Source organism: Amycolatopsis sp. SID8362, from assembly GCF_010550475.1.
GTDB lineage: Bacteria > Actinomycetota > Actinomycetes > Mycobacteriales > Pseudonocardiaceae > Amycolatopsis > Amycolatopsis eburnea.
The window spans coordinates 1-54,501 of the sequence record NZ_JAAGNB010000001.1; the positions used below are offsets into that span (position 1 = coordinate 1).

Below are 54,501 nucleotides of genomic sequence, written 5' to 3' on the forward strand. Positions count from 1 at the left end.
CGGCCCTGCTGACCGTCCTCGGCGCACACCCGCTGGCGGCCCTCGCCCGCGCCGACCTGGAGTCCCACGGCGTCCACCTGATCGACCTGGCCCCCTCCCTGCCGGACCCGCCGCCGGTCAGCGCCGTCGCCGTCCGCGACCACGACGGCGAGCGCACCGTCGTCTCCCGCAACGCCCAAGACCGCACTTTCCTAGAGAAAGTTCCATTTTTTGGGGCTCCTGAGGTTAGTGGGGCTGATGTGGTGCTGCTGGACGGGCATCACCCGGAGCTTGCGCTGGCCGTCGCGAAGGCGGCCAGGGGTGAAGGTGTGCCGGTCGTGCTGGACGCCGGGAGCTGGAAGCCGGTGCTCGACGAGCTGCTGCCGCTGGTCGACGTCGCCGCCTGCTCCGCGCACTTCAAGGCGCCGGAGCCGGGGCTGCACGCGCGCGGCGTCCCCACCGTCATCACCACCGCCGGGCCCGGCCCGGTGCGCTGGTCCACAGCGGACGGCGGCTCGGGTGAGGTGCCTGTACCCGCCGTCGAAGCGCGGGACACACTAGGTGCGGGCGACGTCTGGCACGGCGCGCTCGCCGTGGCCGTGGCACGCGAACGGACGGTGCCGGACCGGATCCGCTTCGCCAACGAGGTGGCCGCCGAACGGGTGCGGCAGGTGGGACCGCGGTCGTGGACGACCGCGATCGTAGGAAGGAACAGGACATGACGGCGTTCGACGACTTGCTGGCCAGGGCCGAGGGCCTGACCGTGCGCGGGCAGCGCAACGTGCTGGGCATCATCGGCGCGCCCGCGTCGGGCAAGACCACGCTCGCGTGGGCGCTGGCCAACGCGCTCGGCTCGCGCGCCGCGGTGGTCGGCATGGACGGCTTCCACCTCGCGCAGGTCGAGCTGCGCCGGCTGGAGCGCACCGAGCGCAAGGGCGCGCCGGACACGTTCGACGCGGCCGGCTACTACCACCTGATCCGCCGTCTCGCCGAAGGCCGCGAGACGGTGTACGCGCCGGAGTTCCGCCGCGAGATCGAGGAGCCGATCGCCGGCGCGGTCGCCGTGCCGCCGGAGGTCCAGCTCGTCATCACCGAGGGCAACTACCTGCTGCTGCCGGACGACCCGTGGAGCGCCATCCGGCCGCTGCTCACCGAGGCCTGGTTCCTCGCGCCGGACGAGCCCGAGCGGATCGAACGGCTGGTCTCGCGCCACCGCCGTTACGGCCGTTCGCTGGTCGAGGCCCGCCGCCGCGCGCTCGGCTCGGACCAGCGCAACGCCGACCTGATCTCGCAGACGCGGGACCGCGCCGACCTGGTGCTGGAGAACCTGCCGCTGGCGAACTTCGCGATTTGACCTTCGTCGTCACGGGCGGCAGCCGCGGGATCGGCGCCGCCATCTGCGTGCTCGCGGCCCAGCGCGGCCACGACGTCGTCGTCAACTACTCGGGCGATCCCGCGCCCGCGCTCGCGGTGGCCGACGAGGTGCGTGCTTCGGGCCGGCAGGCGTTGTCGGTGCGCGCGGACGTCTCGGTGGAGGACGACGTCGTCGCGCTGTTCGACGCGGCCGCCGAGCTGGGGCCGGTGACCGGCCTGGTCAACAACGCGGCGATCACCGGCAACACCCCCGGCCGGCTCGATTCCTACGACGTGGACGTCGTCCGGCGCACCCTCGACGTCAACGTGACGGGGGTGTTCCTGTGCTGCCGCGAGGCGGTCCGCCGCATGTCGACCCGCCACGGCGGCCACGGCGGCGCGATCGTCAACATCTCCTCGACGGCGGCGCGCACCGGCTCGGCCGGCGAGTGGGTGCACTACGCGGCGTCGAAGGCCGCCGTGGACACGCTGACGTTCGGGCTGGCCCAGGAGGTCGCCGGCGAAGGCGTCCGGGTCAACGCGGTCCGGCCGGGGATGATCCGCACCGGCCTGCACGACGCGGCCGGCCTCCCCGACCGCCTCGACCGGCTCGCGCCGCAGATCCCGATGGGACGGCCGGGCGAGCCGGCGGAAATCGCCGAAGCGGTGCTGTTCCTGCTGTCGCCAGCGTCGTCGTTCACGACGGGAGCGGTACTGGAGGTCGGTGGCGGCCGGTGACCGGCTGAGTACGCTCCGGCAAACACGAATGACCTTCGGTCACCGGCGTCCGCCTGCTGGGACGGCCGGAGACGGCGAGATCACGATTGACCGGGGATATGGTCACCTCGGTTTCGGCGGGCGAACGCTGTGCAACTCTGGGAAGCCGCCACGCGAAAGGACGGCTTCGGAAGCCATGGCCAAACTCATGTCCGTGCACCACCTCGCGCTCACCGTGACCGACGTGGACCGCAGCGTGCCGTGGTACGCCCGCGTCCTCGACCTCGAGGAGGTCCTCCGGCGCGAAGAGCCGGACACGGGTCTGCGGAAGGTCGTGCTCCGCTCCGCCGGGGACGAGTTCTCCGTGGTGCTGGTGCAGCACGCGGACACCGGTAGACGCGGCTTCGACGAACACCGCGCGGGCCTCGAGCACGTGGCGTTCCGCGTGAGCTCGACGGCCGAACTGGCCGAATGGGAAGAGCGCCTCGCCGAGTTCGGCGTCTCGTACCTGCCGACGGCGCCGTCCCGCACGTTCGAGGGCTCGAAGGTGGTCGTGTTCCGCGATCCGGACGGCATCCAGCTCGAGATCTGGGCCGACCCGGAACTCTGACGCCCACCGAGTATTGGCCCGCTCGACGAGTTCTCCCGCGGCTGTCGCCGGCCCGGCGCGGGGTGCCTTGAATGACTCATTCAAGACCTCCGAAGACCTGAATGACTCATTCAAGACATCGAGGAAGCCGCCGCCGCGCGAGCCGCCGCAACGTTGCCGGGACCCCTGGCGCCGGATGGCGCGAAAGAGGCGTCAGGGCAGCCGACCCGGAACTCTGACGCCTCAGGCGCGGGCGTCGTCGCGCTCGTCGACCGGGCGCCGCATCTCCTGGCGGTAGCGCAGGACGCCGTACCCGGTGCCGACCACGAAGAACGCGATGCTGATCCACAGGGCCGCCGTCTTGACCCAGGGCAGGGCGTCCAGCAGGCCCGCGCCGTAGTAGCCGAGCAGGACCAGCGTCGGTACCCACAGCAGGCCGCCCAGTGCCGTCGCCGCCATGAAGCGGCGGGGGTCCATCCGGGCGGCGCCCGCGATCAGCGGGGCCAGCGTGCGGATCCACGGGATCCACCGGGCCGCCACGATCGCGAAGAACCCCTTGCGATCCAGGAACCGCTGCGCGCGGTCGAGGGCCTGGCGGTTGAGCACCTTGCCGTCGCGGCGGGCGATCAGCTTCGTCCCGCTGGTGCGCCCGATGTAGTAGCCGATCTGGTTGCCGAGCACGGCGACGATCAGCGCGGCCCCCGACAGGAACCACGCGTTCGCGTCCGACCCGTGCTGCGCCAGCACCACGCCGGCCCCGAACAGCAGCGAGTCACCGGGCAGGAACAGCCCGATGATCAGCGCGCATTCGACCAGCACGAAGCTCAGCACGATCACCCAGACGAGCAGCGGCCCGGCGGTGTCCAGCCAGCTCACGCCGACGCCCGCGGCCTCGATGCTCACGACGTTCACACCCGGAGCCTACGTGGCCCAGGTGAACACCCCGCGGCGAACGGTCGAATCGAGCGCGCTGGGATATTCAGGTTCGACATGCCGTGAAGGCCCCCTTACCGGCTGTAGAAACCGTGAAGGCCTCCTTCCCGGTCATAAAAGCCGGGAAGGAGGCCTTCACGGAACTTCAGAACTGCGGCAGCGACTCGCCCTGCACCGCTTCGATGTCCAGCTCGATCTTCACCGTCGTGCCGACCGCCGCGACCCCCGCCCGGACCATCGCGCTGTAGTTGATCGCGAAGTCGTTCCGGTGCAGCGTCGTCTCCGCGTGGAACGCCGCGCGCACACCGCCCCACGGGTCCGGGCCCCAGCCGCCGTACGTCAGCTCGAGCTCGATCTCGCGGCGCTCGCCGTGCAGCGTCAGCTCGCCCAGCAGCGTCCACGAGTCGACGCCGCGCTGGCGCAGCCCGGTGCTCGTGAACGTGATCACCGGGTGCACGTCGACGTCGAGGAAGTCCGGCGAGCGCAGGTGGTCGTCGCGCATCTTGATGCCGGTTTCGATGCTCGCCGCCTTGATCTCGGCGTGCACCGACGACCGCTCGGCCGGGCGGCCGATGTCGATCCGGCCGGACACGTCCGGGAACCGCGCCTTGATGCTCGCGATGCCCAGGTGCCGCGCCGTCGCCATGACCGACGAGTGCATCGGGTCGATCACCCACGGCCCGGCGGGCGGCAGGTCGATCGCCTCGGCGACCGGCGCCAGCACGACGTCGCCGAGCGAGCCGGAGCCGTCCGAGGCGATCTGCGCCGTCCGGGCGACCGGGGTGTACCCGGCCGCCGTGACGACCGCGGTGTACACACCCGCCGGGAGGCCGTCGGTGACGACCTCCCCGCGGACGTCGGCGGCCTGCCGGGCGACCTGCCGGCCGGCCGGGTCCGTGACGGTGAGCACCGCGTGCTCCACCGCCCAGCCCTCGGCCGTCCGGAAGGTCGCGCGCAAGCCGGTCATGACCGGTCGACCAGCTCGTCGAGGGCCTGGTCGTAGCCCAGCCGGACGTCGTGGTCCGCTTCGCCGCCGGTCAGCTCCACCTGGCTGGTCGCCGGCGGGTAGCCGCTCGCGACCACGGTGTACGCGCCCGCGGGCAGGTCGCTGACCACGTACCGGCCTTCGCTGTCGGTCCGCGCGACCGCCGCCACGTTGCCTTCGGCGTCGAGCACGGTGATCCGCGCGTCCGGCACGATCCGGTCGCCCTCGGTCCGCGCGGTGCCGCCGAGCAGCACCGAGCTGGCGAGCTCGACGTCGTGGCGCAGCACGCCGCTGTCCGGCACGGTCAGCGTGAGCGCGACGGGCCGGTAGCCCGCGCCGCTGGCGACCAGGGTGTACGCCCCGGCGCCGACCCCGACGAAGGCGTAGGTGCCGTCCGCGGTCGTGATGAACGCGCCGTTCACCTCGCCCCGGCTGTCGGTCAGCGTCACGGTCACGTTCGCCAGCGGGTCGCCGGTCGAGGCCGCCTTCACGGTGCCGGTCAGCTCGCCGGACCCGGTGAGCGTGACGTCGACCGTCGCCGGCCCGTTGCTGATCACGACGCTGGAGGCCTGCGGCTGGTGGCCGTGGGCCGACACGATGAGGACGTACGCGCCCGGGCCCTGGCTGGGCACCGAGTAGCTGCCGTCCGCGGCGCCGGTGGCGCGCGCGACCTGGCGGCCGCGCTGGTCGATCAGCGTCAGCGCGGCACCCGGGACGTGGCTGCCGTCCTGCCGCCGCACGTGCCCGATCACCGGGACGCCACCCGCGCCGACCGGGGTGTCGACCTCGGAGTCCGCGACAGAGTTCGTGATCGGCATCGGCAGCGCACCCGAAACGGCCTGGTAGTCGCCGTGCCCGTTCGTGCTCAGCGCGTGCTTCCCGCCGCCGACCAGCGCCGGCTCGCGGTCGGCCGGCTTGACCGGCTCGACGATCTCGGTGGGCTCGTCGGCGAAGTCGTGCTGGTCCGCCTCGAGCAGCGCCTCGCCGCCCTCCATGGCCGCCGCGGCCGGGGCCGCGTTGGTCAGCGGGATCTCCTTCATGAACAGCAGCACGATCGTGGCCAGCAGGGCCACGCCACCCGCGATGTAGAACACCGTGGTGATCGACTCGGTGAAGCCGATCAGCACCGGGGTCCGGATCGCCTCGGGCAGGTTCTGGATCCCGCTGGTGTTCTCGGACAGGTTGCCGATGCCCGCGCCGGCGCCCTCCGGCAGCTTGCCGCCGAACGCCTTCGTGATGTTGGGCAGCAGGGTGTTGAACAGGACCGTCAGGAAGATCGCGACACCGGCGGTACCACCGATCTGGCGGAAGAACGTCGCCGACGCGGTCGAGACGCCCATGTCGCTGCGCGGGCCCGCGTTCTGCACCGCGATGATCAGCGTCTGCATGCACTGGCCGAGGCCGAGGCCGATGATGGCGGCCGCGACCAGCGGGTGCCACAGCGGCGAGTCGTACTTGACCTGCGCGAAGAAGAACGCGCCACCGGCGATCAGGATGGTGCCGACGATCGGGAAGATCTTGTAGCGCCCGGTCTTCCCGGTGAGCCGGCCGGACACGATCGAGCTGGTCATGATGCCCGCCATCAGCGGCAGCATCAGCAGCCCGGACTCGGTCGGCGTGTAGCCCTGCACGACCTGCATGAACTGCGGGATCATCGTGATCGCGCCGAACATCGCGACACCGACGATGATGCCGCCGATGATCGCCACGGTGAACGTCGAGTTCTTGAACAGCCGCAGCGGGATCAGCGCGGCGTCCTTCATCAGCTTCTCGACCACGATGAACGCGATCACGCCGACACCGCCGATGACGTAGCACCAGATGGCCTTCTGGTCGCCCCAGCCCCACTTCTGGCCCTGCTCGGCGACGACCAGGAACGGCACGACCGCGACGACCATCGTCAGCGCGCCCCACCAGTCGATCTTGTGCTTGTGCGGGGTGTGCGGCACGTTCAGGACCTTCGCCACGACGAACAGCGCGAGCACGCCGATCGGGACGTTGATCAGGAAGACCCAGCGCCAGCCGGAGATGCCGGCCAGGGTGTCGAAGCCGGCGAAGAGCCCGCCCAGGACCGGGCCCAGCACGGTCGAGAGGCCGAAGACGGCCAGGATGTAACCCTGGTACTTGGCGCGTTCACGCGGCGGCACGATGTCGCCGAGGATGGTCATGGCCAGCGACATCAGACCGCCGGCGCCGAGACCCTGGACCGCGCGGAACGCGGCCAGCTCGTACATCGACTGCGAGAACGTCGAGGCCAGCGAACCGGCGACGAAGATCGTGATCGCGGCCAGGTAGAACGGCTTGCGGCCGTAGATGTCGGACAGCTTGCCGTAGATCGGCGTGACGATCGTCGAGGTGATCAGGTACGCCGTGGTCGCCCACGCCTGCAGGTCGAAGCCGTGCAGGTCGTTGGCGATCTTGACGATCGACGTGCCGACGATCGTCTGGTCCAGCGCGGCGAGGAACATGCCGCACATCAGGCCGCTCAGGATCGTGACGATCTGGCGGTGGGTCAGCCGGGGTGGTTGCCCCACCTCGGGTTTGGCGACTGCTTCGGTGGTGGAACTCATGCGTTGGCCCCCTTGGCCGGAGCACCGGCGGACGCGTGCGCGTCGGCCAGCTGTGGAGAGTGGTTCTCGATACCTGTGTTGAGCCGGCCGAAGAGGCGGTTCAGGGTCTGGATTTTCCCGTCCGTCCAGTCCCCGAGCACTTCGGCCAGCCACTGGTTGCGCAGCTTGCGGTTCTCTTCGAAGACCCGCATGCCCTCGGAGGTCGGCGCGAGCAGGCACGCCCGGCCGTCTTCGGGGTCGGCCTGGCGTTCGACCAGGCCGTGCTGCACGAGGGAGCTCGACTGCCTGCTGATCGTGGAGATCTCGGAGTGGAGCGACTCCGCGAGCCGGCTGGTGCGCTGCGGGCCCTCGTGGATGAGGGTGAAGAGGATCGCGTACGCCGCCCGCTCGATGCCGTCCGGGCCCTGCTTGGAAACCTGCGACTTCGCCTTGTTGATCAGGCGGACCAGGCGCACGAGCTCGTGGCCGAGCTGGTCGGCGAGGTCGAGTTCGGCGGTGGGCCGGGTGGCGGAGCTGTTCGGTGCCATGAGGGTCCTTCAACGGCGTTGGTTGGCGGCTGCAACTAGTTGCCTCAGGCAAGGATGTGCCTTCACCACCGGTTATGCAAGCGGACGGGCGCTCGGTGTGTCCGAACACACTTTAGTTGCCGTATGCAAGCAGATTTCCTCCGGGCTGCGGAACAACGGCGGCGCTCGCCGGTTGGAGAAGGTATGACCGACGACACAGCGTTGAAGGACTTCCTCGCCGCCCACCGCCACGGCGTCCTCGCCACGATCCGGCGTGACGGGCGGCCCCAGCTGTCCACGATCACGTACCTGTATGACCGGGAATCGGCCACGATAATCGCGTCGATCACCGAGACCAGGGCGAAGGCGAAGAACATGCGCCGCGACCCGCGGGTGACGTTCCACGTCGGCAGCGAGGACGGCTGGAGCTACGTGGTCGCGGAGGGCCGCGCGTCGCTCACGGCGCCGGCGGCAGCACCGGACGACGAGACGGTCGAGGCGCTGGTCGACTACTACCGCCGGGCGGCGGGCGAGCACCCGGACTGGGCCGAGTACCGCGCGGCCATGGTCGCCGACCAGCGGGTGCTGCTCACGATCCACGTCGAGAAGCTGCTCGGCCTGGTCCGGTGACGGCTGCTCCGCGCGGCTGGTTTTGAAACTTTACTTCCGCAGTGCGGACTCTTCGGGCTTACGATGAGGCCATGAGCAACGAAGCCCTGGTCACCAAGCTCCGCGACCTGCTCGGCAAGAGCGCCGTGCTCACCGACACCGACGTGACGGCGTCGTACGCGCGCGACATGATGCCGCTGGCGCCCTCCGGCAAGCCCTTGGCGGTGGTGCTGCCGGCGAACACCGAGCAGGTCCAGGCGGTGGTCAAGGCGTGCGCCGAAGCGGGGGTGCCGATCGTGCCGCGCGGCGCGGGCAGCGGCCTGTCCGGCGCGGCGAACGCGATCGACGGCTGCGTGACGCTGTCGCTCACCAAGCTGAACGAGATCGTCGAGATCGACCCGGGCAACCGGCTGGCCGTGGTGCAGCCCGGCGTCGTCAACCTGGATTTCCGCACCGCCGTGGAGAAGCACGGGCTGTTCTACCCGCCGGACCCGTCCAGCTACGACTGGTGCACGATCGGCGGCAACCTGTCGACCAACGCGGGCGGCCTCTGCTGCGTGAAGTACGGCGTCACGACCGACTCGGTGCTCGGCCTCGAGGTCGTCCTGGCGGACGGGTCGCTGCTGAAGACGGGCCGCCGGACGGTCAAGGGCGTGGCGGGCTACGACCTGGCCCGCCTGTTCGTCGGCAGCGAGGGCACGCTCGGCGTCATCACGCAGGCGACGGTCCAGCTCAAGCCGCTGCCCCAGGCCCCGGCCACCCTGGTCGCGGGCTTCTCGACGACCGAGGCGGCCGGCGAGGCCGTGGCGCGGGTGGTGCGCGAAGGGCTCGTGCCGTCGCTGCTGGAGATCATGGACGCGTCGTCGATCAAGGCGTCCGAGACGTACCTGAAGACGGACCTGGGCGCGGGCTCGGACTGCCAGGCCCTGCTGCTGGGCCAGTCCGACGCGGGCGGCGAGGTCGCCCGCCGCGAGCTGGCGGCCCTGGAGCAGATCTGCGTGGACTGCGGCGCCGACCTGGCGTACACGACGGAGGACCTCGAAGAGGGGCGGATGCTGCTGCAGGCCCGCCGGGTGGTCCTGACCGCGCTGGAGACGTACGGGCTGTGGCTCACCGACGACGTCTGCGTACCGCGCACGCGCATCGCCGAGCTGATCCGCGGCTGCGAGAAGATCAGCGCCGAGGTGGGCCTGCGGATCGCGGTGGTCGGGCACGCCGGCGACGGCAACATGCACCCGACGATCGTGTACCAGCCCGACGACCCGGACGAGTTCGCGCGGGCCCAGCGGGCGTTCGACGAGATCCTCGAGGTGGGGCTGTCGCTCGGCGGGACGGTGACAGGGGAGCACGGGGTCGGGAAGATCAAGCGCGAGTGGCTGGCGCGGGAGATCGGGCCGGTCGGGATGCGGGTGCACCGGCAGATCAAGGCAGCTTTGGATCCGGGGAACCTGTTCAACCCGGGGTCGATGTTCTCGATGACCTGAGCCGCTGGCCGGGCGTCCTGAATGACTCATTCATGTCGTCGGACGACATGAATGAGTCATTCACGTCATCCCAGCCGCACCGCCGGGACGGAAAAGGGCCCCACCGCCGACCGGTGGGGCCCCAAACTCCGCTGAAGTACCTCAGTCCTTGATCCGCGGGATCCGCTGCGTGACCTCCGGGTCCGCCGAAGACAGCGCCGCCTTCTTCTCGCGCCGCGCCTTCAGGTACTCCAGGACGATCGGGACCACCGACACCAGCACGATGAGCACGAAGATCGCGTCGACGTTGTTCGCGATGAACGACACCCCGCCCAGCAGCGAGCCCAGCACCGTGATGCCCGCGGCCCACAGGATGCCGCCGATGACCGTGTACGTGAAGTAGCGCTTCGGGTCCATGCGGCCGATGCCCGCGATCCACGTGATGAACGTCCGCACGAACGGCACGAACCGGGCCAGCACCACCGCCTTGGGGCCGTGCTTCTCCAGGAATTCGTGCGTCTTGTCGACGTACTCCTTCTTGAAGAACTTCGAGTCCGGCCGGTTGAACAGCTTGGGCCCGACGAAGTAGCCGATGTAGTACCCGACCACGTTGCCGAGCAGGGCCGCGACCGTCACCAGGACGCAGACCAGCCACAACGGCGCGTCGAGGGTGCCGTTCGCGATGAACAGGCCGGCCGTGAACAGCAGGGAGTCACCGGGCAGCACCGGGAAGATGCTGCTCTCGATGAAGATGATCAGGCACAGCACCGCGATGACCGGCGTCGTCAGGCCGCTCAGCAGGTGCTGCGGGTCCAGCCATGACGGCAGCAGCGACATCGTGTTGACCGTGCTCTGGGCGAGAATCACCTCAAAAACGGTACAGGGTCACCCTGAGTCGTTACTGAGACCCGTCAGACCAGCGTGAGCAGGCCCACCACGGACCCCGCCGCGAGGCCCAGCAGCACCGCCAGCAGCAAGATCCAGTACGCGGGCAGCTGCGCCGACCCACGCGGGGGTGGCGGCGCCGGGGTGTACGCCGTCGGCGCCTCGGAGACGGGGTCCAGTGCCGCGCGCTCGCGCTCCAGTGAGTCCGCGCTCGCGCCCGAGAGCAGGCCGTACGCCGAGGGCAGCTCGTTGATCGCGCTGGTCGGGACGGCGTCGGTCGCCGGTTCCGGGTCGCGGGCGGGTGACGCCGAAGGGGCGAAGACGGCTTGCGCGCGAAGGGCGTCCGCCAGCAGCTGCTCGGGGTCCTTCGGCTCGCTCATCTCCGCCCGTCCTCGTTCGGGAAACCTAGGTGCTCAAGGTAGCCGTACCCACTTCGGCGACCCATTCACCCCGGCGCAGCACCTTCGACGGCCGCAGGTCCTGGTCGAGGACCACGATGTCGGCCTCGTGGCCGGCGCACAGCATGCCCGTGCGGTCGGCGATGCCGAGCAGCTCCGCGGGCCGTTGGGACGTCGCGTGCACCGCGTCCAGGACGCCGAGTTTCGCACCCCGGACCAGATTGCGGAAGGCGGTGTCCATCGTCAGGGTGCTGCCGGCCAGCGAGCCGTTGTCGGCGAGGGTCGCGACGCCGTCGTGGACGTCGACCTCGAGGCGGCCCAGCGTGTAGCGGCCGTCGGCCGCGTCGGTGGCCGACATCGCGTCGGTGATGAGGACCGTGCGGTCGCGGCCCGCGTGCTTCGCGGCCAGCCGGACCACCGTCGGGTGCAGGTGGACCAGGTCGCAGATGAGCTCGATCGTGATGCGCTCGTCATCGAGCAGTGCCCCGATCGGGCCGGGTTCGCGGTGGTGGAGCGGGCGCATCCCGTTGAACAGGTGCGTCGCGACCGAGGCGCCCGCGTCGATGGCGGGCAGCAGCTGCTCCTCGACGCCGTCGGTGTGGCCGATGGCGGCGATGACGCCGGACTCGGCCAGCTGCCGGACGGCCTTCACACCGCCGTGCAGCTCGGGGGCGATGGTGACCATCCGGATCGCGCCCTGGCCCGCGCGCAGGAGCTTTTCGACCGTGCCGGTGTCCGGCTCGAGGAGCGTCTCGGGGTCGTGGGCGCCGCAGCGGGCCTTCGAGATGAAGGGCCCTTCCAGGTGGATGCCCGCGACCTCGCCGTCCTGGACGATCTCGCGCAGCGCGGCGACCTGCTCACGCAGGATGTCGACCGGGTCGGAGACCAGGCTGGCCAGCATGGTCGTGGTGCCGTGACGGCGGTGCGCCCGCACCGCCGTCAGGAGTTCCTCCGGATCGAGGGAGGTGAACGAAGCACCTCCCCCGCCGTGGCAGTGGGTGTCGATGAACCCGGGGACGACGAGCGCCCCTCCGACGTCCACGTGCTCGCCGGACGGCGGGGTCCCGGAACCCACGCCGGCGATCCGCCCGTCGGAGACGGCTACCCAGCCGTCGTCGAGTACACGGTCCGGGGCGGCGACCCGGCCGCCCATGATCACGAAATCTCCGGCGCCTCTCACGCACCCCAGCATATATTGGTCTGGACCAAGCATGGTGATACGACTCAGTGATCGGAATGGTCCACCCGGGTCACTGTGGCGCTTGCATGGCCTTCTGGAGTGCCTCGAGCGCCCGGCTGGCGGTCGATTTAACGGTACCCTTGGAAATGCCTGCCGCCTCAGAGATTTCGGCTTCGCTCAGCCCTCCGTAGTAACGGAGCACCAGCACTTCGCGCTGGCGGGGCGGCAACTTGGACAAGGCGGACACGACGGCCTGGTGCTCGCTGGAGAGCATCGCGAGGCTCTCGGCGGACCGGGCGTTCACGGCGTGCGGCGGCACGTACTCGCGGGCGGTCTTGCGCCGGCGCAGCACGCTGCGCGACCCGTTGACCACGGCGGTGCGCAGGTAGCCGACGGCGGCCGCGGCGTCCCGGAGCCGTCCCCAGTTGCGGTGCAGGCCGGTGAAGGCCTCCTGGACGACGTCTTCCGCGGTCGCGGGCTCGTCGACCAGCAGGATCGCCAGCCGGACCAGCCGCATCCGGTGCTGCCGGTAGAGGTCTTCGAGGGTCAGCGGCGCGGCTGTCTGCGCCGGGGCCGGACCGTCCATGACCCGCAGGTGGCCGAGGGTCGCCTCGACACTGCGTTCCGCATTGCCCTCGAGCATGAACCCCTGCCTGTCTCCGACCCCGGTTTGCACGGTGCGTCGCGTCAGCAGGTTCACGGTATTCACAGCGCTCACACAGGTACTGACGCACGCCCAGCCTATCGGGTTGACCCTCCGTCGCCACAGATCGGATGCTGGGACACGACTGTGACACGGGTAGCGTCGGTGCCGTCCCGCCCGCGCCTGCCACCGGAGATCCACATGGCCTGGTACCTCGTCGAAATCACCTACGTCCAGGAGAAGCTCCAGGAGGTGCGGCCGCGCCACCGCGAGTTCCTGGGCAAGCTGGCCGAGCAGGGCCGCGTCGCGGTCGCCGGCCCGCTGGGCGACGGCACCGGCGGCCTCACGCTCTACCAGGCCGACGACGAGGCGCACCTCAAGGAGACGATCGACCAGGACCCGTACTTCCTGGAGGGGGTCGTCGCCGAGCGCAGCGTCCGCGAGTTCAAGCCGGTGATCGGCGCCTGGCTGCCCGACGGGTCATAGGTCGAGCACCGCGGGGCCGCGGTCGACGCAGATCCGCATCGATCCGCCGTCGGCCGTCGGCACCGCGCAGGTCCCGCAGAAACCCTGGCGGCACGAGTACGGCGTCCCCGGCCGGGCGGCCAGGAGGACGTCCAGCGCGCTGCGGTCGCCCGGGACGTCGAACACCTGCCCCGACCGGCGCAGCGTCAGCCGGAACGGCGCCCCGGAGACGATCGGCGGCGGCGCGAACCGCTCGAAGTGCACGGCTTTCGCGCTGGTCAGCGCCAGATCCACGCGGACGCCGGTGATCATCGGCACCGGGCCGCAGCAGTACACCGCCGCCCCTTCGGGCAGATCTTCCAGCAGCTCCGCACCCGACGCCGGGACGCCGTATTCGGTGTCCGGGCGGATCCGCACGCGTTCGTCGTCCGGCAGCTCGTCGAGGAACGGCATCGACTCCCGGCTGCGACCGGTGTAGACCAGCCGCCAGTCGGCGCCCCGCGCCGCGGCCGCGCGGACCATCGGCAGGATCGGCGTGATCCCGATGCCGCCGGCGATGAACAGGAACGGCCCCTCGCCGACGAACGGGAACGCGGTCCGGGGGCCCCGGACGGTCACCCGCGTGCCCGGCTCGAGCGCGTGGACCTCGCTCGACGCGGCGCCGATCTTCCGCACGGCGACGCGGTAGTGGCCGGTGTCGGCCGGGTCGCCGCACAGCGAGTACTGCCGCACCAGCCCGGACGGCAGCACGAGGTCGAGGTGCGCACCGGGCCGCCAGCCCGGCAGCGGCGAGCCGTTCGCGAGCCGCAGGCTGACGACGTCCTCGGCTTCGGCGTGGACGCTCTCGACCACCAGCGGCAGGTCCCGGTCGACCGCGCGCACCGGCGGCCGCCGCTTGCCGCTCCACCCCGACAGCCGGCGGTAAACGCCCACCACGCCGACCAAAGTGGACAGCAGGAGGTCGGTCCGGTCGCTGCCGTCCAGCCGGGTGGGCCGGCCGAGGGTCACCCCGCCGCCCGGGCGGCCGGGGAGCTCGCCAGGTACGCCACGGCCTGCTCGGTGTTCCCGGTCTCGGTCGGGTGGTAGCCCTTCCGGAAGTACGGCCGGATCTCCCGCAGCAGCTGGCGTCCGGTCGGCAGCAGCCCCCGCTTCGCCGCCCGGCGGTACGCCCGCAGCGTCGCGCGCCCGGGACGGGTCGGGTCGTTGCGCATCAGGTACCGGGTGCCGCGCGAGAACACCCACGCCAGCACCGGCGTCACCGCCGCCATGCTGCGCACCCGGCGCGTGTATCGGCCGTCGAGGTGCATGAACAGGTCGAACGCGACCGACCGGTGTTCGACCTCTTCGGCGCCGTGCCAGCGCAGCAGGTCCAGCATCACCGGGTCGGCGCCCGCCTCCTCCAGGGGCGCGTCGAGCACCCACTGGCCGAGGAACGCGGTGTAGTGCTCGATCGCGGCGACGATCCCCAGCCGCTCGACCAGCCACTCTTCGGCCTTCGCGCCGGTCAGGTCGCGGTCGCCGAGCAGCTTCCGGAACAGCCACTCCATCTGGGCGATGAACGGCCGCACCGGCACGCCGGCGGCCTCGAGGTGCGCCGCGGCGCCGTCGTGGGCCTCCGCGTGCACCGCCTCCTGGCCGATGAAGCCGAGGACGTCCGCCTTGAGCCGCTCGTCGCGGATCAGCGGGACCGCCTGCTTGAACACCTCGACGAACCACCGCTCGCCTTCGGGCAACGCCAGGTGCAGGACGTTGATGGTGTGCGTGACCTGCGGTTCGCCGGGGACCCAGTGCATCGGCAGCGTCGCCCAGTCGAACTTGACGTCCCGGGCGTGCAGCACGAGCTGCTCGTCCGGCGAGGTCATGACGCGCGGCCGGACAGCTCGTAGTCCGCCGGGTCGACCCTGCGCGTCTCCAGCCAGTAGCGCCAGGTGAAGCCGGGCCAGATCGTCCGGTTCACGCCCTTGGCGTCGAGGTACCAGCTCTTGCAGCCGCCCTGCGTCCAGACGCCCTTGACCAGCTTGTCCTGGATCTCTTCCTGGAACTTGTCCTGCACGCCCGGCCGCACGTCGAGCGCGGCGGCGTCGCGGGACTCGGCGAGCTTGATGGCGTCGACGACGTATTTCGACTGCGACTCGATCATGAACACGACGGAGTTGTGGCCCAGCGCGGTGTTCGGCCCGAGCAGGAAGAACAGGTTCGGGAAGCCGGACACGGTGATGCCCTTGTGCGTCCGCATCCCCTCGGCCGCCCACTCCTTGGCGAGGTCGCGGCCGTCGACGCCGGTGATGTCGAGGTACTCCAGCGCGTCGGTGACCTTGAACCCGGTGCCGTAGATGATCGCGTCGACCTCGTGCTCCACGCCCGCGGCGTCGACGATCGAGTGCGCCTTGACCTCCTTGATCCCGGACGTGTTGACGTCGACGTTCGGCCGGTTCAGCGCCGGGTAGTAGTCGTTGGAGATCAGGACGCGCTTGCAGCCCATGGTGTAGTCCGGCGTGACCTTCTTGCGCAGCGACGGGTCCTTGACGCCCTTCGCGATGTGCCGCTTCGCGATGAGTTCGCCGGCCTTCATGATCGCCGGGTGGCCGTTGAAGCCGACCGCGCGGACTTCGAGGAACCAGTACAGCGCGTTGCGATAGGCCCGCTGGGTGCCCGGGACGCGCTTGAACAGCGTCCGCGCCCACGACGGCATCGCGTGGTCGGGCTTCGGCATGATCCACGGCGGCGTGCGCTGGAAGAGCGTCAGCTCGGCGACGTCCGGGGCGATCTTCGGGACGAACTGGACCGCGCTGGCGCCGGTGCCGACCACGGCGACCTTCTTGCCGCGCAGGTCGTACTCGTGGTTCCACTGCGCGGAGTGCCAGGTCTGGCCCTTGAACTTCCCGATCCCGGGCAGCTCGGGGACCTGCGGGATGTGCAGGCCGCCGACGCCGGAGACGAGGAACTGCGCGACGAACTCGCGGCCGTCCTTGGTCGTCGCCGTCCAGCGGCGCTCGCGCTCGTCCCAGTGCGCGCCGGTGAGCTCGACGCCGAACCGGATCTTCTCGCGCAGCCGGTACTTGTCCGCGACACCCTTGAGGTACTCGAAGATCTCCGGCTGCGGCGAGAACGACCGCGACCAGTCCGGGTTCTGCTCGTACGAGAACGAGTACATGTGCGACTGCACGTCGCACGCGCACCCGGGGTAGGAGTTGTCGCGCCAGGTGCCACCCACCTCGGTGGCCTTCTCCAGGATCACGTAGTCCCGGATGCCGGCCTTTTCGAGCTGGATCGCCTGGCCGAGCCCGGAAAACCCGGTGCCCACGATCACGACCTTGAACCGCTCGGTCATCTGTCGGCCTCCGCTGCTTCGAGGATGCTGCCCAGATGACGTTACCTCAAGTAACAGTTACTTGGAAGTACTCCCTACCGATCAGTACGTCCCGCCGAGCTTGCCGTGGTTCCAGCTGGCGACCTTGGTCGGCCGGAAGATCAGCCCGATGCGCTTGGGGGCCTGACCTGCGATGAAGGCTTTGAGTTCGTCGGGAACGGGGTCGCCCGGCTTGGCGCCCGCGTACCGCTGCATGAGCTCGATCCCCATCCGGGTGACCTCGGCGGTGTCCTCGACGATCTCGACGTCGGCCTCGAAGGAGACGCCGCGGAGCTTCTCGTAGCTGTCGCCGTCCTCGACGAGCACGGTCGCTTGCGCGAGCCGCCGCAGGTTCTTGGCCTTCTGGGACGTGCCGTACGTCCAGGTCGCGACGCCGTCTTCGTGCGGGAAGTACCAGAGCGGCGCGAGGTGCGGCCGCCCGTTCGGGCCGACGCTGGCGACGTTGATGACCTTTTGCCCGGCGAGGTACTCGCGGACCTCGTCCTCGGTCATCCTGATCTGGTCACGACGGGACATGTTCACCCCTTGGTGGCGGCTCGCCCGCCGTGGCCGGTGACCGCCGACTCGAACGCGCCGCGGGCCTCGATGTCGGCCAGCGCGGCCTTGTCCGCCGACGGTACCCGGCTGCGCGAGCCGATCTCGATGATCGGCGGCAGGAACGCGCGGAGCAGCTTCAGCCCGCCGACCCAGCGCGGCACGTGGATGGTCCGGGCGCGCTTGAGGATGCCCGCTTCGAGGTCGTCCAGCGCGGTGTCGAGCGGGTAGGTCTTGCCGATCAGGCCCGGCATCGACGCGCGGAGCTTGCCGAACACGGGGTGCGCGTCGGCGCTCTCGACCAGGTCGGTGCGGATCCACGTCGGGTGCGCGACGCCGACCTTCACGCCCAGGTGGGCGACCTCGGCGCGGAGGCTGTTGGAGAACGCTTCGACGCCGGCCTTCGCGGCGGCGTAGTTGGCCATGCCCGGCGCATGCGTGATCGCGGCGAGGCTGGAGATGGCGAGCAGGTAGCCCTTGCGCTCGATGACGTGCGGGAGCGTGACGCGGAACGTCCGCCAGACGCCGAGCAGGTCGACCTCGATGACCTTCTCGAACGCGGCCCGGTCGACCGAGCGGACGAAGCCCGCGGTCGCGATGCCGGCGTTGGCGATGACGATGTCGATGCCCCCGAAGTGCTCGACGACGCCCTTGGTGGCCTGCCCGAGAGCGTCCCAGCTGGTGACGTCGGCTTCCCAGGCGTGCGCGTTCGGGCCGATCCGGTCGGCGACCTTCTGCTGCTCTTCGGCTTCGAGGCCGACGAGGGCGACCTTCGCGCCGCGCGCGGCGAGCCGCTCGGCCAGCCCCGCGCCGATGCCGCGGGCCGCGCCGGTGATCAGCACGACCTTCCCGTCGACCTTCTTGGTGCCGCTCAGCAGCGAAAACGGGTTGGCCACGGTGCCCTCCTAGATGTCACTTGAGGGCACCGTACCTCACCTTACCCGCAGTAAGCTACCCAAGAGTAGGCGCCACTTTCGGCGAGAAAGTTGCGTCGTCAGGGCCTCGGTACGCATCTTTCATAGGGAAAGTGACGCTACTTCGTCTGGAGTCAGGTCGAGGGTGACGGACGCGATCAGGTCGGTCAGCTGCTCCGGCGTGCGGGCGCTGGCGATCGGGGCGGCGACCGTCGGCTGCTGCCGGAGCCAGGCCAGCGAGACCGTGGCCATCGAGACGTCGTGGGCTTTGGCGACGGCGTCGAGCTTGGCCAGGACGCGCTCGCCACCGTTGTCCAAATAGGACTCGGCGCGGGCCGCGCGCGGGCTGTCGGTCACGTCGCCCTTCGCGCGGTACTTGCCGGTCAGGAAGCCCTTCGCGAGGGAGAAGTACGGCAGCGTGGCCAGGCCTTCGCGCTCGACGAGCGGGGCCAGCTCGCGCTCGTAGTCGCGCTCGACGAGGTTGTAGTGCGGCTGCAGCACGGCGTACCGCGCGAGACCGTTCGCGTCCGAAATGGACAGTGCTTCGCCGAGCCGCTCGGCGCTGTAGTTGGACGCGCCGAGGTAGCGGACCTTGCCCGCGCGGACCAGGGCGTCGAACGCGCTCAGCGTCTCCTCGAGCGGGGTGTCCGGGTCGTCGACGTGGGCGTAGTAGAGGTCGATGCGGTCGGTCTTGAGGCGGCGCAGCGAGTCCTCGGCCGCGGCCTGGATGTTCTTCGCGGACAGGCCCGGGCGGCCCTGCCACATGCCGACCTTGGTCGCGACGACGACGTCGTCCCGGTTGCCGCGCGCGGCCAGCCAGTCGCCGAGGATCTCCTCGGAGCCACCGCCCCCGCCGTAGAGGTCGGCGGTGTCCACGAAGTTGCCGCCGGCGGCGGTGTAGGCGTCCAGCACCGCGAAGGACTGGGGCGCGTCCGCCGTCCAGCCGAAGACGTTGCCGCCGAGGTTGAGGCCGTACACGTCGAGGTCGGTGTTGCCCAGCTTGGTCATGTCTTCGACAGTAGTTCGCCGATCCGGGAGGAAAATCGCCGTCCCGCGCGTTGGAGTGTTCCATGGCAATCGAACTCGGCAAGCTCGGTATCTGGCGGCACTACTCGGGCGTCGACGCGCAGTTCGCGGCGGAGGCGGAGAAGCTCGGCTACGGCGCGATCTGGCTGGGGTCGTCCCCGACCGGCGACCTGTCCTACGTCGACGATCTCCTCGCGGCGACGGACTCGCTGGTCATCGCGACCGGCATCGTGAACATCTGGCAGGACGAGCCCGCGGACATCGCCCGCGTGTACGAGCGGATCGCGGGCAAGTACCCGGACCGCTTCCTGCTCGGCGTCGGCGCGGGTCACCGCGAAGCGACGAAGGAGTACAAGAAGCCGTACGCGGCGCTGGTCGACTACCTGGACGGCCTGGACGCGGCCGGCGTGCCCGTCGAAGGCCGCGCGCTGGCGGCGCTCGGCCCGAAGGTCGTCAAGCTCGCCGGTGACCGCACCGCGGGCGCGCACCCGTACCTGACGACGCCGGAGCACACGCGCGAGACGCGCGAGATCCTGGGTGAGGGCAAGCTGCTGGCCCCGGAGCACAAGGTGGTCCTCGGCACCGACGCCGCCGAGACCCGGGCGATCGGCCGCAAGACCGTCAAGTTCTACCTCGGCCTCTCGAACTACGTCGCCAACCTGCGGAAACTCGGCTTCACCGACGAGGACCTCGAGGGCGAGGGCAGCGACCGCCTGGTCGACGCGCTGGTCCTCCAGGGCGACGCCCCGACCGTGGCTCGCGGCGTGTCGGCCCACCTCGAGGCGGGTGCCGACCACGTCAACATCCAGGTGCTCAACGAAGACCCCTGGCCGGCCTACCGCGCGCTGGCGTCCGAGCTGCTGTGATCTCCGTCCGGCCGCCGGTGCGCCCGGCGGCCGGACACCCTCCTTCTGAACCGATTCGACGTGCGGGGAAGTTTCTGCGCGGGGACCGGTGTGCGGCGGCGGTACACCTCGTACGATGCGGTCGGGACCCACCCTGTGCCAAGGAGGAGTAACGATGCCCATCGCCACCCCCGAGGTCTACGCGGAGATGCTCGACCGGGCCAAGGCGAACGAGTTCGCCTACCCGGCCATCAACGTGACCTCGTCCGAGACCGTGAACGCCGCCATCCGCGGCTTCGCCGAGGCGGAGAGCGACGGCATCATCCAGTTCTCCACCGGCGGCGCCGAATTCGCGTCCGGCCAGAAGGTCAAGGACATGGTCACCGGCGCCACCGCCCTGGCCGAATTCGCCCAGGTCGTCGCCGCCAAGTACGACGTCAACGTCGCACTGCACACCGACCACTGCCCCAAGGACAAGCTCGACGGCTTCGTCCGCCCGCTCATCGAGATCTCCGCCGAGCGCGTCAAGAACGGCCAGAACCCGCTCTTCCAGTCCCACATGTGGGACGGCTCCGCGATCGACCTCGACGAAAACCTCGAGATCGCGCAGGAACTGCTGGCCAAGACCGCCGCCGCGAACATCATCCTCGAGGTCGAGATCGGCGTCGTCGGCGGCGAAGAAGACGGCGTCGAAGCCGAAATCAACGAGAAGCTCTACACCGCCGAAGGCGACTTCCTCAAGACCATCGACGCCCTCGGCGCCGGCGAGAAGGGCCGCTACCTGCTCGCGGCGACCTTCGGCAACGTCCACGGCGTGTACAAGCCGGGCAACGTCAAGCTCCGCCCCGACGTCCTCAAGGGCGGCCAGGAAGCCGCAGCCAAGAAACTCGGCCTCGACGCCGGGTCGAAGCCGTTCGAGCTGGTCTTCCACGGCGGTTCGGGTTCGCTGCCGGAGGAGATCCGCGAGGCGGTGTCCTACGGCGTGGTGAAGATGAACGTCGACACCGACACCCAGTACGCGTTCACCCGCCCGATCGTGGACCACTTCTTCAAGAACTACGACGGCGTCCTGAAGATCGACGGCGAGGTCGGCAACAAGAAGGTCTACGACCCGCGTTCGTACCTGAAGGCGGCTGAGGCCGGGATGGCTCAGCGCGTGGTGGAGGCCTGCCAGGCGCTCGGCTCGGCGGGGACGAAGCTCAAGTAAGTCTCTTCGCGCGAAGGGGCGGCACTTTCACGTGAAAGTGCCGCCCCTTCGTCGTGTTCAGAAGCGCTTGGGGTCGCGCGGCATCCGCAACTCCACCTCGACGCCCTTCGCCGTCCGAGTCGTGTACGCCTCACACGTGACGGCCAGGTTCTTCTCCGCGAACCGCGCGACGATCTCGCCGTAGCGCGTGGTCATCGCATGGGTCAGCTGTCCCACGCGCTTGCCGCCGAGCCGGACTTCGATGGCGCGCCCGCCCGCGTACTTCCCGCCGCGGATCGTGCAGAAGCCCAACGACGCGACGACCTCCCGGTACTCCTGCTTGCCCTTCGGAGCGAACGCGCGAAGAACGTCTTGGTGTTCTTCTTCCTTGGTCACCGTGCACGACCAGTCGTTCCGCAGCAGCACCCCGGTCGCCGTCGTTTCGGCGACGATCGGGTCCCCGCCGGAGCGCAGTTCCTCGGGCCGTGCCACGTGGAGGTAGATGCCGTAGTACTTGTCCCCGCCGCCGGTGACCCGCGCCGGGCAGGTGCCGAGGGCGCCTTCGGCCCTCAGCTCGAGCAGCTCGGGCTGGTAGTCCTCCGCCCAGCCGGCGGACAGGTAACCGACCTTCAGCGACCGGTTCCCCATGAGCACGTCGACTCGAACGGCGTTTTCGTCCCAGGGGTTCTCCGGCTCGGGAACCAGCACGGCCACCACGGGGATGTGCTCGTCGAAGGTCGCGCCGCAGGTCCTGCCGCCGGCAACCACGGCAAGTGCTTCCTGGTAGTGGCTTTCGCCCACCACGTTGAGCCGGCCGTCGTCGGGCAGGGGAACGAGGCGGAGCCGCACCTCGCTGAACTGCGGTGGCTGGGAGCCGGAGTACTCGTCTTCGGGCTCCGCGGGTTCGGTATTCCCGTGATCCGTCTGGAACGAGGGATCCACGACGAGACGCACGGCCGCCTTGGGCGTCGGCTGAACCGGTGCCATGACCATGGCCGCCGGGCGTGGGGAGCGGCCTTTCCGCGAGAAGGGCCACATGGGGCGTGTCCTCCGATGTCGGCGCAGGTGGATCAGTCGTGCACCGGAGTCGTCGCCCCGCAGCCCCTTGTTACGGAGTGCACCGTGAATCCGAGAAGTCTCAGCCGCTCGCGGCGACCGAACGTCGGGCCGTCCACCGCCGGGTAGCCGGGCCGGCCGCCGCCCAGAGGACGAACACCCCGACCAGCACCGCCAAAGCCGTCCAATACGCCACCGGTGGCGCCGACTCCGTGTGCGCGTCGCCCAGTACCCACGGCCGGAACTGGGACTGCAGCCACAGCGCCCCGTACCCGAACGCCGTCACCAGCAGCGCGCCCGCGGCGGCCCGCACGGCACCTGACCCGAGAGCGAACGCCAGGTCCACCGCCAGGCCCACCAACAGCAGGTAGAACGGCACCGTCGACACCGGGAACCCCAGCCCCAACAGCAGCGGCCACATCACCGACCGGTACGCGACGTACGCCAGCGCGACCGAAGTGGCCGCCCAGCGGAAGCCCAGCGTGCGACGTGCCAGGACCAGGATCAACGCCATCACGCCGATGCCCCACAGCGGGTACACCCACTCGGGAATCGGCATTGTGAAGTGCAGCACCGCCGTCCGGTCGACCGGGTGGCCGATCTGGTTGGCCGCGAAGTCCAGCAGGGACTTCTCCGCCTCCGGCTCGCCGCGCTCCCACGCGCGCAGGCCGAGGATGCCGTACTCCTGCTGGCCGTTCGGGAAGAACGTGTTCTCCAGGAAGAACGCCCACAGCGCGAGCAGCACGCCCGTGCGGAAGCGGCCGGGCGGAGAAAGACGAAGCCAGCCCAGCAGCACGCCCGCCTGCATGATGCCCGTGCCCAGGTACAGCATCATGTGCGACGGGCTCCACGCGGTCAGGTCGAGGCCGTTGACGCGGTGGTTGATGACGTCCAATGGCGCCGCCACCAGGAACACCAGCAGGCCGATCTGCATCAAGCGCAGGGAGCGGCGATCGGCACCCAGGCCCGTGTAGCTGTGGATCGCCACCAGCACCACGATGATCACCGTGCCGACGGTGTTGATCAGGTGCGGCGGGGCCAGGTCGTCGCGCAGCCACATGAAGTGCCACGACATGTCCCACGACGAGCCGAGCAGCTTGAACGCGAACGCCGCGAGCCACATCCCGTAGCAGAACCGGAGCACCCAGTCCGGCGTCGGCTGCCCGGGGGCGCCGCGGTGCCAGTGCCGCGTGAAGAACAGCCGCGTCTTGCCGATCGGGCTGCGCGGGATCACGTCCACCGGGACGTCGACTGCCTTGGCCATGCCGGACATCATGGCCGGTCATGGTCACGAGCGGGCTAAGACCGCCGAAAACCGGGGTTCACCCGTAGGGGTGGCCGATTTGCTTCCGGCGTGCGGAAGTTGGCATGGTGTGCCGCCATGATGCCGAAACGAGTCGTGGCCGCCGTCTTGATCGGCGCCCTGGTGCTGGCCGGTGGCGGGGTGCTCGGGGCTCTGCTGTTCTGAGCTGAGGGCAGAATGGGCGGCATGACGCACAACCTGCTCGGCCCCGAGCCGACGCTGCTGCCCGAGCACACCGCCGCCCAGGCCGCGCTCGACGCCGGGAGCGACCCGGCCACCGTCGCGGCCGAACACCCCTACTACAGCGAGGCGTGGGCGTCGCTGGCCGAGAAGGCCTTCGAGGCGGGCGAGACCGTCGCCGCCTACGCGTACGCCCGCACCGGCTACCACCGCGGGCTCGACCAGCTGCGCCGCGCGGGCTGGAAGGGCTTCGGCCCGGTGCCGTGGGCGCACCGCCCCAACCAGGGCTTCCTGCGCGCCCTCGCCGTGCTGGGCAAGGCCGCCGGCAAGATCGGCGAGACCGAGGAGTACGACCGCTGCCGCACGTTCCTCGCCGACTCCGACCCCGCCGCCGCGGAAGCCACCGGCCTGAAGTGACGCCCGCGGGTCGTGAGTGTTCAGTCGGGTTAGAACCCGACCAAACACTCACGACCGCTGCGGCAGACCTCAGAACAGGCCGCAGTTGGACAGGGCCGGGAGGCCGGCGAAGCGGCCTTCGAGCCACGCGAACGCCTCCGGGAACGCCCGCACCGCCGTGAGCACGTGCGTCGGCACCAGTGATGTGCTGAACTGCACCTTCACGCCCTTGCCGCACCACGTCCGGCCCAGGTCGCGGTCCTGGGCGTAGGGCACGATGTCGTCGAGCGCGCTGTGGACGATCAGCACCGGCACCGCCGGCTTGAGCGTCCCGATCTTCTGCTCCGCCACCCGCGACGCGTACGGCTCCTCGCCGAGGTACGCGGTCAGCGAGCGGCCGTCGTTGGTCAGCGTCGAGGACTGCGTGAACGCGTGCGCGGCGATCGCCTCCACCGTGCACTCGGTCCGGACCTGCTCGAACAGCTGCTTGCCGCGCGCGTTGAGCAGCGCCGGGATGTTCAGTTCCGGGTACGCGTAGTTCATGCTCACCAGCGCGAAGCCGAGGAAGCCGACCGCGTAGTGCCCGTCGAGGTTCTTGGCCACCGAAGCCAGGTCCGCCGGCACCGCGCCCGCGTACGCGCCCTTCAGCTTCAACTCCGGCGCGTAGCTCGGCTGGAGTTCCGCCGCCGCGGCCGACGCGCCGCCGCCCTGGGAGTAGCCCGCGATCGCGACCGGGCCGTCGTCCGGCAGCCCGGCCTCCGGCAGCCGCTGCGCCGCGCGGACGGCGTCGAGCACCGCGTGCGCCTCCGCCGCGCGGTTGACGTACGTGTGGTCGCCCGGCGTCCCGAGCCCTTCGTAGTCGGTGACGACGACGCCGTAGCCCCGCGTCAGGAGCCCGGCGATGAACGGGCCTTCGTACTCGAAGCCGGCGGCAAGCGCTTTCGACGGCGCGCAGTCGTCGCCCTCGCCCTGCGTGCCGACGGCGTAGGAGACGATCGGGCGCGCGCCGGCGCCGTGCCACGCCGAGCGCGGCGTCAGCACCGTGCCGGTGACGGCGATCGGCGAGCCGTGCGTGTCGGTGCTGCGGTACATGATCCGCTGCACGTCCGCGTCGGCCTTGATCAGCTTGATCGGGTCGATGTAGAACGTCGACGCTTCGTGCCGGATGACATCGCCGTTGCTGCCCGCCGGAAGCGGTGAAGGGGGATCGTAGAAGGACGCGGCGGAGGCGCCGGGTGCCACCAGTGCCAGCACGGAAACCGTGGCGACGGCCGCGGCGAGGGCGCGACGGGGGAAGATACGCATGCTTGCTCCTCGTTGAGCAGGACTAGTGCGCGGGGAACACCTTTTCAGACAGAGGTGTCGGAAAAAGAATCACGTGAGGTGGACCACCATGTCAAGCCCCGCTCCGCGCGGGCGGCCGCGCAAGCTCCCGGTCGGGGAGCAGCGTGCCCGCGTGCTGGGCGCGACGGCGAGGGTCGTCGCGCAGCACGGGATGCAGGGCGCGACGATCGAGCAGATCGCGCGCGAAGCCGGCGTCTCGCGCCAGGCCGTCTACGAGCAGTTCGGCGACCGGGCGACGCTGTTCGCCGAGGTCGTCGCGGCCACCGAGGAAAGCGCCTTCGCGGCCATCGCGGGCCCCTCGGTGGCCGACGAGCAGCCCGGCCTGCGGGCCTGGGCGCGGGCCAACTACGCCAACATGGTCACCTTCGTCGCCGACCACCCCGAGGGCTACGGCGTGCTCCGCGCGGCCGAGCGCGCGGGCGACCCCGCCCTCACCCGGTTGAGGGAGCGGCTGGCCGTCGTCTACGCCGAAGCCAGCCGCAAGCGGTGGGCCGCGCACGGCATCGACTCCGGCCGCGCGGACCGCGCGCTCGTCACGCTCTTCTTCGCGATGACCGAGTCACTGGTCCAGGCCACCTGGGACGGCGACCCGCCGGACCAGGACGCCTTGATCGACTTGCTGACCGAGTTCACCGTCGGCGGCGTCGCCCGCCTCCAGACCAAGGCGAGCGACGTCATCGACCGGCTGCGCTGAACCCGGGGGCAGCTAAGCGACGGCCATCTCCGGGAGCGCGACGGAGCCGACCACCCGGTTCCGCCCGCCGTGCTTGGCCGCGTACACGGCCGCGTCGGCGGAGGACATCACTTCCTCGATCGACGCCCCGTCGAGCGGGTACGCGGCGACGCCGATGGACGCCGTCTGGCGTTCGATGTCGACCGCCGCGCCTTCGTTGGTCTTCGTGCTGATCACCAGCTCGCTGACCCGCTGCCGGATCCGCTCGGCGGTGACGATCGCGTCCTCCTTGGACGTCGCGGGCAGCAGCGCCACGAACTCCTCGCCGCCGAACCGCCCGACCAGGTCGTGCGCCCTGGTCTCCTGCTTGACCACGGCCGCGACCGCCTTGAGCACGTCGTCCCCCGCGAGGTGCCCGTAGGTGTCGTTGATCCGCTTGAAGTGGTCGAGGTCGATCATCAGGGTGCCGAAGCTGCCGTTTTCCCGCTCCGCGCGCGAAATCTCGCGCTGCGCGCCGTCCTGCCAGGTCGTGGCGTTGAGCAGCTGCGTCTTCTGGTCGGTCGTGGCGAGCTCCTCGAGCTGCTTGATCAGCACGGACCGCTGCAGCACGTAGAGCGGCAGGATCACCAGCACCGACAGCAGCGGCTCGGTGGTCAAGACCATCACCAGCAGGCCGCCGACGCACAGGGTGGCCAGCTCCAGCAGGTTGTCGTCCATGTTGCCGAGGCAGCCTTCGACGGTCGCCTTCTCCGGCGCGGCCAGGTACAGCCCGAGCCCGGTGAGCGCGGTGTTGGTGGCGAAGAAGGCGACCGCGGCGAGCGCCACGGCGGTCATCCCGTGCCCGTGCAGCGCCTCCGCGACGAAGCCGGCGGCGAACCCGGAGAGGATCATCGTGGTCGCGTTGGCCGCGACGCGGTGAAATTCACCCGGTCGGAAGCCGGACCAACTACGGAACGCGAGGTAGACGTAGAGCACCGTGCCCAGGACGGCCACCAGCTGCGGCGGCACGAGCAGTCCGGCGGGCAGCAGCCACACCGAAGTCATGTTGATGTGCGGCCCGTTGCTCAGGATCCGGCGCTGGCGCTCGATGCGCCTGCTGACCTCGGTCTGGGTCACCGCCAGGGCGGTGAGCAGCGCGAACGTCCCCAGGTTCGCGAGCGTGACCGGAATCGTGAGCGTGGCCGCGGTGGTCCAGGCCAGCATGACGGCGATCGCGGTGAGTGTGACGGCGACCCACGCCCGTGGTCGTGACCACAGTGCCCAGTCGGCAACACCACGAACCGAGGCTTGTCCAGACCGTTCCCCCGATGTGACCATTTTTCCCCCAGCCCCTTGCGCAGGTGATCAGTGACAATCTACTCACGGACAGTTTCAGACCGTTTGCCAGCTGTCCACAAGGGCTTTCGGTGTGTACTTTTTGGTTGACACCGGAACGAGAGGTGGCCAGCGATGCGCGGCAAAGATCAGTGACCGCACAGCGCACCGCAAGGTCGCGCAGGTCGAGCCCACGCGCGGGGCATGTCAAGCATGTTCGGCGCGTGCGGCTTCTTTGTCGTGCCACCGGCCGGGTTCCGCCGATAACGATCGGGCCCACAGGGCCGCCAGCGGCAGGGTGAGCACCACTCCCACGATGCCGAAGATGCCGACCGTGCCGTGCGGGGTCAGCTGATCCGCGAGCACGCCGCCGATGAGCGGGCTGATGCCCATCATCGTGGTCAGCCCGGTGTTGGACAGGCCCATCACCTGTGCGCGCTGCTCGTCGGGCACGGCCAGGGTCAGCGACGCGGTCGCCTGCAGCAGGCAGACCGTGCCGAACCCGCCGGACACGATGAACAGGACGATCGAGGACACCGGGCCGGGGTTCAGGAAGCAGAGCACCAGCGGTACCGCGCACAGCGCCGCCAGCGGGCCGATCAGCTTCGGCCGCAGGTGCGCGGGCACCCAGCGCGTGTAGGCGAAGGTCGCGATGACGCTGCCGATCGGGTCGGCCGCCAGCAGCAGGCCGATCGCCTCGGGCCCGCCGCCCGCCGCCGAGACGTACGGCGCGGCGATGCCCTCGTAGACCGGCAGCAGGCCCATCAGCCAGGTGAACAGCACGAGCGTCCGGAGCGGAGAGCTGGCGAACGCCGTCCGGCCCCCACCGCCCAGCGTCGCGAAGAACGACTTGCGCTGTTCGCCGCTCGCGGCGGCCGGCCGGGCGCGGAGGCCGAAGCGGATGAAGGCGGCCGAGAGCAGGAAGGTCGCGGCGTCGATGACGAGCGCGACGTGCGGGTCGAGGGCGATCAGCAGCGCGCCGCCGCCGGCGAACCCGAGCAGCTGGGCGCTCTGCACGGTCATGCTGCGGATGCCCATCCCGACGACGAACCGGTCGCCTTCGAGCACCTGCGGCAGCAGCGCCAGCTGGGACGCCTTGAACGGCGGGTTGACCAGGGAAACGCCGCCGACCAGCACGCACATCAGCCAGAACGGCATGCCGGGCAGTGCCACGAGCAGGATCAGCGCGGCGCGCAGCAGGTCGACGAGCACCATCACGGTGCGGCGGGGGAAGCGGTCGGCGAAGCCGGTCAGGAAGATGCCGCCGAGCAGCGACGGGGCGTAGGTCAGCGCGTACGTCAGGCCGGTCAGGGTCGCGGAGTTGGTACCGGTGAACACGAGGATCGACAGCGCGACCCTGGCCAGCTGGTCACCGGCGATCGACAGCAGCTCCCCGAACCACAGCGCCCGGAACTCGGCGATCCCGAACACCTCGCGGAACGTGACCCGATCCGGCGGTGCTGCCATGCGTTTTCTCCCGACCTCTTGTGCAGACCGCGTCAGTCCCATGACTGCCGGTGACGAGACGACCAGTCGGTCATGGGACAGTCACGGTACGTGAGTTACCCCAGCCAGTGTCCCGTGACTGTTGGTAAATCTCTAGGTTCTTTCGCTGGTATCCAAGGTGTCACGGAGCTTTCCCGAACGGATCAGACGATAGCCCGCAGTGTCTGACCGGTGGCTCAGGAGTCACCAATGGATCATTCCGCACCCGATGGCCGGAGGACCAGAGGCAAAAGTAGCCACCTCGCGTTCGCGAGGTGGCTACCTGGGGGTGCAGGCGGCGGTCAGCCGGCGGCGGTGAGGGCGTCCTCCCGCGGTGCCCGGGCCGCGATCGCCGCCCGGGCCGCGTCGCGCTTGGCGACCTCCTCGCGGACGATCGGGATGACGTAGCGCCCGAAGTCGATCGTGTCGCCGAGCATGTCGTAACCGCGGGCGGACAGGATCTCCACGCCGAGGTCGTAGTAGTCGAGCAGCGCCTGCGCGACCGTCTCCGGGGTCCCGACCAGCGCGTTCGAGTTGCCCGCGCCGCCGGTCGCGGCCGCCGTCGGGGTCCAGAGCGCGCGGTCGAAGCGCTCGCCGTTCGCCGCGATCTCCAGCAGCCGCTGCGATCCCGTGTTCTCGGGCTCGGTGAGCTTGTGCCGCCGCGTCAGGGGCTGGCCGCCCTTGGTGCGGTCCTTGATCGCGCCCACCGTCGCGTACGCCTTTTCCCAGGCCAGCTCGTCGGTCGGCGCGATGATCGGCCGGAACGCGACCTGGATCCGCGGCACGTCGGTGCGGCCGGCGGCCAGCGCCGCGGCCTTGACCGACGCGATCTGCTCCGCGGTCCGGTCCAGCGGCTCGCCCCAGAGGCAGTAGATGTCCGCTTCGGCGCCACCGGCGGCGTACGCGGCCGGGGACGACCCGCCGAAGGACACGCCAGGCCGTGGCTGCTGGACCGGCTTGACGTCGCTGACGTAGTCGGCGAAGCGGTAGTACTGGCCCTCGAAGCCGAACGGCTCGTCGGACGTCCACGCCTTCTTGATGATCTGGATGGCCTCGCGGGTGCGCCCGTAGCGGTCGTCCTTGCCCAGGTAGTCGCCTTCGCGCTGCTGCTCGTGGTCGTTGCCGCCGGTGATGAAGTGGACCGTGAGGCGGCCGCCGGAGATCTGGTCGAGCGTGGCGAACGTCTTCGCGGCGAACGTCGGGTACGAGACGTTGGGGCGGTGGGCGAGCAGGATCTGCAGCTTGTCGAGCTTCGTGGCGACGTACGCGGCGACCTGCGCGGGGTCCGGCGAGCCGGAACCGTAGGCGAACAGCACCCGGTCCCAGCCGAAGTCCTCGTGCGCGCGGGCCAGGCGCAGCGTGTACTCCTTGTCGAACACCCCGCCCGTGCGGGCGTGCGTTTCGGACCCGTCGTGCGTGCCCCCGATGCCCAGGAATTCGACCGGCATGCTGTCCTCCAACCCTCGGGTTCCCCCTTCAAAGGGCTACGCCGGGCACCCGGGGACGGCAACGACGTCCGCAGGGTGGAACGCTCACCGGTGCCGCTCGATGACCTCGATCGACGCGCGGACCTGCTCGAACGTCGGCGGGGCCGCCCGGTTGAAAACGACGGTCAGGGACCGGCGCGGGATCACGACGAATTCGACGTCGACCCCGGCCGCCTCCGCGGCGGCCTCGACGACGTCCTGCCAGTGCTCGGGGTCGATCCCGGTGGCCCATTCGTGGGCCAGGATCGCCCAGTTCCCCCGGAGGAGGGTGTCGACCACGTCCTGCGCGGTGTGGACGCGGTGCGGTGGACCGATCTCAGCGGCCACGTCTTCGACGGCGGGGCGGTGCGGCTGAGGCCCGGGCGCCTGGGTGGACGAGGGACAACTCGGCTCCTTCCGTCGGCGTGCCGGGGATTCGGAGCCGGTGGCCCGGGTGATTGGTTCCGCTCTGTGGGAAGGCCGTTTCCCGGCACAACCCCGGCGTAGCTTCGGGTTCGTGGCCGATTCCCCGCCGTTCACCCTTGCCGTCGTGGGCGCCGGACCCCGCGGGGTCGGCGTCCTCGAACGGCTCGGCGCGAACGCGGCGGAGCTGCTCGGCGGCCGCCGGCTCAAGGTGCACCTGATCGACCCCTTCCCGCCCGGCCCCGGCCGCGTGTGGCGCTACGACCAGTCGCCGCTCCTGCGCATGAACTCCATGCCGGAGGACGTCACCATGTTCACCGACGAGTCGGTGCGGATGACCGGTCCGGTGCGTCCGGGGCCGACGCTGCTCGACTGGGCCCGCAAGGTCCGTGACGGCGGTCTAGACGCCGAGGTCCCGCCCGACGTCGTCGCCGAGCTGACCGCGCTCGACCCCTTCGACTTCCCCACGCGGCGCCTGCAGAGCGCCTACCTGACCTGGGTCTACCGGACGGTCGTCGAGGGCCTCCCCGACGGCGTCGACGTCGTCGAGCACGCCGCGCGCGCGGTCGGCGTGGACGGGTACACCGTCAGCCTGTCCGACGGGACGGCCGTGCGCGCGGACGCCGTGGTGTTCACCGTCGGGCACCTCGACGCGGAACCGGACGACCGCGAGCGCGAACTGGTGTCGTTCGCCGCGCGGCACGGGCTGGCGTACTACCCGGCCGGCTACACCGCCGACGTCGACTACTCCGCCATCGCGCCCGGCGAAACGGTGCTGGTGCGGGGGTTCGGGCTGGCGTTCGTCGACCTGATGCTGCTGCTCACCGAGGGCCGCGGCGGCCGTTTCGAGGAGCTGGCCTGCGGCGGCCTCCGCTACCACCCGAGCGGCGCCGAGCCGATCCTGCACGTCGGCTCGCGGCGCGGGGTCCCGTACCACGCGAAGATCGGCTACCGGCTACGCGGGAAACCGGCGCGGCTGCCCAGGTTCTTCGACGCCTACGCGATCGACGAGCTGGCCGGCGCACCCGGCGCGCTCGACTTCCGCGCCGACGTCTGGCCGCTGATCGCGAAGGAACTGGCTTGGGGTTACTACACCGAGCTGTTCACCGGCCACCCGGACCGCGTGCGCCTGGACTTCGCGGTGTTCGCCGACGCTTTCGCCGACCTGGCCTGGGATTCGCCGGGGATGCGCGACCTCGTCGCGCGGGCGGTGCCCGCCGAAGCGGACCGGCTCGACCTCGACCGCGTCGACCGCCCGATGGCGGGCCGCGCGTTCGGCACGGCGGAGGAGTTCGGCAAGGAGCTGCGCGAATACATCGAGGGCGACCTGGCGCGCCGCGCCGATCAGGAGTTCAGCGCCGACCTCGGTGCGTTCGCGGCTTTGCTGTCGGTGTATGCCCAGCTGCCCACGCTGGTCCACAAAGGACGCCTGGACGCGGCGTCCCAGGTGTCCGATATGGACGGCTGGTTCCACGGCTTCTTCTCCTACTACGCCAGCGGTCCGCCGCCACGCCGGTTGGAGGAGCTGCTGGCGCTGCACGACGCGGGGATCGTCTCTTTCGCGGGCGCGGAGATGACGGTGACGGCCGAGCGCGGCGCTTTTGTGGCGTCCAGCACCAGTTTCCCGGGGACGGTCGAGGCCCGCACGCTCGTCGAAGCGCGGCTGCCGGGCCCGAGCGTGACCCGTGCGGCCGACGGCCTGCTCCGCCAGCTGCGCGACGCGGGCGAACTGGCCGAGGAGACGGTGTCGGACCCGGTCACCGGCGCACGCCTGCCGTCCGGCCGCATCCACACGCGCGTCTCGGATTCCCGCCTGCTCGACGGCACCGGACAGCCACACCCGCACCGCTTCGCCGTCGGCCCCCACACGAGCGCCCGCTCGGCGGCGGCGTTCACGCGGCCGCGGACGAACGCCTTGTCCTTCCGGCAGAACGACGCCGTCGCGCGCGAGATCCTGGCGCTGGTCAACCCGCCCAGCTGACCAGCTCGCCGAGAACCTGTTCGGGCGAAGGCATTTCCCTGATCTCGGCCGCGATGCCTTGCGCGATTTCGCGCGGTTTCGGGTCGTCGAGCAGGGTCCGGGCGGCGGCTTCGATGGCGGGGATCCGGACCGCGTCGCCGACCAGCGCCTTCGCCGCGCCGAGCGCTTCGAGGGTTTCGGCGTTGGCGAACTGGTCGGCGCCCTGGGGCAGCACCAGCTGCGGCAGACCGGCGGCCAGCGAAGCGAGCACCGTGCCGGTGCCGCCGTGGTGGACGACCAGGTCGGCGTGGTCCAAGACCCGGGCCTGCGGCACGAACCCGGTGGCACTGACCCGCTCCGGCAGCGGACCCAGCGCGGCCGGGGCGCCTGGCCCGAGCGCCACCAGCACGTCGACGTCGAGGCGTTCCAGCGCGCGGATCGCGCCGCGCAGCACGTCGGTCGCGCCGAAGACGACCGTGCCCAGCGTGAGGTAGACGAAGCCGCCGGCCGGGAGTGGCGGCAGCGGGACGTCCGGGTCGTACGGTGTCGGGCGCATCCGGAACACCTTCGGTACGCCCGCGGTGCCCGGGTCGCGGACACGGTCGGGCCAGACGTCGACGCAGGCGTCGCCGAGCAGCGCGTCCGCGGGCAGCGTCCGCCAGAGCGGCCGCAGCCGTTCGGCGGCGACGGCCAGCACTTCCGGCGGCATGGACCGCCCGATCACGACCGAGACGGCGGGGATACCCGCGCGGCGCGCCGCGATCGCGGCGCCGACGTCGCTCATCTCGTAGACCACGAGGTCGGGCCGCAGCCGCGGGAGCAGCGGCGTCAGGTCGTCGAGCAGTGCTTTCGGCAGCAGCTCGCCGAACATCGTGATGCCGACGTCGAGGAAACCGGCGTCCTCGCCGTGCCGTTTCTTGGCCTCGGCTTCGGCTTCGCTGATGGCGATGCCCGCGCGGTGGGTGGTGAAGCCGAGGCCGCGCACCTTGGGCACGAACGCCTCACCGGTGGCGAACACGACTTCGTGCCCGGCCCTCGCCGCGGCGTTCGCGAGCAGCAGCAAGGGGAACAGGTGGCCGTACGCCGGGCGGCACGTGAAGAGGATCCGCACCCGCCCGAGCGTACCGCTCAGCCCTTGACCACCGGGGCGATCTGCTGCACCCACTGCTGCGGCGCCGAGGTTCCGCCGGGCAGGGAGTTGAAGTACTCCCAGCCGTCGACGCCGCCGAAGTCCGGGTACTCGCCGATCAGGCTGCGCACGGTGGACTGCAGAGTCGACATGGCGACGTAGCCACTGCAGTTGGCCGGGTTGGTCACGGTCCCGGCGACGACCTTGCTCGCGGGCACCACGCCGCGGCGGATGATGTTGTCGTAGCCCGAGGTGCTGCTCAGCGAGCCCCAGCCGCAGTAGAACTGCGCGTTGAACCACGAGATCTGCGCGCCGCGGTCGCGGTAGAGGGTGTCGTAGTTCAGCCCGGAGAGACCGCCCCCGCCACTGAGCTCGGTGGCGACCGGCGCGAGCGTGACGAGGAACGAGCTGCCGAAGTCGGCCCGGAGCGCGTCGATGACCCGGTTGAGCGCGGTGTTGGACATGTGCTCTTCGACGTCGAGGTCGATACCGGAGAGCGAGTACGTCCGGATGAGGTTGCGCAGCAACGGGTAGTACGTGTCGAACTGCGTTTCGAGCCGCTGGAAGCTCCCCGCGGCGGCCCCGCCGACGAACGCGAGCACGTGCACGCCACTGGTGCGCAGGGTGGCGAGGTCCTGCCACATCCTGGTGAACTTCGCGGCGTTCGGGGGATCGTCGTTGAGGTGCACGACGCTGTTGGCGTCCAGGTGGATGGCCCCGACGACGACGTCGGTGACGCCGGTGCCCTGAAGGGTGAGCGGTGAGACGTAGGCCGAGCCGTTGTAGATGGTCTGGTAGTAGACGACAACCCTGCGCCCGGCGGCGGCCGAAGCCGGCACCGCACCCGAAATCATCAGCACCAAGGCCACGAAGGCCACGCCGATCCTCCGCATGGTCCAGACCATACGTCGCGGCGGGTGGTTGGGGAAACACCCACCGTCGATCCTGTCCGGTTCCTGTCTCAGCCCACCTCCTGCACCGAACGCCCGGGAATCGCCGCCAGCAGCTCCTTCGTGTACTCCGCCTCCGGCTCCTCCAGCACCCGCGCAGCCGGCCCCAGTTCCACCAGCACTCCCTCCCGCATCACGCCCACCTGGTCCGCCAGCTGCCGGACCACCGCCAGGTCGTGCGAGATGAACAGGTACGTCAACCCCAGCGACGACTGCAGCTCCGCCAGCAGCGCCAGGATCTGGGCCTGCACCGACACGTCCAGCGCCGACACCGGTTCGTCGCACACCACCAGGTCCGGGCGCAGCGCCAGCGCCCGTGCGATCGCCACTCGCTGGCGCTGACCGCCCGACAGCTCCGACGGCTTCCGGCGCGCCACCGACGACGGCAGCGCCACCTGGTCGAGCAGCGACGGCACCGAAGTGCGCGGGAGCCCGAACGCCCGCAACGGTTCCGCGACGACGTCCTCGATCGAAAACTTCGGGTTCAGCGACGCGTACGGGTTCTGGTACACGATCTGCATCCGCCGCCGCAGCCGGCGCAGCTCGGGGCCGCTCAGGGTCGTGATGTCCTGGCCGTCGAACGAAATCGAGCCCGCCGACGGGGTTTCCAGGCGCAGGACCATGCGCGCCGTCGTCGACTTGCCGGAGCCGGACTCGCCGACCAGGGCCAGGGTCTGGCCGCGGGGGATGTCGAACGAAACGCCGTCGACCGCGCGGATGCCGCCGTCGAACGTCTTCGCGAGGTCTCGCACCGAGACCAGGGGCTCGGCCGCGGGCGCGGGTGGGCGTGAGGGGCTGGACAGGCTCGGCGCGGCCGCGATCAGCTGCCGCGTGTACGGGTGCGTCGGCGCGCTGACGACCGACGGACCCTCTTCCACGACCGAACCCTCCGACAGCACCACGATCCGCGACGCGCGATCGGCCGCGACGCCGAGGTCGTGCGTGATGAGCAGGATCGCCGTCCCGGACTCGGCCGCCAGCGACGTCAGGTGGTCGAGGATGCGGCGCTGCACCGTCACGTCCAGTGCCGACGTCGGCTCGTCCGCGATGATCAGCTTCGGCTGTCCGGCCAGCGCGGCCGCGATCAGCACGCGCTGCCGCAAGCCGCCCGACAGCTGGTGCGGGTACTGGCGCGCTCGCAAGGATGGTGACGGCACGCCCGCTCGCTCCAGCAACGAGATCGCCTCCAGGGACGCGGTGCGCCGGTCCGCGAGGCCGTGGATCTTGAGCACCTCCGCGACCTGGTCGCCGATGCGGTGCACCGGGTTCAGCGACACCGCCGGGTCCTGCGGCACCAGCGCGATCTCTCTCCCGCGCACCGAGCGCCACTGGCGAGACGACAGCGACAGCAGGTCCCGGCCGTCGAAGGTGATCGAGCCGCCGTCGACGCGGCCGCCGCGGGGCAGCAGGCCGATCGCCGCGTGCGCCGTGGTCGACTTGCCCGAGCCCGACTCGCCGACGACAGCCACCACTTCGCCCGCGCCGACGTCGAACCCGACGTCACGCACGGCAGGCACGCCCCGGTACGACACGGCCAGGTCCGAAATCCGCAGCAGGGTCATCGGTCTCCTCCGTCCAGCGCGCGGGACAGCCGGTTCGCGGCGAGGACGACCGCCGCGACCGTGAGCCCCGGGAACGTCGTCATCCACCAGGCCGTGGCCAGGAAACTGCGCCCGCCCGCGACCAGCGAGCCCCACTCCGGGGTGGGCGGGGTCGCGCCGAAACCGAGGAAGCTCAGCGCCGACACCTCGAGCACCGCGGTGCCCAGCGTCAACGTCGCCAGCGCGAGCACCGGGCCCGCCGCGTTCGGCAGGACGTGCCGCAGCAGCACGCCCGACCAGCGCACGCCGGACGCCCGCGCGGCTTCGACGAACACGCCGTTGCGCACGCGCAGCACCTCCGCGCGCATGACCCGCGCGAAGGAGGCCAGGTTCGCGATGCCGACGGCGATCGCGACGTTCGTCGTGCCGAAGCCCAGCGCCGTGACCAGCGCCAGCGACAGCAGGATCGGCGGGATGGCCAGGAAGACGTCGACCACCCGCATGATCACGGTGTCCGCCCAACCGCCGCGGAACCCGGCCAGCAGGCCCAGCGCCGAACCGGCCACCAGCGCCACGAGCACGGCGATCGCGGTGGCCCGCAACGAGAGCGACGCGCCGTGGATCACCCGCGCGTAGACGTCCCGGCCGGTCTCGTCGGTGCCGAACAGGTGGTGCGGCGACGGCCCTTGCAGCCGTTCGGCCGGGACGCCGGTGATCGGGTCGTACCCGGTCAGCAGCCCCGGCACGAAGGCCGCGAGCAGCACGAACGCCAGCACCACCACCGCCAGGACGAGCCCGGGCGGAGCTTTCACGTGAAAGCGGCGGTCGAGGTCAACCACGGGCCACCGCCGCGGGGGTGCGCGCGATGCGCGGGTCGAGCAGCGGGTAGAGCAGGTCGACGACCAGGTTGAGCACCACGAACACCAGCGCGGCCAGCACGATCACCGCCTGCACCACCGGGACGTCCTGCGCGGTGACGGCGGCCGCGGTGACCCGGCCGACGCCGTCGCGCGAGAACACCGTCTCGGTGATCACCGACCCCGCGACGAGGTTGCCCGCGACGACCCCGGCGACGGTCAGCGTCGGCACGGCCGCGTTGCGCAGCAGGTGTCCGAAGTGGACGCGCCAGCGGCTCGCGCCCTTGGCCGCCGCGATCTCCGCGTACGGCTGTTCCTGCTGCGTCGCCAGGCTCTTGGCCAGCACCTGCCCGATGATCGCGCCGGTCGGCAGTGCGAGGGTGAGCGCCGGCAGGAGCAGCGCCGCGAAGCCCTGCGTGCCGAGCGCGGGCAGCAGCCGCAGCCGGAACGAGAAGAACTGGATCAGCAGCAGCCCGACCCAGAACGGCGGCAGCGAGATCGCCAGCGACGGCAGGGACAGCAGCGCCTGCCGCAGCCAGCGGAACCGCGTGAACGTGCCGAGGAACGCCGAGCCGCCGCCGAACAGCACCGCGAACACGAGCGCCAGCCCGGTCACCGCGAGCGTCGGCGGCAACGCCGTGACGACCATGTGCGTGGCGTCGTCGCCGGTCGCGACGCTGCGCCCGAAGTCGCCGTGCAGCGCCGAGACCAGCCGTTTCAGGTACTGCACCGGCAGCGGCGAGTCGAGGCCGTACTCCGCGCGGGCCGCGGCGACCTGCTCCGGCGTCATCGACGCCCCGGCCTCGCCGCCGGCGAGCTTCGCCGAAACGGCGTCGCCCGGCAGCAGGTAGAGGATCAGGAACGACAGCGTGAACGCCGCCCACAGCACGAACACCGCCTGCCCGGCCCGGCGGAGCAGGTAGCGCCTCACGACAGCCACGCGTCGAACAGCTGCAGCCGTGACGACGCTTCGAAGTCGACGGCGTGCGCCTTCGAGCTCAGCGCGACGACCTGGGTCAGCTCGAACACGGGGACCGCGTAGGCGTGCTCGATGATCAGCTTCTGGGCCTCCTCGGCGGACGGCTCGCGCTTCGCGGGGTCCACAGTGGACGACTGGGCGTCCAGCGCCACGTCGAGGGGGTTGCCCGGGGTCAGCTTGCTGCGGTTGCCCGCCTTGGTGGAGAACTGGCCGCGCAGGATGTCCGGGTCGGCGCGCGTGACGTTGTACCAGAGGAAGTCGTAGTTGCCGGACAGCTGGATCTGCGTGGTCTCGGCGGTGGTGTGCTGTTCGATCTTCAGGTCGAAGCCGATCTTGCGCAGCTGCTGCTGGATCAGCTCCAGCACGCTGCGGTTCTGGTTGAAGACCGGCGAGAACACGACGGCCGCGCTCAGCCGCTGCCCGTTCTTGACGCGGATCCCGTCGGGGCCTGGCACCCAGCCGTCGCCGTCCAGGAGCGCCGCCGCGCCCTTCGGGTCGTGCGCGAGCTGCGCGGACAGGTCGCTGACCAACGGCGTCGCCGAGCCGAGGATGCTCGTGGCGGCCTTGTAGTTCGGCGTCAGCACGGTGTTCACGACCTCGGTGCGGTCGACGCCCTTGAGCACGGCCTGGCGCACCTTCTCGTCGGTGAGCACGCCGCGGGTGGTGTTGGCGTGCAGGTTGAACACGACGCCGGGGTTCGGCCGGATGTTCTCGCTGAAGCCGTTGCCGGTGAACTGCGGCTCGTCGACCGGTTGGACGTCGGTGATCGCGTCGAGCTGCCCGGACGCGAGGCTGCCGGTGCGGACGCCGGGCTCCGGCACGATCTTGTAGTCGATCTTGTCCAGGTAGGCCTCGCCCTGGTGCTTGAACAGCGACGAGCCCCAGGTGTACCCCTTGCGCTTGGCCAGGACGATCTCCTGGTTCTGCTTGAAGCTCTCGAAGACGAAGGGACCGGAGGCGATCAGGCCGTCGCCCTGGCAACGCTGTTCCGGCGTCTTCTTGAACGCCGCCGGCGCGAGAACGCCGAGCGACACGGTCGAGCTGGCCTGCAGGAACTGGGCGCTGGGCGCGGAGAACTCGAGGCGGACCGTCCGCGGGTCGACCACGCTGGAGCCCTTGTACGCGGCGAGGTAGCCGTAACCGAGCTGGGCCTTGGTGCCGAGGGCCTTGATGCCGTCGAAGCTGGTTTTCACCGCGGCGGCGTCGACCGGGGTGCCGTCGGAGAACGTCGCGCCGGGCCGCAGGTGGAAGGTGAACGCCGTCGAATCGGCGTTGCTCTCCCACTTCTCGGCGAGCCACGGCTTGATCTCGCCGGTCTTCGGGTCCTGGTCGGTGAGCGAGTCGACGAGCTGACGCGCGACGTTGATGGACGCGTTCGTGGCGACCTGCTGAGCGTCGACGCAGTCCGGCGCGGACGAGATGCCCAGGCGCAGCGTGCCACCGGGTTTCGGTGGCCCGGAAGCGGCTTGTTCGGTGCCGGCGGCGGCGCAGGCGGTCAGGAGAACGGGCAGGGCGAGCAGGGCCGCGGCGTTGCGGGCGCGGGGAAGCAGGGACACCGGACGGCCTCCAGCGGGAGTGGTTGCGTCTTCAACCGGCGACGCTAATCTCGCGCTGAAGGCCGTCCCAGCAGGCGAACGGCGGTCCCATTCCCTGGCACCGCACGGATTCGTCCTTGACAGGGATCAGCAGCGGCCCAGCATGTCCGTCAGCGCGGTCTTCTCCGCGGAGTTGATCGTCAGCTTGAACTTGTACTTCACCGCGACCCACATCTTCGCGTAGGTGCACCAGTACGACGTCAGCGGCGGCTTCCACTGATCGGGCGACTTGTCGCCCTTCTCCTGGTTGACGTTGTCCGTCACGGCGATCAGCTGCGGGTCGGTGAGGTCGTTCGCGTACGCCTGGCGCTGCGCGGTCGTCCAGGAGGACGCGCCGGTGCGCCACGCGTCGGCCAGCGGCACGACGTGGTCGATGTCCACATCGGACGCCGCGGTCCAGGTCGCGCCGTCGTACGGGCTCTTCCAGCTGCCGGAGGTCGCCGCGCAGCTGGAGTCGGTGACCACGTTCGTGCCGTCGCGCTTGAGCACCACTTCACGGGTGTTGCAGCTGTTGCCCTGGTCGATCCAGTGCGGGAACTTGTCGCGGCTGTAGCCGGTCTGCGACCCGTCGGCCTTGACGGTCAGTGCCGCGAGCTCGGTCTTCGCCGTCGTCGCCGACGGGATGCCCGGCGGGGTGGCCTCGGCGACGCTGACCAGCGTCCCGGAGAGCACGGCGGTGGCCGCGAGGATGGTGAACGAATGACGAACAGCACGCCTGGTTGGCATTTTGCTGCCTCCGTATCAGGTGCGGGGACAGCTAACCCTGATACACGGGAGTGGCGTGTGCAACACGTATAGGTGACATGTTGCTGTCCGTCGGTGAACGCGGCGTGGCCGCAACCTCACTCGACCGTGAAAATAGCAGGTCAGACCGCTCCGCGGACCAGCCGAAGGTCTTCCGTGTGCCGGTACCAGGTCCACTTGTTCACCGCGCGCTCGTAGACGACGTCGTCGCGCACCGGCCGCGTCGGGATGCAGCCGATCTGGAAGGCCCGCGAGTACAGCGTCGTCGGCCGCTTGAAGATCGTGCCCTTCACCACACGGACGGCCAGCCCGGGACCGTCCGGGTCCGGCGTCACCTCGATCGACGCGGCCGGCCCGCGCAGCGCCACCTGCTCGTCGGCGTAGGCCACCCCGCGGACCAGCCGCAGCACCCCGCGCCCGACGAGCACGCCGCCGACGTCGTCGCGGATCAGCGGCACCGGGTCGACCTCGCCGCGCAGCGCGAGCGCGAGGGCCTGCAGCGGCGTCTTCGGCAGCCCCCACAGCGCCGCGACCGACGAGTCCGGCGCCGACGGCACGAAACCGACCGACACGCCGGAGAGCGCGTCCTTCCGGAGCAGCCGCAGCACGACCGCCGCGAGGTCCGCGTCCGTGCCCGACACCACGAGGTGATCGTGTTCGCCCAGCAAGGGGTCGATTTCCGCCTTGCCGGGAAGGCTCGGGACGCGGATCGACTCGACGTCGTCGACCTCTTCGAAGCCGGCCGCGCCGTCGCCACAGGCCACCACGATTCCGCGCACCCGCAGGTCCTCCGTTACAGTCATGCACCGGCATTTCGTCAGCGCCACCGGTGTCCGTCCGGGACACTTAACCTCAGTCGTCGAACAACTGGAGTGTCACATGCCGGCCATCGTGCTCATCGGTGCCCAATGGGGAGACGAAGGCAAGGGCAAGGCCACCGACCTGATGGGTGACCGCGTCCAGTGGGTCGTCCGCTACCAGGGTGGCAACAACGCCGGTCACACGGTCGTCCTGCCGAACGGCGAGAACTTCGCCCTGCACCTCATCCCGTCCGGCATCCTGACGCCGGGAGTGACCAACGTCATCGGCAACGGCGTGGTGGTCGACCCGGGTGTGCTGCTCGACGAGCTCTCCGGCCTCGAAGCGCGGGACGTGGACACGTCCAAGCTGCTGATTTCGGCCGACGCGCACCTGATCATGCCGTACCACGTGGCCATCGACAAAGTCACCGAGCGGTACCTGGGCAGCCGCAAGATCGGCACCACCGGCCGCGGCATCGGCCCGTGCTACCAGGACAAGATCGCCCGCGTCGGCGTCCGCGTGCAGGACCTCCTCGACGAGAAGATCTTCCGCCAGAAGGTCGAAGCCGCGCTGGAGTTCAAGAACCAGGTGCTGGTGAAGGTCTACAACCGCAAGGCGCTCGACGCCGACCAGGTCGCCGACGAGGTGCTCGCGACGGGCGAGAAGTTCTCGCACCGCATCGCCGACACCCGGCTGCAGCTCAACCAGGCCCTCGAGCGCGGCGAAACCGTGCTGCTGGAGGGGTCGCAGGGCACGCTGCTCGACGTCGACCACGGCACCTACCCGTTCGTGACGTCGTCGAACCCGACGTCCGGCGGCGCGAGCGCGGGTTCGGGTATCGGCCCGGGCCGGATCACCACGGTGCTCGGCATCCTCAAGGCCTACACCACCCGCGTCGGCTCGGGCCCATTCCCGACCGAGCTGCACGACGAGTCCGGCGAATACCTGCGCAAGCAGGGCGGCGAGTTCGGCGTCACGACCGGCCGGTCGCGGCGCACCGGCTGGTTCGACGCGGTGATCGCGCGGTACGCGGTCCGCGTCAACGGCATCACCGACTACTTCCTCACGAAGCTGGACGTGCTGTCCGGCCTGGAGAAGGTGCCGGTGTGCGTCGGCTACGAGGTCGACGGCTTCCGCACGCAGGACATGCCGATGACGCAGACCGACGTGCACCACGCGATCCCGATCTACGAAGAGCTGCCGGGCTGGTTCGAGGACATCTCGGGCTGCCGCACGTTCGAGGAGCTCCCGGCGAACGCGCGCGCGTACGTCGAGCGCCTGGAAGAGCTTTCCGGCGCGCGGATCTCGGCGATCGGCGTCGGCCCGGGCCGCGACCAGACGATCGTCCGGCACCAGTTCGTCTAGGTCAGCTTCGTCGTCACCGGCGTCTCGTTGCGGAACAGGTCGAGCACCGGGCAGTGCTCGTCGACCTCGCGCTTGAGGTCTTCGTAGCGCTCCCGGCTCGCCGGGCCCTCCAGCTCGACGGACACCCGCACGTCCCCGAACCCGGGGCGGGTGTTGAAGGCGAAGCCGAAGAAGCCGTGCAGGTCGAGGTCGCCGTCGACGGTGACCTTGATCGAGTCGATCGGGATCCCGCGCTTCGCCGCCCAGAACTGGTACGTGATCACCTGGCACGACCCGAGCGCGGCGAGCGCGTACTCGACGGGGTTGGCGGCCTGGTCGGTCCCGCCGAGCGCGGGCGGCTCGTCGACGGTGAAGCCGTGGTCCCGCACCTTGACCTCGACCTCGGTCCGGGTGCCGGGCTTGAGGGTGTGGTCGACGCTGAAGGAAACGGCGGCGTTGTGCGGATCGGCGTCGACGGCCTTGCGGGTGCCTTCGATGACTTCGGTCAGCGACATGGGCTCTCCTGAAGATCGTGAGGGATGTGCCACAGGGTGGGCGAATCCCGGCGGGCCCGCTCGGGTTCTCAATTCCTGGGAACCCGGAAATCGGTCGCGCCGCTCGCTAGCTTGGGACCATGACCATCGGAGTCACGCTGCCGGCCGGCGACACCGGGGCCGCGCCGAACCTCGTCGACGAGCTCATCGCCCAGACCCGCCAGGCCGCCGACGCCGGCCTGAAGTCCGTCTGGTTCTCGCAGCTTCCGCTGAGCCAGGACGCCATCACCGTCGCCGCGCTCGCCGGGCGGGCCGTGCCCGGGATCGAGGTCGGGACGTCCGTCGTGCCCACCTACCCGCGGCACCCGCTGCTGGTCGCGAGCGCGGCGCAGACCGCGCAGGCCGCCACCGGTGGGCGGTTCACGCTCGGGATCGGGCTCGGCTCGAAGGGGTTCCTCGGGCCCGTCTACGGCGTCGAGTACCCGCCGCCGATCCGGCACCTGCGCGAATACCTGACCGTGCTGCGGCAGGTCTTCGACGGCGAAACCGTGGACTTCCACGGCGAAACGCTCGAAGCGCACCCGCCCGGACCGTCCACTGTGGGCGGTGACGTGCGGGTGATCGTGGCCGCGATGGGGCCGCAGGCGCTGCGGGTCACCGGCGAACTCGCCGACGGCACGCTGCCGTTCCTCGCCGGCCCGAGAGCGCTTTCCGAGCAGATCGTTCCTCACCTGCCCGCAGGCAAGCGGATCCTCGCGGCCGTGCCGGCGATCGTCACCGACGAACCCGACGCCGTGCGCGCGCTGGCCTTCGAGCAGATGGCGTTCTACCACCAGATCCCGTCGTACCAGCGGATCCTGGCCGCGGAAGGTGTCGAGCACGCGGCCGAGCTGGCGCTCATCGGCGACGAGAAGACCGTCCTCGAAGGACTCCAGCGCTACTACGACGCCGGCGCGACCGACGTCCTCGTTTCGCAGACCGGAATCCGCTCCGCCGAAGAACGCCTGCGGACGTGGGAAGTGGTCAGCTCAGCCGGTTCGTGAGGGTCGCCGACACCGAAAGCTCCTCCAGGTCGAGCTCCCGCAGCACCTTCCGCAGGACTTCGTCGTCGAGCCGCCCGGCGCGGTTCTCCTCGATCATCGCTTTGCGTTGCGTGATCAGGAGTTCGCGCCGGGCCTTCGCGAACTGGGCCTGCGGGCTGCCGGGCCGGTCCTCGCCGGACAGCGTGATCGCGGCCTTGGCGAAGCGGTAGCGCGTGTCGATCAGCCGCTGGAGCCGTTCCTTGAGCCGGTCGACCTTCTCCTGGGGCAGGTCCAGCGAAGCCAGCCGCTCGTGGCTGATCTCGCGCAGCCGTTCCTGCGCCGCCTTCTTCGCGACCTCGCGCGCGGCGAGCTCCTCGGCCTCGTCCCGCGACGCCTCCGCCGGGTCCTGCACCTTGAGCGCCCGGATCAGCGGCGGCAGCGTCAGCCCCTGGATCAGCACCGTCCCGATCGCCACGGTGAACGCGAACAGCTGGATCTCCTCGCGGCCCGGGGTCCCCGCCGGGACGCCGGCCGCGGCGGCGAGCGTGACCACGCCGCGCATGCCGGTCCACGACACCACCGCCAGCGTCCGCCACGACGGCGTCGCGCGGTCGCGGCCGAAGAGCCGCACGGTTTGCGGCAGGTACGCGGAGCCGAACACCGCCGGGATCCGCACCAGCATCGTCACCAGCAGCACGGCCACCGCGACCAGCGCGAGCGTCCCGTTGTCGCGGGCCGCGTGCTGCGCGCCTTCGAGGACGAACGGCAGCTGCAACCCCATCAGCGCGAACACCAGCGCTTCCAGCAGGACGTCGATCGACGCCCAGACGGATCTGTCCTGCATGCGGGTCGCGGGCGACGCGTACAGCGCGCGGTGCCCCAGCAGCAGTCCCGCCGCGACGACGGCGAGCACGCCCGAGCCGCTGAAGTCTTCGCTGAAGGGGTGCAGGTGCTCGGCGGCGACGTACGCGGCGAACGGCACGATGATCCCAAAGGCCGATTCCATCAGCGGGTCGTCGAGCTTGCGGCGGATCAGCACGACGAGCGCGCCGATCGCGAGGCCGACCCCGATGCCCAGCACGGTCGCGACGCCGAACACCGCGAACCCGTGCCCGGCCGAGCCCGCGGTGCCCGCGACGGCGGCGAGCGCGACCTTGTACAGCGTCAGCGCGGCGGCGTCGTTGACCAGGCTCTCCCCGGTCAGCACGGTCATCACCCGCCGCGGCAGGCCGAGCTTGCGGCCGATCGCCACCGCCGTCACCGCGTCCGGCGGCGCCACGACCGCGCCGAGGACCAGCGCGGACGCGAACGGCACGTCCGGCAGCAGCAGGTGCACGACGAGCGCGACGACCACGGCGGTCACCGCCACCAGCACGACGCCGAGCGCGACGATCGGCCGCAGCGCCCGCTTGAAGTGCGTCAGCGAGCTTTCCAGCGACGTCGAGTAGAGCAGCGGCGGCAGGACGACGGTGAGGACCAGTTCCGGTTCGAGCTCGAACCGCGGCACGCCGGGGATGAGCGCGACCCCGAGCGCGACGAGGACCACCAGCAGCGGCGCGGACAGGTTGTAGCGCCGGGCCAGTGCGGTCAGCGCGAGCGAGCCGGCGAGCACGCCCATCAGCGTCAGGATCTCCACGCGCGTGATCTTCCCGCAGGTAGAAGGCCTGCGCTCGGCTTCCGCTCAGTGGAAGTGAGCTGGATTACGTCGTACCCCCCCGTGCATACTTGTGCGCAATCCGCACACCTGTGCGGATCACGTGCACCGACGCACATCCGGAGGTTCCCCATGTCCCCTGGCACCCGCTCCTGGGTCGTGCCCCTCGCCTGGACCGCCGTCCTGCTCGACGGGTTCGACCTGGTCGTGCTCGGCACCGTGCTGCCCGTGCTGCTCCGCGACCACGTCTGGGGCCTGACCCCAGGCACGGCGTCGGTCGTGTCGACGGTCGGGCTGGCCGGGATGATGCTGGGCGGCCTGGCGATCGGCACGATCACCGACGTCATCGGGCGCCGGAAGTCCCTGATCATCTCCGTGGCGCTGTTCTCGCTGTGCACGCTGCTGTGCGCGTTCGCGCCCTCGACGTTCGTCTTCGGCCTGCTGCGCTTCGTCGCCGGGCTCGGCCTCGGCGGCTGCCTGCCGACGGCGATCACGCTGGTCACCGAGTACGCGCGCCACGGCAAGTCCGGCAGCGCGACGACCACGGTGATGACCGGCTACCACGTCGGCGCGGTGCTGACGGCGCTGCTGGGCATCGTGCTGATCTCGCCGCTGGGCTGGCGCGCGATGTTCGTCGCCGGCGCGATCCCGGCCGTGGTGCTGATCCCGCTGATGCTGAAGTTCCTGCCGGAGTCCGAGTCGTTCCAGCGGGTCCGCGACACCGAGCGGTCGGCCGGGCACGCCGTCGCCGGTCTGTTCCGGGGCGGGCTGCTGCGCGCGACGATCGCCTTCTGGGTCACGTCGTTCATGGGCCTGCTGCTGGTCTACGGGCTGAACACCTGGCTGCCGGAGATCATGCGCCAGGCCGGCTACCCGCTCGGCGCCGCGCTGAGCCTGCTGCTGACGCTGAACGTCGGCGGCATCGCCGGGCTGCTCGTCGCGGGCCGCGTCGCCGACCGCGTCGGCATCCGCCCGTCGGCCCGGATCTGGTTCGTCGCGGGCGCGGTGTTCCTGGCGCTGCTGAGCGTGAAGCTGCCGGCGGCCGGGCTGTACGCGGCGGTGTTCCTGACCGGCTGCTTCGTGTTCAGCGCCCAGGTGCTGGTGTACGCGTACATCGGCCGCATCTACCCGGACGCGATCCGCGCGACCGGTCTCGGCTGGTCCGCGGGCATCGGCCGGATCGGCGCGATCTCGGGACCCCTCCTGGGTGGCGCGCTGCTGACGGCCGGAATCGCGTACCCGTGGGGCTTCTACGCGTTCGCCGGCGTCGGCGCCTTGGGCGCGGCCGCGGTCACGCTGGTCCGCCCCGGCCACGACTCCCCGGCCACCACCCCCGCCCCCACCCCGGAGTCCCGCCCCGCCACCATGTGAAAGTCCGTGAAGGCCTCCTTACCGGCATTTATGACCGGTAAGGAGGCCTTCACGGACTTTCGAGCGAGCGTCAGGCGAGGTCCTTGAGTTCCTGTTCCACGGCGGCGAGTTCGGCTTCGGACCCCTGGACCTTCGGGCCCTTGAACCACTTGCGGGCCGAGAGCACCCACCACAGCGCCGCGCCGCCGAGCACGACCAGGAACGCGATCGGCGTGTAGTTGAAGGAATCCACCGTCACCGGCGACACCTGCGGGAGCATGAACAGGAAGAAGATCAGCACGACCCAGATCGTCGCGACGATCCCGACCGGCTTGCCCCACTTGCCGAGCGTCCACGGGCCCGGCTCGAACGAGTCCCCGCGCCGCACGCGCAGGAACACCGGGATCACGTACGCCACGTAGAGGCCGACCACCGCGATCGACGTCACCGCCGCGTAGGCCGTCGCGCTCCAGAGGTAGGGCAGGGCCAGGACCAGCGCACCGCCCGCGGCGAGCCACACGGCGTTGGTCGGCGTCTGCGTGCGCTTGTTGATCTTGTGCCAGAAGCCCGACCCGGGGATCGCGCCGTCGCGGGCGAAGGCGTAGATCATCCGCGAGTTCGCCGTCACCGACGCCATGCCGCAGAACAGCTGCGCGCCGATGCAGATCAGCAGCAGGAACTTGCCGGTGACGGCGCCGGTCGCGTCGATGAAGATCTGCGCGGGCGGGACGCCGGTGGCCGAGCCGACGGCGCCGTCGTAGTCCTGGATCGCGAACGTCAGGCCGATCAGCAGGATCCAGCCCGCGACGAGCGACACGACGATCGACATCACGATGCCGCGCGGCCCGGCCGTCGCCGCGCTCTTCGTCTCCTCGGTCATGTGGGCCGAGGCGTCGTACCCGGTCAGCGTGTACTGCGCGACCAGCAGGCCGAGCGCGAACACGTAGAACGTCGAGCCCCAGCCCGTCTGGTTCACGAAGCTGCCGAAGACGAACGACGCGTCCTGGTGCTTGGCCGGCACGAAGACCAGCACGCCGACGATCACCAGCACGCCGATGAGGTGCCACCACACGCTGACGTTGTTGAGGATCGCCACGATCCGGACGCCGAAGGTGTTCAGCAGGCCGTGCACCACGAGGATGATCGCGAGCAGCAGGATCGTGTGGCCCGGCGTCGCGGCGTAGCCCCACTGCAGGTCGAGGAAGGCGTTGAGGAACAGCGCCGCGCCGAAGTCGATGCCCGCGGTGACGGCGATCTGCCCGATGAGGTTGAACCAGCCGGTGAACCAGGACCACACCGGCCCGGACTTGTTCGGCGCCAGCTTCGCCGCCCAGTAGTAGAGGCCGCCCGCGGTCGGGTAGCTGGAGCAGACCTCCGCCATGCCGAGGCCGACCAGGATGACGAACACCCCGACCAGCGGCCAGCCCCAGATCATCGCGGCCGGGCCGCCGGTCTTCATGCCGAAGCCGTAGAGCGTCAGGCAGCCGGAGAGGATCGAAATGATCGTGAAGGAGACGGCGAAGTTCGAGAACGCCGACATCGTCCGTTTGAGTTCCTGCGCGTACCCCAGCTGGTGCAGGCGGGCGCTGTCTTCGTCAGCGTGGTCGGGAGTGGTCTGCTGGTCGGAAACGTCCATTCGGGCACCTCTTGAAAGGTATGCGGCCAGACCATTGAATTCGCCGAAGGTAGCCCCGGTCCCGAGGGGTGTCAAGCCTTCGTCAAGAACTCGCCCAGCTGCTCCAGCAGGGGCCCGCCACCTCGGTGGTCGTTCGAGATCAAGGTCGCGGTGACGCCCGATGACGGCTGGTGGTCGCTCCGGAACGAGACGCCGTGGTCGCCACCTTCCAACCGGACGACGCCGGGGCGCGGCAGCCAGAAACCGAGGCCGTAGCGCTCGCCGCGCAGCATCCGCCCGACCCACTCGCGGGGCACGATCCGGCTGTCGAGCAGCGCGGGCCAGAACTTCCTGAAGTCCGGCGCGGAGCTGTAGATCCCGCCGTCGCCGAAGCCGGCCACGGGGAGGCTGAACACGTTGGTGCGGCCGTCTTCGAGGTAGCCGGTGGCGGTCCGGGCGGGCAGCGCGTCCGAGCGGAGGAACGCCGTGTCGGTCATGCCGGCGGGTTCGGTCACGCGGGTCCGGACGAGCTCGGCGAAAGGTATGCCCGCGATCCGTTCGGCGATCAGGCTCAGGACGGCGAAGGCACCGTTGTTGTAGTGGAACCGTTCGCCCGGCGGGAACTTCTGCGGGTAGCCGTCGAGTGCGGCGAGGTAGTCCGCCGACGTGGCGAGCAGGGGCGTGGGCGGCGGATCTTCGGCTTCGTCGCAGTAGTCGCCGATGCCGGAGGTGTGCGTCAGCAGGTGTTCGACGGTCACGCCGTCGTCGATCAGCGGGAGGTCGGCGCCGAGGACTTCGCGGGCGTTCGTCGTGAGTCCGAGGCGTCCCTCGGCGATCAGGCCGACGACGGCCAGCGCCGTGAAACCCTTGGTGCCGCTGGCGATCGCGAACCTCGTGCCGACCGTGTTCGCCACGCCGTACGCGATGTGCGCGTAGCCGGCCGCCTCGGCGAAGAGCGTCTCCTCGCCGCGGCTGACCAGCACCACACCGGAGAAGTCCGTGAGGGGCACCTTCATGGACTCAGCGTCCCCGAGGGTGCCCCTCGCGGCCAGCGGTTTACCGGCCCAGGAACGCGTGCAGCGACTCGAGCGCGGTGTCCGGCTGGTCGGCGAAGAAGCCGTCGACGCCGGCCTTGAAGAACGCGGCCTCCTCGGTGAAGACGTCACCGTAGGCGTCCGGCTCGGCCGAGGAACGCAGGTTCGCCGGCAGGAACGGGTTCTCGTTCCGGAACGTGTACGGCTGCACCTTCAGGCCCGCCTTGTGCGCGTCCGCGACGAGCGCGGTCGGCGTGGTCAGGTTCCCGGCGGCGTCCAGCGGGATGATCTGCCCCTTCTCCGGACCGAGGTACTTCGCGTACTTCGCGACGTCGCGCAGGCCCTGCGGGGTCACGAGGTCGGCGTACGTCCGCTTGTCGCCCTTCGCGACGAAGTCCGCCGGCGCGCCCTTGGCCGAGGTCAGCTGCAGCAGCGGCGTCCGGACCTGCTTGTGCAGCTCGATCAGGTTCGACACCTCGAACGACTGGATGATCGCGGGCGCGTCCGGCCGGTCGAGGCCGTTGTGCTTGAGCAGCGCCACCAGCTTCGGCTCGGTCGGGTTGCCGATCGAGGAGAAGAACGTCGAGTGCTTGACCTCGGGGTAGGTGCCCAGCGTCCGGTGCAGCTCCCGGCCGAGCCGCTTGGTCAGGTCGAGCACCTCCTGGTAGGAGGCGATCTGGTAGCGGCCGTTGTAGAGCGTGTTGTGCGGGCGGTTCGCCGGGATCCGCTCGACCGCGCGCAGCGTCTTCAGCTCGGCCAGGGTGAAGTCCTGGGTGAACCAGCCGGTGGTGCTGACGCCGTCGAGCACGACGGTCTTCTTCCGGTTCGCGAACTCAGGATGGCTGGCGACGTCGGTGGTGCCGCCGATCTCCGGCTCGTGCCGGGCGACGAGCTGGCCGTCCTTGGTGGGCACGAGGTCGACGTCGACCCAGTCGACGCCCATCCGGTACGCGAGCTCGTAGGAGGCGAGGGTGTGCTCCGGCCGGTACCCGGGCGCGCCGCGGTGTCCGATGATCACGGGGTCATCGTGGCCCCGCCCGTGCGCGGCCGCATCGGCGGACCCCCCGCTCGCCGCGGCGCTCGCGATACCGGTGACGCTCAGCAACGCCAGCCCGGCCAATGCCAGTACACCCACACGTTTGCGCTTCATCTGGTGACCTCTTTTCACACAGGGTGTGCCCTGACTACCCGCGTCACCTTCGATGCCGCAAGCGTCTCGCGGGGGTATCCGGACGAACAGGACGGTGAACGACACGTGGACTCCTGCTCGTCCGGGTGTGTGCGGCGCTCCGCAATGCCATGAACGGGTCGTTCATCTCGCCGGACGTGGTGAAAGGGTCGTTCATTACTTCCGGACCCCGGCGCCGCCACCCGTGCGGCCGGTCCGGCGGCCCGCGATGTCATGAATGAGTCACTCACCTCGCCGGACGACATGAATGAGTCATTCACTACATCCGCCCCGCACCCCGGCTCGTCACGGACCGCGCGAGCGCCCTCACCCGCCGTGCCTGGGGCGGCGAAATGTCCGGCGGGAACCCGGCCGGATACGCTGTGCTGCGTGCGCGTACTGGTAATCGGCTCCGGCGCTCGTGAGCACGCCCTCGTCCTCGCGGCTTCCGGCGACCCCGCCGTCACGGCGCTGGCCTGTGCCCCTGGCAACGCCGGCACCGCTTCGGTGGCGGAGCAGCTCGGTGTCGAGGCGGCCGACCCCGAGGCGGTCGCCGCGCTCGCGAAGAGCTGGCAGGCCGATCTCGTCGTGGTCGGGCCGGAGGTCCCGCTCGTCGCCGGCGTCGCCGACGCCGTGCGCAAGGTGGGGATCGCCTGCTTCGGCCCGTCGGCCGCGGCGGCCCGGATCGAAGGCTCGAAGGCGTTCGCGAAGGACGTCATGGCCGCGGCGGGCGTGCCGACCGCGCGCAGCGAGGTGGTCGACAACCCGGCCCGCCTCGACGCCGCGCTCGCGCGCTTCGGGCCGACCTGGGTGGTCAAGGACGACGGGCTCGCCGCCGGCAAGGGCGTCGTCGTCACCACCGACTACGACGTCGCGCGCAAGCACGCGATCATGCTCCTCGACGGCGGCCACCCGGTGCTCCTGGAGTCCTTTTTGGATGGTCCGGAGGCGTCGCTGTTCTGCTTCGTCGACGGCAACACCGTCGTCCCGCTGCTGCCCGCGCAGGACTTCAAGCGCGTCGGCGACGACGACGCCGGCCCGAACACCGGCGGCATGGGCGCGTACGCGCCGCTGCCGTGGGCGCCCGAAAACCTGGTCGACGAACTGGTCGAGAAAGTCGTCCAGCCGGTCGCGGACGAGCTGGTGAACCGCGGCGCGTCCTTCTCCGGCCTGCTCTACGCCGGGCTCGCGCTGACCTCCGACGGCCCGCAGGTCATCGAGTTCAACTGCCGCTTCGGCGACCCGGAGACCCAGGTCGTGCTGGCGCTGCTGCGCACGCCGATCGCCGGGCTGATGCACGCCACCGCCACCGGCAAGCTCGCCGAGCACCCGCCGCTGGAGTGGGCCGGGGGCGCCGCGGTCACCGTCGTGATCGCCGCCGACGGCTACCCGGGCAAGCCGCGCACCGGCGACGTCATCACCGGAGCCGAGCTGGAAGGCGTGCTGCACGCCGGCACGCGCCGCCGTGACGACGGCGCCGTCGTCTCCTCCGGCGGCCGCGTGCTGTCGGTCGTCGGTACCGGCAAGACGCTCAAGTCGGCGCGCAAGCACGCGTACGAAACCGTGGAAAAGGTGCACCTCGCGGGGTCGCACCACCGCACGGACATCGCGCTGAAGGCGGCCAACGGAGAGGTCGGCGCTCCCGCCGCGAAGCAACGCGCCTGATTTCACGGGAACCGGCCGGGCACGATCTTCGTCCAAACTCAGGCTGCCGCCACACCCGCGTTGGTAGCCTCGACGAGAAGCCGGCCGGTCACTGTCCGTATGACGTCAGGGGAGAGCATGTCAGGACCCTCGTACGACCTGAGCCCAGCCGTCCCGGTGGCGCCGGGCGTGGCGGACGTCCTGGTCCGCCCGGACAAGCTCCTGGACGTCGCCCGGATCGTCGAAGAGCAGGCCAACGCCCTCGAAGACCAGCTGATCACCCGCCTGGACCAGCTGCGGGTCGACGCGCCGTCGGCGGACGTGATCAGCACGCAGTCGATCGAAGCGTGGAACCGCCTGATCGCCGACGGCGACCGGTCCTACGCCGGCCAGGTCCGCGAGTACGTCGCGGGCCTCAAGCGGCTGGTGTCGCAGCTGCGCGACGCCGCGAAGGACTACAAGGTCAGCGACGAAGAAAAGGCGGCGGTGTTCGGTGACCGCGGCAAGCACGGTGCGTAGCAGCGCGGTGCTGCTCACCGGCGGCGTGCTCGCGACGGCGGCGCTCGCCGGCTGCTCGGCGGACAAGGACGGCACCCCGTACCCCGTCGAGACGGCCGCCACCGCGGCGTCGCAGAGCGCGAAGGCCGCCCAGCTGCCCCAGCGCCCGGCCGACCTGCCGCTGCAGGGCGTCGACCTCTGCGACCTGTTCCCGCAGGTGCAGCTGGACGCGATGAAGATCAGCAGCACGCCACGGCAGGCCGACAGCGCGGACGGGCCGGTCTGCGTGCTCGACGCCGACCGCGAAGAGCCCTTCCACGGCTACCAGGTCGGCGCGGTGACCGCCGACCTCGACGAGTGGATCACCGGGGCCCGGCGCAAGAACAGCATGACCACCGAACCGAAGGCCATCGGCGGCTACCCGGCGCTGACGAGCTACCGCGCGGCCGCCGACCCGGCCGACTGCACCACGCTCGTCGGCGTCGCGAAGGGCCGGACGCTGACCATCCGGACGTTCCCCATCACCCGCGGCAAACTCACCCAGCCGCAGCTGTGCGACATGTCGGCGCACGCCGCCGACCTGGCGCTGCAGACCTTGAAAGCACGCAACTAGGGAGGGCGCGTGGAATTCTCCGAGCTCGCGGCCGGGATCCAGAACCACCGGTTCGACGGCTGGACCAACACCGCGATCGCCGACCAGATCACGCGGATCGTCAACGGCGACGGCACCGGCAGCATCGGTACCGCCGTCGACGCGCTGAAGGCCGTCGCGACCGCGCTCGCCCACACCGACCAGACGCTGCGCGCGCAGCTGCTGAAGCTCGGCGTCGAGTGGCAGAGCCAGGCGGGGGGCGCGGCCGGCCAGGTGCTGACCGAGCAGGCCGGGTTCTCCCAGGACGCCACCACGAAGGTCGCGCACGCCGCGGAAATGGTCTTCGAGCAGGGCGAGTCCTTCAACCGCACCAAGTACAAGCTGCCGGACGCCGAAACCGTCCGGAAGGGCGCGGGCGGCTACACGCTGACCGACGGGCTGCTGCTGTCCCTGATCGGCTTCGAGACCGACCACGCCCGGCAGGTCGAGGCGGCGAACAACGCCAAGGCGCAGGCACAGCAGGCGCTGAACGAGTACGCGCAGGAGAGCGGCACGAACCTGCTCTCGACGCAGTCGCTGTCCGACCCCGAGTCGCTGAAGCTGGCCGCGCCCGGTGTCACGCCGGGCGTGCTCGACGTCGCCGGCGCGGCGGTCGCGGTGACGCCGGACGGCGGCGTGCGACCCGCTTCGGACAAGGTCCGGTCGGTGCACGTCGACCCGCCGGTGGTGCAGCCCGTTTC

General features: G+C 70.5%; 52 protein-coding genes and 1 pseudogene. 19 read left to right on the forward strand and 34 right to left on the reverse strand.

The genetic code is table 11. The features are described 5' to 3' along the window. The 4 genes from G3I65_RS00005 to G3I65_RS00020 all read left to right on the forward strand — a co-directional run. Nucleotides 1-701, forward strand: a 701-nt coding sequence (locus tag G3I65_RS00005) for a PfkB family carbohydrate kinase (protein ID WP_160693509.1), incomplete at its 5' end; no start/stop codon positions are given. After that, nucleotides 698-1,333: a nucleoside/nucleotide kinase family protein gene (locus G3I65_RS00010; protein WP_125308919.1), complete on the forward strand. Its 636-nt coding sequence runs from the start codon at nucleotides 698-700 to the stop codon at nucleotides 1,331-1,333. The genes G3I65_RS00005 and G3I65_RS00010, both read left to right, overlap by 4 nt. After that, nucleotides 1,330-2,070 carry an SDR family oxidoreductase gene (locus G3I65_RS00015; RefSeq protein WP_160693511.1) on the forward strand — a complete coding sequence of 247 codons (741 nt, stop codon included), beginning with the start codon at nucleotides 1,330-1,332 and terminating at the stop codon, nucleotides 2,068-2,070. Before G3I65_RS00010 ends, G3I65_RS00015 begins: the two co-directional genes overlap by 4 nt. A gap of 175 nt (nucleotides 2,071-2,245) precedes the next feature. After that, entirely contained in the window at nucleotides 2,246-2,659 is a 414-nt protein-coding gene (locus tag G3I65_RS00020) for a VOC family protein (RefSeq protein WP_125308915.1), read from the forward strand. A gap of 222 nt (nucleotides 2,660-2,881) precedes the next feature. Here G3I65_RS00020 and G3I65_RS00025 read toward each other — a convergent pair whose 3' ends face one another. The 4 genes from G3I65_RS00025 to G3I65_RS00040 form a co-directional block, all read right to left on the reverse strand. Then, nucleotides 2,882-3,550, reverse strand: a complete 669-nt coding sequence (locus G3I65_RS00025) for a DedA family protein (protein WP_160693513.1) — start codon at nucleotides 3,548-3,550, stop codon at nucleotides 2,882-2,884. 166 nt (nucleotides 3,551-3,716) lie between these two features. After that, a complete protein-coding gene (locus G3I65_RS00030; RefSeq protein WP_160693515.1) occupies nucleotides 3,717-4,538 on the reverse strand; it encodes a YceI family protein in 822 nt (273 codons plus the stop codon). After that, nucleotides 4,535-7,126 (reverse strand): MFS transporter, encoded by a 2,592-nt coding sequence (locus G3I65_RS00035; protein WP_160693517.1) that lies wholly within the window; start codon nucleotides 7,124-7,126, stop codon nucleotides 4,535-4,537. Before G3I65_RS00035 ends, G3I65_RS00030 begins: the two co-directional genes overlap by 4 nt. After that, a complete protein-coding gene (locus G3I65_RS00040; protein ID WP_160693519.1) occupies nucleotides 7,123-7,653 on the reverse strand; it encodes a MarR family winged helix-turn-helix transcriptional regulator in 531 nt (176 codons plus the stop codon). Before G3I65_RS00040 ends, G3I65_RS00035 begins: the two co-directional genes overlap by 4 nt. A 183-nt stretch (nucleotides 7,654-7,836) precedes the next feature. Here G3I65_RS00040 and G3I65_RS00045 point away from each other — a divergent pair, with 183 nt between their 5' ends. Beyond that, nucleotides 7,837-8,262, forward strand: a complete 426-nt coding sequence (locus G3I65_RS00045) for a PPOX class F420-dependent oxidoreductase (protein ID WP_160693521.1) — start codon at nucleotides 7,837-7,839, stop codon at nucleotides 8,260-8,262. Nucleotides 8,263-8,333: 71 nt separating this feature from the next. Next, nucleotides 8,334-9,725, forward strand: coding sequence for an FAD-binding oxidoreductase (locus tag G3I65_RS00050; protein ID WP_163046622.1), 1,392 nt, complete (start codon nucleotides 8,334-8,336; stop codon nucleotides 9,723-9,725). Between the two features lie 141 nt (nucleotides 9,726-9,866). Here the strand turns inward: G3I65_RS00050 and G3I65_RS00055 are convergent, their stop codons facing one another. The 4 genes from G3I65_RS00055 to G3I65_RS00070 form a co-directional block, all read right to left on the reverse strand. Continuing rightward, a complete protein-coding gene (locus G3I65_RS00055) occupies nucleotides 9,867-10,571 on the reverse strand; it encodes a DedA family protein (RefSeq protein WP_086862411.1) in 705 nt (234 codons plus the stop codon). A gap of 44 nt (nucleotides 10,572-10,615) precedes the next feature. After that, nucleotides 10,616-10,969 (reverse strand): hypothetical protein, encoded by a 354-nt coding sequence (locus G3I65_RS00060; RefSeq protein ID WP_160693525.1) that lies wholly within the window; start codon nucleotides 10,967-10,969, stop codon nucleotides 10,616-10,618. Between the two features lie 25 nt (nucleotides 10,970-10,994). Next, nucleotides 10,995-12,146 (reverse strand): N-acetylglucosamine-6-phosphate deacetylase, encoded by a 1,152-nt coding sequence (gene nagA / locus G3I65_RS00065; RefSeq protein WP_160693597.1) that lies wholly within the window; start codon nucleotides 12,144-12,146, stop codon nucleotides 10,995-10,997. Between the two features lie 91 nt (nucleotides 12,147-12,237). Further along, nucleotides 12,238-12,810, reverse strand: coding sequence for an RNA polymerase sigma factor (locus G3I65_RS00070; protein WP_163046624.1), 573 nt, complete (start codon nucleotides 12,808-12,810; stop codon nucleotides 12,238-12,240). 201 nt (nucleotides 12,811-13,011) lie between these two features. On the opposite strand from G3I65_RS00070, the gene G3I65_RS00075 reads away from it, so the two are divergent. Beyond that, nucleotides 13,012-13,296: a YciI family protein gene (locus G3I65_RS00075; RefSeq protein ID WP_160693598.1), complete on the forward strand. Its 285-nt coding sequence runs from the start codon at nucleotides 13,012-13,014 to the stop codon at nucleotides 13,294-13,296. Here the strand turns inward: G3I65_RS00075 and G3I65_RS00080 are convergent. The 6 genes from G3I65_RS00080 to G3I65_RS00105 all read right to left on the reverse strand — a co-directional run bounded on the left by G3I65_RS00080 (nucleotide 13,291) and on the right by G3I65_RS00105 (nucleotide 19,101). Beyond that, entirely contained in the window at nucleotides 13,291-14,283 is a 993-nt protein-coding gene (locus tag G3I65_RS00080; protein ID WP_163046623.1) for a PDR/VanB family oxidoreductase, read from the reverse strand. The genes G3I65_RS00075 and G3I65_RS00080 overlap by 6 nt on opposite strands. Next, nucleotides 14,280-15,137, reverse strand: a complete 858-nt coding sequence (locus tag G3I65_RS00085; protein ID WP_160693529.1) for a metal-dependent hydrolase — start codon at nucleotides 15,135-15,137, stop codon at nucleotides 14,280-14,282. The genes G3I65_RS00080 and G3I65_RS00085 overlap by 4 nt, the downstream gene beginning before the upstream one ends. Continuing rightward, on the reverse strand, nucleotides 15,134-16,606 hold the full coding sequence (locus G3I65_RS00090; RefSeq protein ID WP_160693531.1) for an NAD(P)/FAD-dependent oxidoreductase: 1,473 nt from the start codon (nucleotides 16,604-16,606) through the stop codon (nucleotides 15,134-15,136). Before G3I65_RS00090 ends, G3I65_RS00085 begins: the two co-directional genes overlap by 4 nt. 81 nt (nucleotides 16,607-16,687) lie before the next feature. Then, nucleotides 16,688-17,161: a pyridoxamine 5'-phosphate oxidase family protein gene (locus G3I65_RS00095; protein WP_160693533.1), complete on the reverse strand. Its 474-nt coding sequence runs from the start codon at nucleotides 17,159-17,161 to the stop codon at nucleotides 16,688-16,690. A 2-nt stretch (nucleotides 17,162-17,163) separates the two neighbouring features. Further along, nucleotides 17,164-18,075 (reverse strand): SDR family oxidoreductase, encoded by a 912-nt coding sequence (locus G3I65_RS00100; protein WP_160693535.1) that lies wholly within the window; start codon nucleotides 18,073-18,075, stop codon nucleotides 17,164-17,166. A 120-nt stretch (nucleotides 18,076-18,195) separates the two neighbouring features. After that, entirely contained in the window at nucleotides 18,196-19,101 is a 906-nt protein-coding gene (locus G3I65_RS00105) for an aldo/keto reductase (RefSeq protein ID WP_160693537.1), read from the reverse strand. Nucleotides 19,102-19,163: 62 nt separating this feature from the next. On the opposite strand from G3I65_RS00105, the gene G3I65_RS00110 reads away from it, so the two are divergent. Together G3I65_RS00110 and fbaA are read left to right on the forward strand one after the other, a co-directional pair. After that, entirely contained in the window at nucleotides 19,164-19,985 is an 822-nt protein-coding gene (locus tag G3I65_RS00110) for an LLM class F420-dependent oxidoreductase (RefSeq protein WP_160693539.1), read from the forward strand. Nucleotides 19,986-20,139: 154 nt separating this feature from the next. After that, complete coding sequence (fbaA, locus tag G3I65_RS00115; protein ID WP_125308885.1) at nucleotides 20,140-21,171, forward strand: class II fructose-bisphosphate aldolase; 1,032 nt, start codon at nucleotides 20,140-20,142, stop codon at nucleotides 21,169-21,171. A 57-nt stretch (nucleotides 21,172-21,228) separates the two neighbouring features. On the opposite strand, the gene G3I65_RS00120 is transcribed toward fbaA, so the two are convergent. Both G3I65_RS00120 and G3I65_RS00125 read right to left on the reverse strand, forming a co-directional pair. After that, nucleotides 21,229-22,104, reverse strand: coding sequence for an HIRAN domain-containing protein (locus G3I65_RS00120; protein ID WP_160693541.1), 876 nt, complete (start codon nucleotides 22,102-22,104; stop codon nucleotides 21,229-21,231). 184 nt (nucleotides 22,105-22,288) lie between these two features. Then, on the reverse strand, nucleotides 22,289-23,470 hold the full coding sequence (locus G3I65_RS00125; RefSeq protein WP_203612232.1) for a hypothetical protein: 1,182 nt from the start codon (nucleotides 23,468-23,470) through the stop codon (nucleotides 22,289-22,291). 225 nt (nucleotides 23,471-23,695) lie between these two features. Between G3I65_RS00125 and G3I65_RS00130 the strand changes: the two genes are divergently transcribed. After that, nucleotides 23,696-24,106 carry a DUF3151 domain-containing protein gene (locus G3I65_RS00130; protein WP_086857585.1) on the forward strand — a complete coding sequence of 137 codons (411 nt, stop codon included), beginning with the start codon at nucleotides 23,696-23,698 and terminating at the stop codon, nucleotides 24,104-24,106. A gap of 69 nt (nucleotides 24,107-24,175) precedes the next feature. Here the strand turns inward: G3I65_RS00130 and G3I65_RS00135 are convergent, their stop codons facing one another. Next, entirely contained in the window at nucleotides 24,176-25,390 is a 1,215-nt protein-coding gene (locus tag G3I65_RS00135; RefSeq protein WP_160693545.1) for an alpha/beta fold hydrolase, read from the reverse strand. An 88-nt stretch (nucleotides 25,391-25,478) separates the two neighbouring features. Between G3I65_RS00135 and G3I65_RS00140 the strand changes: the two genes are divergently transcribed. Then, complete coding sequence (locus G3I65_RS00140) at nucleotides 25,479-26,123, forward strand: TetR/AcrR family transcriptional regulator (RefSeq protein WP_160693547.1); 645 nt, start codon at nucleotides 25,479-25,481, stop codon at nucleotides 26,121-26,123. A 12-nt stretch (nucleotides 26,124-26,135) separates the two neighbouring features. On the opposite strand, the gene G3I65_RS00145 is transcribed toward G3I65_RS00140, so the two are convergent. The 4 genes from G3I65_RS00145 to G3I65_RS00160 all read right to left on the reverse strand — a co-directional run bounded on the left by G3I65_RS00145 (nucleotide 26,136) and on the right by G3I65_RS00160 (nucleotide 30,715). Then, nucleotides 26,136-27,302, reverse strand: a complete 1,167-nt coding sequence (locus G3I65_RS00145) for a GGDEF domain-containing protein (protein WP_160693599.1) — start codon at nucleotides 27,300-27,302, stop codon at nucleotides 26,136-26,138. Between the two features lie 321 nt (nucleotides 27,303-27,623). Then, nucleotides 27,624-28,883, reverse strand: a complete 1,260-nt coding sequence (locus G3I65_RS00150) for an MFS transporter (RefSeq protein ID WP_160693549.1) — start codon at nucleotides 28,881-28,883, stop codon at nucleotides 27,624-27,626. Nucleotides 28,884-29,203: 320 nt separating this feature from the next. After that, nucleotides 29,204-30,349 carry an LLM class flavin-dependent oxidoreductase gene (locus tag G3I65_RS00155; RefSeq protein WP_160693551.1) on the reverse strand — a complete coding sequence of 382 codons (1,146 nt, stop codon included), beginning with the start codon at nucleotides 30,347-30,349 and terminating at the stop codon, nucleotides 29,204-29,206. 84 nt (nucleotides 30,350-30,433) lie between these two features. Then, nucleotides 30,434-30,715 (reverse strand): hypothetical protein, encoded by a 282-nt coding sequence (locus G3I65_RS00160; RefSeq protein WP_160693553.1) that lies wholly within the window; start codon nucleotides 30,713-30,715, stop codon nucleotides 30,434-30,436. A 169-nt stretch (nucleotides 30,716-30,884) separates the two neighbouring features. On the opposite strand from G3I65_RS00160, the gene G3I65_RS00165 reads away from it, so the two are divergent. Beyond that, entirely contained in the window at nucleotides 30,885-32,771 is a 1,887-nt protein-coding gene (locus tag G3I65_RS00165; RefSeq protein ID WP_160693555.1) for an FAD/NAD(P)-binding domain-containing protein, read from the forward strand. Here the strand turns inward: G3I65_RS00165 and G3I65_RS00170 are convergent. The 8 genes from G3I65_RS00170 to G3I65_RS00205 all read right to left on the reverse strand — a co-directional run bounded on the left by G3I65_RS00170 (nucleotide 32,755) and on the right by G3I65_RS00205 (nucleotide 41,348). Then, nucleotides 32,755-33,861: a glycosyltransferase gene (locus tag G3I65_RS00170; protein WP_160693557.1), complete on the reverse strand. Its 1,107-nt coding sequence runs from the start codon at nucleotides 33,859-33,861 to the stop codon at nucleotides 32,755-32,757. The genes G3I65_RS00165 and G3I65_RS00170 overlap by 17 nt on opposite strands. A 17-nt stretch (nucleotides 33,862-33,878) precedes the next feature. Continuing rightward, nucleotides 33,879-34,772 (reverse strand): glycosyl hydrolase family 18 protein, encoded by an 894-nt coding sequence (locus G3I65_RS00175; RefSeq protein ID WP_160693559.1) that lies wholly within the window; start codon nucleotides 34,770-34,772, stop codon nucleotides 33,879-33,881. 68 nt (nucleotides 34,773-34,840) lie between these two features. Continuing rightward, on the reverse strand, nucleotides 34,841-36,391 hold the full coding sequence (locus G3I65_RS00180; RefSeq protein ID WP_160693561.1) for an ABC transporter ATP-binding protein: 1,551 nt from the start codon (nucleotides 36,389-36,391) through the stop codon (nucleotides 34,841-34,843). Further along, nucleotides 36,388-37,182, reverse strand: coding sequence for an ABC transporter permease (locus G3I65_RS00185; RefSeq protein ID WP_160693563.1), 795 nt, complete (start codon nucleotides 37,180-37,182; stop codon nucleotides 36,388-36,390). The genes G3I65_RS00180 and G3I65_RS00185 overlap by 4 nt, the downstream gene beginning before the upstream one ends. Nucleotides 37,183-37,201: 19 nt before the next feature. Further along, nucleotides 37,202-38,158: an ABC transporter permease gene (locus G3I65_RS00190; RefSeq protein ID WP_160693600.1), complete on the reverse strand. Its 957-nt coding sequence runs from the start codon at nucleotides 38,156-38,158 to the stop codon at nucleotides 37,202-37,204. Further along, on the reverse strand, nucleotides 38,155-39,762 hold the full coding sequence (locus G3I65_RS00195) for an ABC transporter substrate-binding protein (RefSeq protein ID WP_160693565.1): 1,608 nt from the start codon (nucleotides 39,760-39,762) through the stop codon (nucleotides 38,155-38,157). Before G3I65_RS00195 ends, G3I65_RS00190 begins: the two co-directional genes overlap by 4 nt. A gap of 126 nt (nucleotides 39,763-39,888) precedes the next feature. Continuing rightward, the gene (locus tag G3I65_RS00200) at nucleotides 39,889-40,527 is read right to left on the reverse strand and encodes an HNH endonuclease family protein (RefSeq protein ID WP_166639446.1); all 639 of its coding nucleotides are present in this window, start codon (nucleotides 40,525-40,527) and stop codon (nucleotides 39,889-39,891) included. A 140-nt stretch (nucleotides 40,528-40,667) separates the two neighbouring features. Continuing rightward, entirely contained in the window at nucleotides 40,668-41,348 is a 681-nt protein-coding gene (locus G3I65_RS00205) for a hypothetical protein (RefSeq protein ID WP_166639447.1), read from the reverse strand. A gap of 76 nt (nucleotides 41,349-41,424) precedes the next feature. Here G3I65_RS00205 and G3I65_RS00210 point away from each other — a divergent pair, with 76 nt between their 5' ends. Beyond that, nucleotides 41,425-42,711, forward strand: a complete 1,287-nt coding sequence (locus G3I65_RS00210) for an adenylosuccinate synthase (RefSeq protein ID WP_160693587.1) — start codon at nucleotides 41,425-41,427, stop codon at nucleotides 42,709-42,711. On the opposite strand, the gene G3I65_RS00215 is transcribed toward G3I65_RS00210, so the two are convergent. Then, nucleotides 42,708-43,205, reverse strand: a complete 498-nt coding sequence (locus tag G3I65_RS00215; RefSeq protein WP_125308860.1) for an OsmC family protein — start codon at nucleotides 43,203-43,205, stop codon at nucleotides 42,708-42,710. The two genes, G3I65_RS00210 and G3I65_RS00215, sit on opposite strands and share 4 nt — an antisense overlap. A 119-nt stretch (nucleotides 43,206-43,324) precedes the next feature. Between G3I65_RS00215 and G3I65_RS00220 the strand changes: the two genes are divergently transcribed. Further along, a complete protein-coding gene (locus tag G3I65_RS00220) occupies nucleotides 43,325-44,227 on the forward strand; it encodes a TIGR03564 family F420-dependent LLM class oxidoreductase (RefSeq protein ID WP_160693589.1) in 903 nt (300 codons plus the stop codon). Here the strand turns inward: G3I65_RS00220 and G3I65_RS00225 are convergent. Next, the gene (locus G3I65_RS00225; protein ID WP_160693591.1) at nucleotides 44,208-45,842 is read right to left on the reverse strand and encodes a Na+/H+ antiporter; all 1,635 of its coding nucleotides are present in this window, start codon (nucleotides 45,840-45,842) and stop codon (nucleotides 44,208-44,210) included. The two genes, G3I65_RS00220 and G3I65_RS00225, sit on opposite strands and share 20 nt — an antisense overlap. A gap of 150 nt (nucleotides 45,843-45,992) precedes the next feature. Here G3I65_RS00225 and G3I65_RS00230 point away from each other — a divergent pair, with 150 nt between their 5' ends. Continuing rightward, nucleotides 45,993-47,231 carry an aromatic acid/H+ symport family MFS transporter gene (locus G3I65_RS00230; RefSeq protein WP_160693592.1) on the forward strand — a complete coding sequence of 413 codons (1,239 nt, stop codon included), beginning with the start codon at nucleotides 45,993-45,995 and terminating at the stop codon, nucleotides 47,229-47,231. Nucleotides 47,232-47,301: 70 nt separating this feature from the next. Here the strand turns inward: G3I65_RS00230 and G3I65_RS00235 are convergent, their stop codons facing one another. The 3 genes from G3I65_RS00235 to G3I65_RS00245 all read right to left on the reverse strand — a co-directional run bounded on the left by G3I65_RS00235 (nucleotide 47,302) and on the right by G3I65_RS00245 (nucleotide 51,009). Continuing rightward, nucleotides 47,302-48,846, reverse strand: a complete 1,545-nt coding sequence (locus G3I65_RS00235) for an amino acid permease (RefSeq protein WP_160693593.1) — start codon at nucleotides 48,844-48,846, stop codon at nucleotides 47,302-47,304. Nucleotides 48,847-48,917: 71 nt separating this feature from the next. Continuing rightward, nucleotides 48,918-49,841, reverse strand: coding sequence for a serine hydrolase (locus G3I65_RS00240; RefSeq protein WP_160693594.1), 924 nt, complete (start codon nucleotides 49,839-49,841; stop codon nucleotides 48,918-48,920). A gap of 40 nt (nucleotides 49,842-49,881) precedes the next feature. Then, nucleotides 49,882-51,009: a glycerophosphodiester phosphodiesterase gene (locus G3I65_RS00245; protein WP_160693595.1), complete on the reverse strand. Its 1,128-nt coding sequence runs from the start codon at nucleotides 51,007-51,009 to the stop codon at nucleotides 49,882-49,884. 408 nt (nucleotides 51,010-51,417) lie between these two features. Here G3I65_RS00245 and purD point away from each other — a divergent pair, with 408 nt between their 5' ends. The 4 genes and pseudogenes from purD to G3I65_RS00265 form a co-directional block, all read left to right on the forward strand. Continuing rightward, complete coding sequence (gene purD / locus G3I65_RS00250; protein ID WP_160693596.1) at nucleotides 51,418-52,692, forward strand: phosphoribosylamine--glycine ligase; 1,275 nt, start codon at nucleotides 51,418-51,420, stop codon at nucleotides 52,690-52,692. A 117-nt stretch (nucleotides 52,693-52,809) separates the two neighbouring features. Continuing rightward, complete coding sequence (locus G3I65_RS00255) at nucleotides 52,810-53,190, forward strand: hypothetical protein (protein WP_166639448.1); 381 nt, start codon at nucleotides 52,810-52,812, stop codon at nucleotides 53,188-53,190. Then, the gene (locus G3I65_RS00260) at nucleotides 53,165-53,782 is read left to right on the forward strand and encodes a DUF3558 domain-containing protein (protein WP_309235219.1); all 618 of its coding nucleotides are present in this window, start codon (nucleotides 53,165-53,167) and stop codon (nucleotides 53,780-53,782) included. The genes G3I65_RS00255 and G3I65_RS00260 overlap by 26 nt, the downstream gene beginning before the upstream one ends. Nucleotides 53,783-53,791: 9 nt before the next feature. Further along, nucleotides 53,792-54,501 (forward strand): annotated as a pseudogene (locus G3I65_RS00265) (hypothetical protein); the annotation flags it as partial.

What these genes read in the sequence shown, in the direction of transcription:
- G3I65_RS00010 (WP_125308919.1), top strand. Translation starts at nt 698, where the DNA reads ATGACGGCGTTCGACGACTTGCTGGCCAGGGCCGAGGGCCTGACCGTG.
- G3I65_RS00020 (WP_125308915.1), top strand. Translation starts at nt 2,246, where the DNA reads ATGGCCAAACTCATGTCCGTGCACCACCTCGCGCTCACCGTGACCGAC.
- G3I65_RS00030 (WP_160693515.1), bottom strand. Translation starts at nt 4,538, where the DNA reads ATGACCGGCTTGCGCGCGACCTTCCGGACGGCCGAGGGCTGGGCGGTG.
- G3I65_RS00035 (WP_160693517.1), bottom strand. Translation starts at nt 7,126, where the DNA reads ATGAGTTCCACCACCGAAGCAGTCGCCAAACCCGAGGTGGGGCAACCA.
- G3I65_RS00040 (WP_160693519.1), bottom strand. Translation starts at nt 7,653, where the DNA reads ATGGCACCGAACAGCTCCGCCACCCGGCCCACCGCCGAACTCGACCTC.
- G3I65_RS00045 (WP_160693521.1), top strand. Translation starts at nt 7,837, where the DNA reads ATGACCGACGACACAGCGTTGAAGGACTTCCTCGCCGCCCACCGCCAC.
- G3I65_RS00050 (WP_163046622.1), top strand. Translation starts at nt 8,334, where the DNA reads ATGAGCAACGAAGCCCTGGTCACCAAGCTCCGCGACCTGCTCGGCAAG.
- G3I65_RS00060 (WP_160693525.1), bottom strand. Translation starts at nt 10,969, where the DNA reads ATGAGCGAGCCGAAGGACCCCGAGCAGCTGCTGGCGGACGCCCTTCGC.
- G3I65_RS00070 (WP_163046624.1), bottom strand. Translation starts at nt 12,810, where the DNA reads ATGCTCGAGGGCAATGCGGAACGCAGTGTCGAGGCGACCCTCGGCCAC.
- G3I65_RS00075 (WP_160693598.1), top strand. Translation starts at nt 13,012, where the DNA reads ATGGCCTGGTACCTCGTCGAAATCACCTACGTCCAGGAGAAGCTCCAG.
- G3I65_RS00085 (WP_160693529.1), bottom strand. Translation starts at nt 15,137, where the DNA reads ATGACCTCGCCGGACGAGCAGCTCGTGCTGCACGCCCGGGACGTCAAG.
- G3I65_RS00090 (WP_160693531.1), bottom strand. Translation starts at nt 16,606, where the DNA reads ATGACCGAGCGGTTCAAGGTCGTGATCGTGGGCACCGGGTTTTCCGGG.
- G3I65_RS00095 (WP_160693533.1), bottom strand. Translation starts at nt 17,161, where the DNA reads ATGTCCCGTCGTGACCAGATCAGGATGACCGAGGACGAGGTCCGCGAG.
- G3I65_RS00105 (WP_160693537.1), bottom strand. Translation starts at nt 19,101, where the DNA reads ATGACCAAGCTGGGCAACACCGACCTCGACGTGTACGGCCTCAACCTC.
- G3I65_RS00110 (WP_160693539.1), top strand. Translation starts at nt 19,164, where the DNA reads ATGGCAATCGAACTCGGCAAGCTCGGTATCTGGCGGCACTACTCGGGC.
- fbaA (WP_125308885.1), top strand. Translation starts at nt 20,140, where the DNA reads ATGCCCATCGCCACCCCCGAGGTCTACGCGGAGATGCTCGACCGGGCC.
- G3I65_RS00125 (WP_203612232.1), bottom strand. Translation starts at nt 23,470, where the DNA reads ATGGCCAAGGCAGTCGACGTCCCGGTGGACGTGATCCCGCGCAGCCCG.
- G3I65_RS00130 (WP_086857585.1), top strand. Translation starts at nt 23,696, where the DNA reads ATGACGCACAACCTGCTCGGCCCCGAGCCGACGCTGCTGCCCGAGCAC.
- G3I65_RS00135 (WP_160693545.1), bottom strand. Translation starts at nt 25,390, where the DNA reads ATGCGTATCTTCCCCCGTCGCGCCCTCGCCGCGGCCGTCGCCACGGTT.
- G3I65_RS00140 (WP_160693547.1), top strand. Translation starts at nt 25,479, where the DNA reads ATGTCAAGCCCCGCTCCGCGCGGGCGGCCGCGCAAGCTCCCGGTCGGG.
- G3I65_RS00150 (WP_160693549.1), bottom strand. Translation starts at nt 28,883, where the DNA reads ATGGCAGCACCGCCGGATCGGGTCACGTTCCGCGAGGTGTTCGGGATC.
- G3I65_RS00155 (WP_160693551.1), bottom strand. Translation starts at nt 30,349, where the DNA reads ATGCCGGTCGAATTCCTGGGCATCGGGGGCACGCACGACGGGTCCGAA.
- G3I65_RS00175 (WP_160693559.1), bottom strand. Translation starts at nt 34,772, where the DNA reads ATGCGGAGGATCGGCGTGGCCTTCGTGGCCTTGGTGCTGATGATTTCG.
- G3I65_RS00180 (WP_160693561.1), bottom strand. Translation starts at nt 36,391, where the DNA reads ATGACCCTGCTGCGGATTTCGGACCTGGCCGTGTCGTACCGGGGCGTG.
- G3I65_RS00200 (WP_166639446.1), bottom strand. Translation starts at nt 40,527, where the DNA reads ATGCCAACCAGGCGTGCTGTTCGTCATTCGTTCACCATCCTCGCGGCC.
- G3I65_RS00205 (WP_166639447.1), bottom strand. Translation starts at nt 41,348, where the DNA reads ATGACTGTAACGGAGGACCTGCGGGTGCGCGGAATCGTGGTGGCCTGT.
- G3I65_RS00210 (WP_160693587.1), top strand. Translation starts at nt 41,425, where the DNA reads ATGCCGGCCATCGTGCTCATCGGTGCCCAATGGGGAGACGAAGGCAAG.
- G3I65_RS00215 (WP_125308860.1), bottom strand. Translation starts at nt 43,205, where the DNA reads ATGTCGCTGACCGAAGTCATCGAAGGCACCCGCAAGGCCGTCGACGCC.
- G3I65_RS00220 (WP_160693589.1), top strand. Translation starts at nt 43,325, where the DNA reads ATGACCATCGGAGTCACGCTGCCGGCCGGCGACACCGGGGCCGCGCCG.
- G3I65_RS00230 (WP_160693592.1), top strand. Translation starts at nt 45,993, where the DNA reads ATGTCCCCTGGCACCCGCTCCTGGGTCGTGCCCCTCGCCTGGACCGCC.
- G3I65_RS00235 (WP_160693593.1), bottom strand. Translation starts at nt 48,846, where the DNA reads ATGGACGTTTCCGACCAGCAGACCACTCCCGACCACGCTGACGAAGAC.
- G3I65_RS00240 (WP_160693594.1), bottom strand. Translation starts at nt 49,841, where the DNA reads ATGAAGGTGCCCCTCACGGACTTCTCCGGTGTGGTGCTGGTCAGCCGC.
- G3I65_RS00245 (WP_160693595.1), bottom strand. Translation starts at nt 51,009, where the DNA reads ATGAAGCGCAAACGTGTGGGTGTACTGGCATTGGCCGGGCTGGCGTTG.
- G3I65_RS00255 (WP_166639448.1), top strand. Translation starts at nt 52,810, where the DNA reads ATGTCAGGACCCTCGTACGACCTGAGCCCAGCCGTCCCGGTGGCGCCG.